49 protein-coding genes and 2 riboswitches (1 of these 51 running past the window's edge) are annotated in these 57,671 nt (G+C 46.4%); of the genes, 31 read left to right on the top strand and 18 right to left on the bottom strand.

Translation table 11 applies throughout. The features are described from left to right. Positions 1 to 632, top strand: partial view of a dipeptidase gene (locus ACO0KZ_RS11785; protein WP_422995355.1) — the end only. The gene continues 706 nt to the left of window position 1, outside the view; the window shows 632 of its 1,338 coding nt (coding positions 707–1,338); its start codon lies off the left edge, out of view; the stop codon is at positions 630 to 632. Between the two features lie 166 nt (positions 633 to 798). Next, positions 799 to 1,010, top strand: a riboswitch (cobalamin riboswitch). A 331-nt stretch (positions 1,011 to 1,341) separates the two neighbouring features. Here the strand turns inward: ACO0KZ_RS11785 and ACO0KZ_RS11780 are convergent. Next, on the bottom strand, positions 1,342 to 2,118 hold the full coding sequence (locus tag ACO0KZ_RS11780) for a C1 family peptidase (protein WP_422995354.1): 777 nt from the start codon (positions 2,116 to 2,118) through the stop codon (positions 1,342 to 1,344). Positions 2,119 to 2,346: 228 nt separating this feature from the next. Here ACO0KZ_RS11780 and hemP point away from each other — a divergent pair, with 228 nt between their 5' ends. From hemP to ACO0KZ_RS11765, 3 genes are all read left to right on the top strand, one after another. Beyond that, entirely contained in the window at positions 2,347 to 2,532 is a 186-nt protein-coding gene (gene hemP / locus ACO0KZ_RS11775; RefSeq protein ID WP_422995353.1) for a hemin uptake protein HemP, read from the top strand. Positions 2,533 to 2,610: 78 nt separating this feature from the next. Next, positions 2,611 to 2,937, top strand: coding sequence for a hypothetical protein (locus ACO0KZ_RS11770; RefSeq protein ID WP_422995352.1), 327 nt, complete (start codon positions 2,611 to 2,613; stop codon positions 2,935 to 2,937). Positions 2,938 to 2,962: 25 nt separating this feature from the next. Then, positions 2,963 to 4,216 carry a DUF2325 domain-containing protein gene (locus tag ACO0KZ_RS11765; protein ID WP_422995351.1) on the top strand — a complete coding sequence of 418 codons (1,254 nt, stop codon included), beginning with the start codon at positions 2,963 to 2,965 and terminating at the stop codon, positions 4,214 to 4,216. A 77-nt stretch (positions 4,217 to 4,293) separates the two neighbouring features. Here ACO0KZ_RS11765 and ACO0KZ_RS11760 read toward each other — a convergent pair whose 3' ends face one another. Both ACO0KZ_RS11760 and ACO0KZ_RS11755 read right to left on the bottom strand, forming a co-directional pair. After that, positions 4,294 to 4,752, bottom strand: a complete 459-nt coding sequence (locus ACO0KZ_RS11760; RefSeq protein ID WP_422995350.1) for a ferritin-like domain-containing protein — start codon at positions 4,750 to 4,752, stop codon at positions 4,294 to 4,296. A 163-nt stretch (positions 4,753 to 4,915) separates the two neighbouring features. Next, on the bottom strand, positions 4,916 to 7,216 hold the full coding sequence (locus tag ACO0KZ_RS11755; protein WP_422995349.1) for a catecholate siderophore receptor Fiu: 2,301 nt from the start codon (positions 7,214 to 7,216) through the stop codon (positions 4,916 to 4,918). A gap of 230 nt (positions 7,217 to 7,446) precedes the next feature. On the opposite strand from ACO0KZ_RS11755, the gene ACO0KZ_RS11750 reads away from it, so the two are divergent. The 18 genes from ACO0KZ_RS11750 to ACO0KZ_RS11665 all read left to right on the top strand — a co-directional run bounded on the left by ACO0KZ_RS11750 (position 7,447) and on the right by ACO0KZ_RS11665 (position 25,332). Continuing rightward, complete coding sequence (locus tag ACO0KZ_RS11750) at positions 7,447 to 8,139, top strand: Fe2+-dependent dioxygenase (protein WP_422996031.1); 693 nt, start codon at positions 7,447 to 7,449, stop codon at positions 8,137 to 8,139. A 194-nt stretch (positions 8,140 to 8,333) separates the two neighbouring features. Next, entirely contained in the window at positions 8,334 to 8,969 is a 636-nt protein-coding gene (locus ACO0KZ_RS11745; RefSeq protein WP_422995348.1) for a PepSY-associated TM helix domain-containing protein, read from the top strand. Positions 8,970 to 9,049: 80 nt separating this feature from the next. Then, positions 9,050 to 9,562, top strand: a complete 513-nt coding sequence (locus ACO0KZ_RS11740; RefSeq protein WP_422995347.1) for a DUF2271 domain-containing protein — start codon at positions 9,050 to 9,052, stop codon at positions 9,560 to 9,562. Between the two features lie 34 nt (positions 9,563 to 9,596). Beyond that, positions 9,597 to 10,418, top strand: a complete 822-nt coding sequence (locus tag ACO0KZ_RS11735) for a DUF4198 domain-containing protein (RefSeq protein ID WP_422995346.1) — start codon at positions 9,597 to 9,599, stop codon at positions 10,416 to 10,418. 180 nt (positions 10,419 to 10,598) lie between these two features. Then, on the top strand, positions 10,599 to 11,582 hold the full coding sequence (locus ACO0KZ_RS11730; RefSeq protein ID WP_422995345.1) for an FAD:protein FMN transferase: 984 nt from the start codon (positions 10,599 to 10,601) through the stop codon (positions 11,580 to 11,582). Then, positions 11,575 to 11,934, top strand: a complete 360-nt coding sequence (locus ACO0KZ_RS11725; RefSeq protein WP_422995344.1) for a hypothetical protein — start codon at positions 11,575 to 11,577, stop codon at positions 11,932 to 11,934. The genes ACO0KZ_RS11730 and ACO0KZ_RS11725 overlap by 8 nt, the downstream gene beginning before the upstream one ends. Before the next feature lie 28 nt (positions 11,935 to 11,962). Continuing rightward, a complete protein-coding gene (locus ACO0KZ_RS11720) occupies positions 11,963 to 13,435 on the top strand; it encodes a sulfite reductase subunit alpha (RefSeq protein ID WP_422995343.1) in 1,473 nt (490 codons plus the stop codon). A 171-nt stretch (positions 13,436 to 13,606) separates the two neighbouring features. After that, positions 13,607 to 14,362, top strand: a complete 756-nt coding sequence (locus tag ACO0KZ_RS11715) for a substrate-binding periplasmic protein (RefSeq protein ID WP_422995342.1) — start codon at positions 13,607 to 13,609, stop codon at positions 14,360 to 14,362. A gap of 125 nt (positions 14,363 to 14,487) precedes the next feature. After that, positions 14,488 to 15,051: a hypothetical protein gene (locus ACO0KZ_RS11710; RefSeq protein ID WP_422995341.1), complete on the top strand. Its 564-nt coding sequence runs from the start codon at positions 14,488 to 14,490 to the stop codon at positions 15,049 to 15,051. A 50-nt stretch (positions 15,052 to 15,101) separates the two neighbouring features. Continuing rightward, positions 15,102 to 15,767: a phytanoyl-CoA dioxygenase family protein gene (locus tag ACO0KZ_RS11705; RefSeq protein WP_422995340.1), complete on the top strand. Its 666-nt coding sequence runs from the start codon at positions 15,102 to 15,104 to the stop codon at positions 15,765 to 15,767. Positions 15,768 to 15,812: 45 nt separating this feature from the next. Then, on the top strand, positions 15,813 to 16,277 hold the full coding sequence (locus ACO0KZ_RS11700; protein ID WP_422995339.1) for a hypothetical protein: 465 nt from the start codon (positions 15,813 to 15,815) through the stop codon (positions 16,275 to 16,277). Between the two features lie 54 nt (positions 16,278 to 16,331). After that, the gene (locus ACO0KZ_RS11695; RefSeq protein WP_422995338.1) at positions 16,332 to 16,703 is read left to right on the top strand and encodes a nuclear transport factor 2 family protein; all 372 of its coding nucleotides are present in this window, start codon (positions 16,332 to 16,334) and stop codon (positions 16,701 to 16,703) included. Positions 16,704 to 16,956: 253 nt separating this feature from the next. Continuing rightward, the gene (locus ACO0KZ_RS11690) at positions 16,957 to 18,144 is read left to right on the top strand and encodes a sterol desaturase family protein (protein WP_422996029.1); all 1,188 of its coding nucleotides are present in this window, start codon (positions 16,957 to 16,959) and stop codon (positions 18,142 to 18,144) included. A 152-nt stretch (positions 18,145 to 18,296) separates the two neighbouring features. After that, positions 18,297 to 18,740 (top strand): protein tyrosine phosphatase family protein, encoded by a 444-nt coding sequence (locus ACO0KZ_RS11685; protein ID WP_422995337.1) that lies wholly within the window; start codon positions 18,297 to 18,299, stop codon positions 18,738 to 18,740. Positions 18,741 to 18,904: 164 nt separating this feature from the next. Then, positions 18,905 to 19,258 (top strand): hypothetical protein, encoded by a 354-nt coding sequence (locus ACO0KZ_RS11680; RefSeq protein WP_422995336.1) that lies wholly within the window; start codon positions 18,905 to 18,907, stop codon positions 19,256 to 19,258. A 222-nt stretch (positions 19,259 to 19,480) separates the two neighbouring features. Beyond that, positions 19,481 to 20,551, top strand: a complete 1,071-nt coding sequence (locus tag ACO0KZ_RS11675; RefSeq protein WP_422995335.1) for an HD domain-containing phosphohydrolase — start codon at positions 19,481 to 19,483, stop codon at positions 20,549 to 20,551. Positions 20,552 to 20,608: 57 nt separating this feature from the next. Continuing rightward, the gene (locus ACO0KZ_RS11670) at positions 20,609 to 21,757 is read left to right on the top strand and encodes an FIST signal transduction protein (RefSeq protein ID WP_422995334.1); all 1,149 of its coding nucleotides are present in this window, start codon (positions 20,609 to 20,611) and stop codon (positions 21,755 to 21,757) included. Next, a complete protein-coding gene (locus ACO0KZ_RS11665; RefSeq protein WP_422995333.1) occupies positions 21,757 to 25,332 on the top strand; it encodes a PAS domain S-box protein in 3,576 nt (1,191 codons plus the stop codon). Before ACO0KZ_RS11670 ends, ACO0KZ_RS11665 begins: the two co-directional genes overlap by 1 nt. Positions 25,333 to 25,384: 52 nt before the next feature. Here ACO0KZ_RS11665 and ACO0KZ_RS11660 read toward each other — a convergent pair whose 3' ends face one another. After that, complete coding sequence (locus tag ACO0KZ_RS11660) at positions 25,385 to 26,200, bottom strand: AraC family transcriptional regulator (protein ID WP_422995332.1); 816 nt, start codon at positions 26,198 to 26,200, stop codon at positions 25,385 to 25,387. Positions 26,201 to 26,485: 285 nt separating this feature from the next. Here ACO0KZ_RS11660 and ACO0KZ_RS11655 point away from each other — a divergent pair, with 285 nt between their 5' ends. The 5 genes from ACO0KZ_RS11655 (at position 26,486) to ACO0KZ_RS11635 (ending at position 33,635) form a co-directional block, all read left to right on the top strand. Continuing rightward, entirely contained in the window at positions 26,486 to 27,748 is a 1,263-nt protein-coding gene (locus ACO0KZ_RS11655) for an MFS transporter (protein ID WP_422995331.1), read from the top strand. 326 nt (positions 27,749 to 28,074) lie between these two features. Continuing rightward, complete coding sequence (locus ACO0KZ_RS11650) at positions 28,075 to 29,697, top strand: methyl-accepting chemotaxis protein (protein WP_422995330.1); 1,623 nt, start codon at positions 28,075 to 28,077, stop codon at positions 29,695 to 29,697. 158 nt (positions 29,698 to 29,855) lie between these two features. Further along, a complete protein-coding gene (locus ACO0KZ_RS11645) occupies positions 29,856 to 30,668 on the top strand; it encodes a peptidylprolyl isomerase (protein WP_422995329.1) in 813 nt (270 codons plus the stop codon). A 212-nt stretch (positions 30,669 to 30,880) separates the two neighbouring features. Beyond that, on the top strand, positions 30,881 to 32,164 hold the full coding sequence (locus ACO0KZ_RS11640; protein ID WP_422995328.1) for a dicarboxylate/amino acid:cation symporter: 1,284 nt from the start codon (positions 30,881 to 30,883) through the stop codon (positions 32,162 to 32,164). 208 nt (positions 32,165 to 32,372) lie between these two features. Further along, the gene (locus ACO0KZ_RS11635; protein ID WP_422995327.1) at positions 32,373 to 33,635 is read left to right on the top strand and encodes a GAF domain-containing protein; all 1,263 of its coding nucleotides are present in this window, start codon (positions 32,373 to 32,375) and stop codon (positions 33,633 to 33,635) included. A gap of 146 nt (positions 33,636 to 33,781) precedes the next feature. Here ACO0KZ_RS11635 and ACO0KZ_RS11630 read toward each other — a convergent pair whose 3' ends face one another. The 12 genes from ACO0KZ_RS11630 to ACO0KZ_RS11575 all read right to left on the bottom strand — a co-directional run bounded on the left by ACO0KZ_RS11630 (position 33,782) and on the right by ACO0KZ_RS11575 (position 50,597). Then, positions 33,782 to 34,648, bottom strand: coding sequence for a hypothetical protein (locus ACO0KZ_RS11630; protein ID WP_422995326.1), 867 nt, complete (start codon positions 34,646 to 34,648; stop codon positions 33,782 to 33,784). A 49-nt stretch (positions 34,649 to 34,697) separates the two neighbouring features. Next, entirely contained in the window at positions 34,698 to 36,569 is a 1,872-nt protein-coding gene (locus ACO0KZ_RS11625) for a CHASE2 domain-containing protein (protein ID WP_422995325.1), read from the bottom strand. 87 nt (positions 36,570 to 36,656) lie between these two features. Then, the gene (locus ACO0KZ_RS11620) at positions 36,657 to 39,455 is read right to left on the bottom strand and encodes a filamentous hemagglutinin N-terminal domain-containing protein (protein ID WP_422995324.1); all 2,799 of its coding nucleotides are present in this window, start codon (positions 39,453 to 39,455) and stop codon (positions 36,657 to 36,659) included. Further along, complete coding sequence (locus ACO0KZ_RS11615) at positions 39,452 to 41,863, bottom strand: CHAT domain-containing protein (protein WP_422995323.1); 2,412 nt, start codon at positions 41,861 to 41,863, stop codon at positions 39,452 to 39,454. The genes ACO0KZ_RS11620 and ACO0KZ_RS11615 overlap by 4 nt, the downstream gene beginning before the upstream one ends. A gap of 13 nt (positions 41,864 to 41,876) precedes the next feature. Next, positions 41,877 to 43,583: a ShlB/FhaC/HecB family hemolysin secretion/activation protein gene (locus ACO0KZ_RS11610; protein ID WP_422995322.1), complete on the bottom strand. Its 1,707-nt coding sequence runs from the start codon at positions 43,581 to 43,583 to the stop codon at positions 41,877 to 41,879. A 427-nt stretch (positions 43,584 to 44,010) separates the two neighbouring features. Further along, positions 44,011 to 45,234, bottom strand: a complete 1,224-nt coding sequence (locus tag ACO0KZ_RS11605) for an ABC transporter permease (protein WP_422995321.1) — start codon at positions 45,232 to 45,234, stop codon at positions 44,011 to 44,013. Between the two features lie 2 nt (positions 45,235 to 45,236). After that, entirely contained in the window at positions 45,237 to 45,923 is a 687-nt protein-coding gene (locus ACO0KZ_RS11600; protein WP_422995320.1) for an ABC transporter ATP-binding protein, read from the bottom strand. Continuing rightward, on the bottom strand, positions 45,920 to 47,227 hold the full coding sequence (locus tag ACO0KZ_RS11595) for an efflux RND transporter periplasmic adaptor subunit (protein ID WP_422995319.1): 1,308 nt from the start codon (positions 47,225 to 47,227) through the stop codon (positions 45,920 to 45,922). Before ACO0KZ_RS11595 ends, ACO0KZ_RS11600 begins: the two co-directional genes overlap by 4 nt. A gap of 12 nt (positions 47,228 to 47,239) precedes the next feature. Continuing rightward, entirely contained in the window at positions 47,240 to 47,938 is a 699-nt protein-coding gene (locus ACO0KZ_RS11590; protein WP_422995318.1) for a YIP1 family protein, read from the bottom strand. 465 nt (positions 47,939 to 48,403) lie between these two features. Beyond that, the gene (gene ttcA, locus ACO0KZ_RS11585) at positions 48,404 to 49,327 is read right to left on the bottom strand and encodes a tRNA 2-thiocytidine(32) synthetase TtcA (RefSeq protein WP_422996027.1); all 924 of its coding nucleotides are present in this window, start codon (positions 49,325 to 49,327) and stop codon (positions 48,404 to 48,406) included. 23 nt (positions 49,328 to 49,350) lie between these two features. After that, positions 49,351 to 49,749, bottom strand: a complete 399-nt coding sequence (locus ACO0KZ_RS11580) for a dihydroneopterin aldolase (RefSeq protein ID WP_314858503.1) — start codon at positions 49,747 to 49,749, stop codon at positions 49,351 to 49,353. 56 nt (positions 49,750 to 49,805) lie between these two features. Further along, positions 49,806 to 50,597, bottom strand: a complete 792-nt coding sequence (locus ACO0KZ_RS11575; protein WP_422996025.1) for an SDR family oxidoreductase — start codon at positions 50,595 to 50,597, stop codon at positions 49,806 to 49,808. A gap of 178 nt (positions 50,598 to 50,775) precedes the next feature. On the opposite strand from ACO0KZ_RS11575, the gene ACO0KZ_RS11570 reads away from it, so the two are divergent. The 4 genes from ACO0KZ_RS11570 (at position 50,776) to ACO0KZ_RS11555 (ending at position 55,717) form a co-directional block, all read left to right on the top strand. Next, positions 50,776 to 51,984 carry a class I SAM-dependent methyltransferase gene (locus tag ACO0KZ_RS11570; protein ID WP_422995317.1) on the top strand — a complete coding sequence of 403 codons (1,209 nt, stop codon included), beginning with the start codon at positions 50,776 to 50,778 and terminating at the stop codon, positions 51,982 to 51,984. Between the two features lie 45 nt (positions 51,985 to 52,029). Continuing rightward, entirely contained in the window at positions 52,030 to 52,227 is a 198-nt protein-coding gene (locus tag ACO0KZ_RS11565; RefSeq protein WP_422995316.1) for a DUF2905 domain-containing protein, read from the top strand. Between the two features lie 192 nt (positions 52,228 to 52,419). After that, on the top strand, positions 52,420 to 54,051 hold the full coding sequence (locus ACO0KZ_RS11560) for a tetratricopeptide repeat protein (RefSeq protein WP_422995315.1): 1,632 nt from the start codon (positions 52,420 to 52,422) through the stop codon (positions 54,049 to 54,051). Between the two features lie 100 nt (positions 54,052 to 54,151). Continuing rightward, positions 54,152 to 55,717, top strand: a complete 1,566-nt coding sequence (locus ACO0KZ_RS11555; protein WP_422995314.1) for an HDOD domain-containing protein — start codon at positions 54,152 to 54,154, stop codon at positions 55,715 to 55,717. Between the two features lie 4 nt (positions 55,718 to 55,721). On the opposite strand, the gene ACO0KZ_RS11550 is transcribed toward ACO0KZ_RS11555, so the two are convergent. Further along, on the bottom strand, positions 55,722 to 56,417 hold the full coding sequence (locus ACO0KZ_RS11550) for a hypothetical protein (protein WP_422995313.1): 696 nt from the start codon (positions 56,415 to 56,417) through the stop codon (positions 55,722 to 55,724). A gap of 162 nt (positions 56,418 to 56,579) precedes the next feature. Further along, entirely contained in the window at positions 56,580 to 57,146 is a 567-nt protein-coding gene (locus tag ACO0KZ_RS11545) for a TMEM165/GDT1 family protein (RefSeq protein WP_422995312.1), read from the bottom strand. Between the two features lie 48 nt (positions 57,147 to 57,194). Further along, positions 57,195 to 57,364: riboswitch (yybP-ykoY riboswitch) on the bottom strand. Between the last annotated feature and the right edge of the window lie 307 nt (positions 57,365 to 57,671).

Here is a 57,671-nt window from a genome sequence, read left to right as displayed (position 1 = left end):
TGGACGTCTCTCATCCATCCAAAGAATCGATGATGCAAACACTCGCAATTACCAAAGCGCCTATCATCGCGTCACATTCATCGGTACGCGCTCTATGCGATGTCAGTCGCAACATGGACGATGAACAATTGCTGGCACTGAAAGCTAACAATGGTGTGATCCAAATCGTTGGTTTTAACAGCTATTTGAAAACAGATTCACCGGAACGCCGTGCCGCCATTAAAGTAGTGCGTGATGAATTTAACTTACCTGGCAACGTCTCTGTTGTTGGCATTCGTCGTGGCCCGGTTGGCGGCTTTAGCGAAGAACAACGCCAAACGATATTAAAACGCTTTGATGAGGTTGATGCTAAGTTCCCGCCTCCAACACGTGCAACAGTCAAAGATCTGATCAACCATATCGACTACGCAGTGAAAAAAATCGGCATCGATCACGTCGGCATTTCTTCTGACTTTGACGGCGGTGGCGGTATCGATGGTTGGAATCATGCAGGTGAAACTTTCAACGTTACTTTAGAATTAGTACGTCGTGGTTATACCGAAGAGCAAATCGCCAAACTCTGGAGTGGCAACTTATTGCGTGTCATGGGCGATGTTGAAAAAGTCGCGAAAGATTTGCAAGCACAGAAGTAAAAATCGTTTTGTTTCAAACATAAAATTGTAGGGCGGGCTATAACCGCCCTACTATCAACAACAATGCCGATGTGCTCCCCGGGCATCATCTACACAATTGACGCGCAACAAGTCAAAGCCAAGTCGAAACATCAAAAAATTTCACCACGATCACTAAAGTGCTGTGTTACACTTTTCTGTAACAGGTGCGCGCTTCATTATCTTGAATCGTGTTAAACGGGAAAGTGGTTAAGATAGGAAATACTATCTCCAAGCCCCTGCTGCCTCCGCAACGGTAAGTAAGTGTGGTTACATCAACGATGCCACTGGTCTATGGACTGGGAAGGCGATGTAACAAAACTTACGAGCCCGGATACCGGCCTGTCGATCTCTATATAAAACACTGCGGATGGTTGTGTTTGGAATTAATCAGGCTGATTGACTCAATCAAACTTTTTTATTTTCTTTATTTTTTCCGCAGTCTTAGGGTCTAGTCACGTACGGAAGGTGCGTGGCGGATGTGTTCGCACATCCATGGCCGGGATGCGATTAATCCATCCATCTTATTGACAGACAGAAATTTAATAACAGGAACGCGCGACATTACCCTTTTCTTCACAGCACCTTACTTGCAGATCAATTTCATCTGAGTGTTCGAGCACGTCAAGCCGCGAGGCGCGTGAATTTGAAGTGTGGGTGAGGTGCTTTTTTTTGTATTCGCGTTGAGGATTTACGATCCGAGTTCAACCGCGCGTAAAGTCCAAAAATCGCGCGCCATTTTTTCCTGCATCAAATAGTCATAAGGTAGCGTGAAATAACCTTGCTGCCCCCAGCTCTTTCCCCATGAATTCATAATCACAAATCGCTCGCTTTCGTCGTTGTAGCCAACTGCTAACAAGGCATGAGCCCCGACTTTGCTTTCTTCTTTCTTCGGCAAATTTAAAACACCACGACTAGTCATCTGCGCACTCTCAAACGCGCTATACACCGTCAAACCAAATACAAAAGGAAAGCCTTCTGCCAGGCATGCTTTCAACTCATCCAATTCATGCCGCAATCGTTGATACGCGATGCTTTGATAATCCAAAGCTTGTTGATATGCATGGCGTGGAGGTTTGGTCGCATATTGATAAGCTCGATACGGCCAAACGCTTTCGCGGCAAATACCATGTTTTGCTACGCTTTTCATCGCATCACGAATTTGCGCGCCTTTGTTTTGACGCTGCTTACCCGCCAATGCGCGCGCGTTGTAATGCAAAAACAAACGCGAAGGATGATAGGCCGGCAATGCAAGCTCTTGCTCTCGCGCTTGGCGCATCAGATTGAAACGGTATGCATTACAAACTGCGTTCGCGGTACAACTACCAATCCGTGAGCCCTGATCAAACACAGGTGGGCAATGTCGGCGCAAGTCGACCCGCGCAGGCAGGATCAATGAGGGAGCCTGAAACGAGTGATCTCTGGGATCCGGTGCGTCTGGCTGCAAAAGAAAATGTTTCGTTTTCAAAGTATTCATTCCTTCAAAGAACTAGCAGCGCTCAGTTCAGTTTTTATGAAAATCAAGCACTTAGCAGCATACAACGGTCGTCGTGAGTATCGACTATCAGTTCGCTATTTAACTACATAAAAGTTCCATAAACCCTTATATTTAACTTGTAAATGAGAATGATTCGCATTTATAATTGACTATCAGGGCTTCCTGATATCCATCACTACCACTCATAAAACCTGATCTATGAATCTCGCAGACAAACATAAAACAACACAAGAATCTTCAATAGCATCTGCAAAATTGGCTCCCGTTTTGAGGGTTTCCAGCAAAGACATATTGCGGGGTCACAAGGAAGTTGAAATTGAACACAACGGTGTGCTGTATCGCTTCCGATGCACCTCACTGGGCAAGCTAATTCTCACTAAATAGTAAGTCTAAAAATTTTCATTAAGCCACTATCAAGCACTCAATAAATTCAATCAATTTACTTTTACCGAGGTTCTACCCATGAAGCCATCAGCCACGCAAGCGCAATCTAACAATACCTGCCAACACCTGAGTATTGCCAACAGTAAAATTGGCGAAATTATGATCTGCCCCGAATGTGGCGTGGTTCACCTTTCTCTACAATCCATCTCTATGCGCTTCGATCTTGAGGCATTCGGTGAATTAGCGAAGATGGTGAGGCAAGCAAAAGCCACCATAGAGCAAGCACAAAGATTCTCATCCGATAAATCAAACCAAGTGGATGATCTACGCGCCCCTAGCAACGCCTTACACGAGGCGCTTATGCAAGACAACATCTATTCCCGCACGTCAGACAAAGTTCACTAATCTTTTTCAGCAAAGGAGGCTTACCATGTGCGACAAACATGAATCTGGTCATCAACAGCAGAGCGAAAACAGGCACACAGAAAAACCACTTGGTTCGCGCCGCCGTCGCTTGTGGGATCTATCGCGAGAGACACACTGCCCTGTGATCGGTGTATGTATCCCGCTCGCGGTCTTGCGCCGTCTAGTAGGCAAAGCTGCCGGCGGCTTGGCTCAAGCGGATGACTACGAAATTCATGTAGGTGCCATCGCTGAAAGCAGCCATCGCAATCGGCTTTCTGAGTTGCTACAAGACGATTTGGAACAGCGTTATGCACTGACGATCAAACGATTTCGGGCAGCAAAAACGGTCAGCGCCGTAACTCAATTATGGTTGGAGGCGATCTATCAAGGTGATGTGGCGGGTGCGTTCTGGGCTGGACTCACACATCCTCTATGCGACATTGGTTTGCAGGAAGGCATGTGTCGCGATATGCACATGTTGCAACATCAGGCCGGCGCAACCGTACGTGCCGATATCGTTCGATTCAATGCGATACTAGAAGAAAACGCCATCCTTGCCAGAGAGATCGCGCGCCACCAGGAACGACACACCCGGCATATGCAAGAGAAAGCGTTGGAAATTGAAAAACTACAACGTCACACGGTTCAATTGCGCGCCGAGTGCATAAGTAAAGACAGCATCATCGCTTATCTGAATACAGATTTACAGGCATTAAAAAATGCTAGTCCAAAACAGCAAACAACTGAAAAAGTCAGTCACCAACAATTACAGCACAAATTAGACCGCATGACTGTACGACAAGCCGAATTAGAACAAAAGATTCGAGAACTTAAATACAAGCTAGCTCACAATAACAGACCAGAATCGCCCGAAGTCGCCAACGACAATACACAATCAAGCGTGAACACAACGAGACAAACACAGCGACACCGCACTATTCCCATCACCCTTCAATTGCAGCAAAAAAATGTACTGTGTGTCGGTGGTCGCAGCGGCAATGTCGCTAGCTATCGCGATTTGATTGAACGCGTGGGCGGTCGCTTCTCCCATCACGACGGCGGCATGGAAGACAATCAAAGCTTACTCGATAGCAACCTCGCCGCAGCCGATTTAGTAATCTGTCAGACCGGTTGCATCAGCCACAATGCTTATTGGCGCGTCAAAGAATTTTGTAAGCGCACTGGCAAACGCTGCGTGTTTGTAGAGAACCCTAGCGTGTCGTCGCTCGCCCGAGGATTGGAACAGATCACTGAAGAAGTGAGCTCGACTGAAAAATAAAGTTGAACGTAGTATCTTGAAAGCGAATGTTAGGTGTCAATTGATGTTGAACCACATTCGCTTTCTGCCAAAGCTTATCAGCTCGCTTCAAACACTTCAATTGCGCCAGGGCGACGCAGCATCTTATTCACTTCATCTAAATGCAACTCTTCTGCCACGATCATTTCTCGCGCATATTCTTCTAGCAAAACCGAGCCGCCTTCGACGATTTTAAGCAGGGCGTAATATGCCGACAAAGCGGTGGTTTCGAGATCCAAACTTTCGCGCAAGATGTCGCCAATATCATGCTGCTCTGTTTCTAACAGTGCGCCTATCTTTAATGAAGGATGGCCACCCAACAAGGTAACTAATTCACCCGCTTTGTGGGCGTGCGCCAAACTTTCATCGGCATTCCCTTTCAACCATGAGACGATGGGAATACGGTTATAGCCATACACCATCAACGAGTAGTGCGTATATCTGACCACGCCGGCAAGCTCTAATTCCATAATGTGATTGAGTGCATCAATCGCCTGCTGTTTCTTTACATTATCCATGTTATTTCTCCTGATTTTTCGAAGTTTTCACGACACAATAGAACACCAAAATACTACGCTAAACGCTGGAGCATTGTGTACCTAATTACCTGCCTATGTAAACGTAAAACGACAAGCCTGTCATATTCAATGACGTGGGCTTGTCGTCGCCTTTTTAATAATTTTAGAACAATACGTTCGCGCTCAATGCGATCGTACGTGGACTACCGACGGTGTAACGGGCACCGCTGTTATTCAAAGTGCTCACGTATTCCTTATCGGTTAAATTATTCACATTCAATTGCAAAGATAAGTTGCGTGTTGCTTGATAACCAATCACCGCACTCGCTACCCAGCTCGATGCAATCGAAGGTAGGTTTTGCAAGGCAGCATTGACACTAGGATCAACAATACGTTTTTGTTCAGAGGTATAGCGAAGGCCGCCACCGACTGTCCAGCTTGGTGCCACTTTATAACTGCTCCACAAAGTGGCTGTTAAATCAGGCGACCAACGTGCTGCTGCACCTGCCGAATTATTACCCGTTGAACCTTGCAATACTTTGGTCTTCATCGTTGCAACACCTGCAGTGACTTGCCAATCGGGATTGACCTGCCCCACCAAACCAAGTTCGACACCTTCAACCCGACGTTTCCCATATTGAGAGAAGACGTTTGTCACCGCATCGACTTGAACGATCTCGTTGGTGTTATCCGTGCGATAGAAAGCCGCCGTGAACGCTAAAGATTTGTTTAGCAAATCCCACTTAGTACCGAGTTCTAAGTTAGTCGTTTTTTGTGGATCTGCGAGTGGGCCATTAACATTATTCGCTGCGCTACTCAAAGAGAAGTTAGCGCTGCCTGGTGGCGTCAATGAAGTCGCATAAACACCATACAAGCGACCATTTTTTGCGACCTTGTACACTGTACCTAATTTCCAGCTCAGCAAATCATCGTTTTTGTTTACTTTTGCTGGGATCAAGGTACCAACAGGTAAAGTGGGATTAGCTGTAGCAGTAGACAAACTCACAGATTTTGTTTCGGTACTGTAACGCTCATAACGCAAACCGGTATTCAATTGCCAATCATCATTCACGTCAATTGCGTCAAATATATACAAGGCGGCAGTCTTAGTTTGACCGTCGCTGCTCGCGCCATTCTTTACTAGTGCAGGTAACACTGTATTGGCATCAGGCTGATATAAATTGGCGGCAGGAACTACAGTACCTGTTGCGACAGCCATCGTATTTGTGGTTTGGCGCTCTTGTAATAATTCAACGCCCGCAGATAAACTATGCTTAAAGCCAGCTGCATCAAAACTGCTATTGAGGCTCGTTTGATTGGCAAAGATATCATTGCTTTGATCAAGTCCTTGACGAATGCGACTGACCGTCCACGTATTTTGTGCACCTGTTGCCGCTAAGCTGTAAATACCTGTCAAGGCACGCTTCATGGATGACTGACCATAACGCGTTACATTGCGCAAAACCGTGTTGCCACTTAGATCAAATTCGAACTTCGCCGTCGCCATATCGGCTTCTACTTTTTCAAAATCATTAACGCTGCCGTAGTAATTTTTGGAACGCACTTTAGGTGCTGCCATCAGCGCTGCATTGGCATTGTAAAAACCCTTCAACCCAACCGTTGGGATGCCGCCATCAGGCACATTGTCTTGGCGTATGTGTTGCGAATAGAAATAGGCACGCGTCTTTTCGCCCAAACCTACAGCGATTGATGGCGCAATACCATAGCCATTATTTTCTAGTTGATCGCGCCCAGCTACGCCGCCCGCTTGTTTGAATACGTTCAGGCGTACCGCGCTTGTGTCACCAATTTTCTGATTTATGTCAGCCGTGATACGTTTATTGTTGCCGTTATTGATGCTAACGCTGCCGCTAATCGCATCTTCTAAAGTTGGTACTTTCGATGCCAGGTTAATGTAACCAGATGCCGCGCCACGACCTACGTCCGCGCCAGCAGGGCCTTTCACCACTTCAACTTGTTCTACGTTAAAAGTATCACGTGTCACAGCACCAAGATCACGCACACCATCGACAAACACAGAAGACTGCGTTGCGAAACCTCGCATCTGGAAGGTATCACCAGCGCTAGTATTGCCGTTTTCGCCTAATTGCATCGTGATACCCGGCGTATTGCGCAAAGCATCCATCATATTGAAAGCGCCCTGCTCTTGCAGCAGCTCTTTCTTGATCACCGACACCATTTGCGGTGTCTCTAACAATGGTTTTACCAATTTATTGGAGCTAGATACATCGGCCTTAAATGGCACATCTTGTGAGCCTTGTACTTTTATTTCAGGTAGCGCTGATTCTTTTTTAGATTTTTCTTGGGCGGTTTCTTGCGTTTTTGCTGGCGTGCCTTGTTGTGCATGAACAGATAAAGGTGCAACTAGTGCAGCCAAAGTGAACAGTGTTTGACTTATTTGAACTGCGTTTTTTGAATGTTTTCGACTACGAATAATTACCACAGAATTTCTCCGGAGAAAATAAATTAGAACAGAATAATGAGAGAGGGCTGGCTGGGGAAAACTACTTGGGGGGCAGTATCTGTGGCTGGCTAAACGAATATCTATCCAAATAATAATAGTTCTCATTTAGATTTGCAAGAACTAAATGATAATGATTCTTATTTACTTATCGGGAGAGTTTGATTACAATGCGACACACTTACTCACTCAATTGGCAAAAAATATCGATCATGATGCTGCACATTCCTGCTGTACTAAGTATTGAAGAAGTCAACTATCTGCGTAGCCGCCTGGAAGCGGCAGACTGGGTGGATGGCAAGCAAACAGTGGGAGCACAAGGGGCACAAGTCAAACAAAACCGGCAATTGCCAGAGCACGCGGAAGTCAGTATAGAACTAGGGGAAATCGTTTTAGCGGCTGTAAAAAAACACCCTCTCTTCTTCTCAGCCTCCCTACCTTTACGTATCGTTCCACCACTATTCAATGCCTATGCGGGCGGTGAATATTATGGTTTGCATGTAGATGGTTCAGTACGGCAATTACCGAATGCTGGAGATAGCGCAGGCCATCAATTAAGGACCGACGTATCTTCCACATTATTTTTGTGCGACCCGCACGAGTATGATGGCGGCGAGCTAGAGGTCGTCGATACCTATGGCACGCATGAGGTGAAACTACCTGCGGGCGATTTGATCTTATATCCATCAACCAGCCTGCACCAAGTCAGGCCGGTGACACGCGGTGTGCGAGTGTGCTCCTTTTTTTGGACGCAGAGCATGATACGTGACGATGCGCGCCGCAGGATGCTGTTTGAGATGGATCAAAATATACAAATTTTACGGGGTCTATTAGGCGATAGCGCCGAAGTGCTTAGCTTGACGGGCCAGTACCACAACTTAGTTCGTATGTGGGCGGAAACCTAAAGTCGATTTACGCTTTTCACTTTAGGGTAACAAAGTGATACAAAACAATTGCCAAGATTCGTTCGAATACGAATGCTTCTCAAATAAAATGCCACATATTGTTTATAACTTCGCAGCAACGCTAAGCAAACTTATTTGCCAGTAAAAATATTTAGTCACAAAAAATCTTAACTACACTTCAGAACAAAAACAACGTGCCCACACCTCAACAACAACGCGCCTTTTGGCTACGACACTTACATAACTGGCATTGGATCAGCTCTGCTATTTGCCTGATCGCCATGATCTTGTTTTCCGTCACGGGATTCACTTTAAACCATGCTGGCGATATCGAAGCTCATCCCTCTATCAGTAAAAAACAAGCCACGCTGCCTAACTCGCTCGTAAACCAACTGGTAAAAGAGGTCCCGCAACGTACAAAAAAAGGCGCGAATCAAGAATTACCGGCCAGCGTCAAACAATGGCTAGAACAAAATCAAAAAATTGATGTCGAAGGCAGAGTCGCAGAATGGTCACCTGAAGAAATTTATATTGCGCTGCCCAGACCAGGCGGCGATGCCTGGCTAAGAGTCAATCTGGAAGACGGTGCCATGGAATACGAAAAAACCGAGCGCGGCATGATTGCCTATCTCAATGATTTGCACAAAGGCCGCAATACGGGCAAAGCGTGGTCGTGGTTTATTGATGTCTTCGCTGTAGCTTGTTTAATTTTCTGCATTACTGGCCTATTTCTACTAAAAATGCATGCCAATAATCGAGCCTTAACTTGGCCACTAGTCGTACTGGGATTGCTGACACCCATGCTATTGGCCGTCATGTTTATCCATTGATTTCTGTTTTCCTTAATTAATCGTTTCTTACTTACTCATTTTTAAATCAACTAACTAGATCGCTCCTTGACGAGGTACTTATGCAAAAGATTCTCCCCTTCGCTATCACCACTTTACTCGGCTCTTCCGCTATGGCTGCAGAGCTTGTGGTCAAAGTCGAGATACCCAAACTCGATGTCGCGGAATATCACAAACCTTATGTCGCACTTTGGATCGAGCGTCCAGATCAAACGATGGCAGCAAATCTGCAAGTCTGGTATGACGTCAAAAAGAATAACAACCAAGGTGTCAAATGGCTTAAGGACTTGCGTCAATGGTGGCGTCGTACAGGCCGCGAATTGACATTACCGGTTGATGGCGTCAGCGCAGCAACCCGCATAGTTGGCGAACATACGGTGAACTTCTCGGGCAATAGTGCTGCCTTAGAAAAGTTGCCTGCTGGCGAATACAATTTAATCGTCGAAGCCGCTCGTGAAGGTGGAGGCCGTGAAGTTTTGAAAGTTCCGTTTCAATGGGGTGGCAAAGAGAGTCCAGCAGTGACAGCACAAGGCAGCAACGAACTTGGCAAAGTCAGTGTTCAGGTTAAGAAATAATCTCCCTACTCTATACAAGTCTAAGGATTTCATCATGAAACGTATCGCCCTTCCTATCGCCATATCACTTGCTCTGTGCACTACTTTACTAGTGAGCTATAACGCTCAAGCCGACCGTCCATTTATCTTGCCTGGCATGACCCTAAACTCAGGTAACGCGCCACTGATTACTTTTGATGCTGCAGTCGGTGAAAATTTATTTTACTTCGACCACAATACGCTTAGCATTGACAACCTGATTATTACTGCGGCCGACGGCAGCATCGTCAAACCAGAAAGCACTGCTTTAGGTAAGCTAAGGAATAGTTTCGACCTGCGCGCCAATCTACAAGGCACCTACAAAGTGAGTATCGTCAACGATATGCTGATCGCTAATTACAAAGAAAACGGTGCGCCGAAACGCTGGCGCGGCAGTGCAGAGAATTTTGCAAAAGAAGTGCCTGCAAATGCAGAAGAATTACAAGTCTTCCAAAACCAAAGCCGTATCGAAACCTTTGTCACCAACGGCAATCCCAACAACACCGCACTCAAACCGAACGGAAAAGGTTTGGAGTTACAAGCAATATCGCATCCGAATGACATCGTTGATGGTGAACCAGCTAGCTTCCAATTCCTGTTAGATGGTAAACCTGTCGCAGGTGTAAAAGTCACCGTCATTGCAGGCGGCGCACGATATCGCCAGAAATTAGGCGAACAGTCCTATACCAGCGACGCTGACGGAAAAATCAAAATTAACTGGCAAGGCGCAGGCATGTATTGGCTGCAAGCTCGTACTAGCGACAATAAAGCAGCGATCCCCGCTGCTAAAGAACGTCGCGCCAGCTACATCGCGACTTTAGAAGTCATGCCACAGTAGTTTCCGCGAGTCACAGCGCGCCGCCGCACTCTTTTTACCGGCGCGCAGGATTCCTTGGCATCATCATTTGCATCATCCTTAATGCCTACTTCCTTTCATCTACAGCCATTCCTCTAACACCTTGTGACTACGCTTACTTCCACTATCCCTGATCAAAGACAAGTACTCATCCCGCTCAACATGAGTCAACCAAGCATGCCTGATGCTGGCATGCGATATCTGGATCTGCGTGGTTTTACGATGGGAACTCATTGGCAGGTACAGTGCTATGCTGATACAAAATTCAGTAGCGAGGAACTACAAACCGGAATACAAGCGCAATTAGATCAAGTCGTCGCACAGATGAGCCCGTGGGAGTTTGATTCTGACATTAGTAAGTTCAATCGAGCGTCGGGCAATACTTGGCAAGTGCTGCCAGAAGACTTTTTCAAAGTATTACAACATAGCTTATTCGTCGCTGAACAGACCCAAGGCGCCTACGACCCGAGCATAGGACATCTCGCCAACTTATGGGGCTTCGGCCCACTGGGAAAAGTAAGTACGACACCTGACGCGCCAGCAATCAAACATGCGCTAGACCTCACTCAATGGCGGCAAATAAGACTCAACGCGGACAATCATAGCGCCCTGCAGCCCGGCAATATCCACCTCGATTTATGCTCGACGGCTAAAGGCTTCGGCGTAGATCAAGTAGCGCGCTATTTGCAAGATTCAGGCATAAAAAGTTATCTAGTTGAAGTAGGTGGCGAACTACGTGGCTTAGGCTGCAAACCAGATGCACAGCCATGGTGGGTAGAGTTAGAAAACCTGCCAGAATCGAGCAGTCCGGTCTGTGTAGCGGCCCTGCACGGCATCGCCATCGCCACTTCAGGCGATTACAGAAGGTATTTTGAAGTAGCGGGCCATCGCTATTCACACAGCATAGACCCACGCACTGGCTACCCAGTACAACACGGTGTCGCCTCAGTCACCGTACTGCACCCGGAATGCATGATCGCCGACGCACTTGCCACAGCAATGACCATTATGGGATTGGAAGCAGGCATGCGCTACGCCAAACAACTACACGCCGCAGCACGCTTTATCGTGCGCGAAAAAAATGGCTACAGCCAACACATGAGTCCTGCGTTTCTTGCGATGATGGAAGAGGATTTAGATGAATGAAACAGTGACGCAAAAGCATAGCTACGGGTTAGCCGTCGAGCCACCGTTTTCATCGCATGTAGCGCTGCCAATTGTGTGTAACAGAAAATGGAAAAAGAAAGCCTTGCTGTCTGAAGTTGAGCAGGGGTTTCAATGTGCAAGCACATTGCCTGCGTTACGATCTAAGCGTGCAAGCGTAGATGCGCCCTGCAAGGGGCAGGCGAGTTTCATGGCTTTCCCATTTTTTGTTATGCACAATTGGGCACACGAAGTGCAGCGATACCTGCGTCGCCTTCTTTTGCTTACTTTTCTTGGCGAAGCAAGAAAAGTGAGTGGCCGTCGGGCCACCCCCGACCAGCGCCAGCATTATTAAGCTAAAAAAACTATACTCACCAAAAAAAATGCAGTCACAAGAAAAACAACTAAGACTAAACGCTCTACTACTGATAGCCCTAAGCATCAGCGTGGTATGCCTATTCGCACCATTAGATCAACACTTGAGCATTAGCGCCGCACGTCTAAGCACGGCATTCAGCTTGCTGATCAGCTATGCCCTCTTCTATTACTGGATACAAGTCAGGCACAAACGCGCCCATCAATCCAGTCATCAGAACGATGTGAACTTAAGCAGCATCAACCAAGAACAAGTTCTCATCGTCTACGCCAGTCAAACTGGCTATGCCGAACAACTCGCCACGCAAACCCAAAACAGTCTGCATCAAGGCGGCATGCAAACGCGACTTTGCAACATCAGTCAACTTAATGCCGAAGTATTACAACAAGCACATAAAATTCTGTTCTTGGTCAGCACCACTGGCGAAGGCGATGCCCCCGACAGCGCCGCCGCATTTACCCGCAATGTGATGGGGCAAAATTTCAAACTCACACAACTACACTACGCCGTGCTCGCACTAGGCGACCGCAACTACCAAGCGTACTGCGCCTTCGGGCATCAACTCGATCACTGGCTACATCAACAAGGTGCGCAAACCCTGTTCGATACAGTAGAAGTGGATAACGGCGACGACGGCGCACTGCGCCATTGGCAACACCATCTGGGCGTGCTCAGTGGCCACACCGACCTCGCTGATTGGCATCAAGCGGAATACGAAAATTGGATATTGAGCGAACGACGCCTACTCAATCCTGATAGTCAGGGGAATCCTGTCTATCAACTACGCATCAAACCAAGCGCCGACACTCCAGCTAGTAGTTGGCAAGCAGGCGACATCGCGGAAATCCTACCACGTCGCCCAGGTAGTGATCAGGCCTTACCACACCGAGAATATTCAATCGCATCCATCCCACAAGACGGTGCGGTCGAACTCATCGTACGTCAAATGCAGCAAGCCGATGGCAGCTTAGGGCTAGGTTCAGGCTGGCTCACCCATTACGCCGATATCGGCAACACGATAGCCTTGCGCCTGCGCAGCAACCGTAGCTTCCATTCACCGGTCAATAATTGCCCACTCATCCTGGTTGGTAACGGCACCGGCATCGCTGGATTACGCGCACACCTCAAACATCGCGCACAACATGGCGCGGATCAAAATTGGCTATTCTTCGGTGAACGTAATCGGAGTAAGGATTTTTTCTGCCAAACAGAAATCGAAGAATGGCAAGCCGATGGCACCTTAAGCAAACTGGACCTTGCCTTCTCGCGTGATCAAACGCAACGCCTTTACGTGCAAGATAAACTACGCGAACAAGCTATCGAATTAAGAACATGGGTAGCACAAGGTGCAGCTATTTACGTCTGTGGTAGCCTAGAAGGCATGGCTGGCGGTGTCGATGCAGCACTTCGAGATATCTTGGGAGAAGCCGGTTTAGAACGCATGCGTGAAGAAGGCCTCTATCGACGCGATGTATATTAAAACCTGAAAGTTTGCTTATCAGAAAAAATTTAGCTATAGTTAATCCCCCAAGCACACCGCACAGTAATGGAAATTGCTTCAAAACGACTTCTTCCTTTGCTTCTGCTTCACTAATTCTGTATCTCTATGGATCTTGGTATGTTACCGATCAAGAGTCCAGATAAATGCTAAATGATGGGCCTACTAAAAAATCTCCTGATATCGGCCAGCCTACTAAGTTTGAATGCGCAAGTGAGTGCGCAGAGTCCCGCCACACCCGTATTGTCCCTATACTGCGAAGACGACAAGCCACTGCAGTTTTATGACGAAAATAAAAAGCTAACCGGATTGACTGTTGAAGTTGTACAAGAAATCCAAAGACGTATTGGAAATAGAGATCGCATCCAGGTCGTTCCATGGTCACGCGGGATAGACAAACTGAACAAAGAGCCCAATAGTTTCCTGTTCACAATGGCGCGGACACCAGAACGAGAACAGCTCTATCAATGGATAGGCCCCATCCTCACTATAGAATATGGTCTGTATATCAAAGCGGATTCATCCATTCAAATTAATAAGCTTGAGGACGCAAAAAAAATTGGCCTAATTGGCGTGTATCGAGACGACATCCGCGACCAAACTCTGCGCAAATTAGGCTTCACCAATCTCGATCAAGCCAGCTCAGTCGCTTCTAGCTTTAAAAAATTAATGATAGGCCGCATCGCCGCCTACGCCGACGCAAAAAAAGGGGTCTCCATTACAGCAAAGTTAGCAGGCTACCAGGCATCAGATGTCAAACTAGCCTACGATTTGTTTAAAAATTCCTTGTATATTGCTGTTTCAAAAAACACCGATGCTGCCATCGTTGCTCAATGGAATAGCGCCTTAGAGGATATGAAGAAGGACAAAAGTTTTCTTAGACTTTTGAAGAAATATAACGAGCAGTAAATTTTTTTAATGCTAAAGATTACCCATCTCTCAAAGACAGGAAAAAATCTGTTCGTACACATGTTGAATGACGAACAAGTTATTCACAGAGTTCAAACACTACGACGTTCCCAGGGCAATTGAATATGCAAATCATAGTCGCCAGTGATATACATGGCATCAACGATGATCTGAAAGCCTTGTTTCACGATTATGGCGATGAGATTAAATTTCTGTCGCCGTGGAACAAAGATGTTTGTCCCTACAACACAGAGCAAGAAGCAGTGACAGTCTTCCATGCTAAAAATGGTCTCGTAACTTACCAACAAAAAATTGCAGAAGCGGTAGGGCAATCACCTGCCTTGCTAATTGGATTTAGTGTTGGAGCAAGTAGTCTATGGCTACACATCGCCAGTCAAAATTGTCATCCCGCTAGTTACGCTCAGTTGTTTTATGGTTCTCGAATTAGAGACCACGTATCTTTTATCCCGCGTTGCAAGACTTCTCTTATTTTTGCCGAGCATGAATCCTCCTTCGAGCCAAAAAAACTGGCAACCGAGTTGGTCAGCTCGCAGGTTGACTGCAGCATCATCCAAGAGTCGCATCACGGCTTCATGAATCCTCGCTCGTCTCATTTTAATGAAACACTCACACGACAATTATTGGCACAGCTAAAATCATCTCTAAGTCGTTACAACAAAGATGATTAAACGAATTCTTTCACCAGATTCTTCCGCCGAAAAACAGAGGGCAGCCTACGATGCATTTTTTTGAAAATGGATTTGAGCTCGTCGACAATTTTATTTCTCAGCATTGGCTGAAAATGATCGTTAGCGAAATCGAAAAATCCACGAACCTGAGTATCAATAGCGGCGTCAGACACATCAATAAAAAATTGACTACCATCGCGGACTATCTAAATAGCACCGAATTTCAAAATAAGTCTCAGATTTTTTTACCTGCTGGTGCCTCTTTAGTGCGAGCCATCCTATTTAATAAATCAGCCGCAGCAAACTGGTACGTAAGCTGGCATCAGGACAAAACCGTTTCAGTTTCCAAACAATTTGATGCAGCCGGCTGGCGTACCTGGAGTGTCAAGGACGGCAGCTTACACGTGCAGCCACCGTTAGCAGTCTTGGAGGGAATGGTAACGATACGGATCCATCTGGATGCGACACCGAAAGAAAACGCTTGTCTGAAAGTGATTCCTGATAGCCATAAGTTAGGGCTATTATCGCCCGAACAGATCAACGGCATCGTGGCGGCAAATGAAGCGCTTTATTGTGAAGCAAATCAAGGAGCAGCGCTCGTCATGCGTCCGCATTTGCTGCATGCATCAAATAAAAGTATCATTCCCGGCAATCGACGTGTTTTGCATTTTGAGTTTAGCAACTGGCCATTACCCGAGGGTATTTTTTGGGAATAGTTTGATTGTGGATAGCTCACCAAAAAAATCAATAAGGAGCACATTTTGAATACACTTAAATTTCTAAAGCGTCTGGCTGCACTTGGCTTATTGATCGCCTTCTTTTTGCCTCTGTCACAATGTTCAACACCAGAACAAAATATCAGTAAAGACCCGCCAACCCAAAGTAATCAGAACGCCAAGGTGAGACAAAGTGACGGCATTGTTTTTGCGGCGCGCATGGACAAAGACGATGCGCTATTGACGCTGACTAATGGCGTTGCTTTTTTTTGGCCGGTTCTCTTTACGCTTCTCGCTTTTTTCCGCCCTGAAGTAGAACAGAGCTTATCAATACGTCTAAGCGAAATTCTATTATGCCTGGGCTCCGCTTTCATTTTGCTACGCCTCACGAGCTTTGGTACGTTGTTACCAGGGGGTTACCTAGGATGGAGCGCTTTGGGTATCTATTTTGCGATCACACTATTCAATTTCATTGAACGCATACGTCGAACCTGGCAAGTACCCGCGTAAAACTTTGTTCCAACTGTCTAAAAGCAGACGAACACAATTTTAGAAGAACCCACCATGAGAACAAATTCACCCCTTGCCGTCGTACAAAGACAACTCGACGCTTACAACAGTAAAGATATCGACGCCTTAATGGCTAGCTATGCGCCTAACGCTGAGCAATTTACCTTACACGGTGAAATGCTGGCATCCGGTCACGCACAAATGCGTGACCGTTATCTGTCGCGCTTTGTTGAGCCTGATCTGCATGCCAAGCTGATATCCCGTATGGTCGTGGGGAATATGGTCACCGATGTCGAGCTGATCACACGTAACTTCCCCGAGGGCAAAGGTACGATAGAAATGCTTTGTATTTATGAAGTAATTGATGGACGGATTCAACGTGCGTCGTTTGCAATCGGAGACAAAACATTACATGCAGCTGACTAATGATCTCGCTTACTCTTTCGATTCGATTATCGGTTTGATTATCACTTATTTGAATAGGGATTAAATTCGAAGCTGATTATTTCTTTGTAGTTTTGTTGTTTTGCCTTTTAAACACTTATACTGTGCGACAAAAACAAAAACGACTTAGTTAACATAGGATCACGAGAAAACTATGCAGAAGAAACACAGTACAGAGAAAATAGTCAGCCCGGTCAAAGTAATCACCAGCGCAGCTAAAGATACTGCCAAGCTAATGACGGCGGACGGCGAACTCAAGAAAGGTTATGGCATCGTCAGCGGCGTCTGGGCATTGGGCCTTGCAATTTTATGTTTCTTAGGCGTGCTAGCTTTTCACTTCCCACAGTACTTAACGACACCAGAATTACGCCAAAAGTATTCACCTGACTTAATCCGGCATTTAATGTTTGCCGCCTTGGTCCTTTCAGGCTCAATCAGTCTAGTGAATTTACTGCTTAAACGCGCACGCAGTATTAATGGTGTGGCAGGGCTGTTAGTGTTAGCTTGTCTGGCGCTTGGCGGCTCCCATGTCCCCGTTGCGGACTTTCCTGATCACACGCCTTACATCGGTCTGGATTGGTTTATTTTAGATTTGTTAGGCTCGACTTTAATCTTCGTCGGCCTAGAAAAAATATTGCCGCTGTATCGCGGACAGCCTATTTTTAGAAAAGAATGGCAGACTGATCTGGTGCATTTTGCGGTCAATCATTTCATTATTGGTTTGGCTCTATTGACCGTCAATTTTTTGATTCACAAAATTTTTGGCTGGATTGCTATTCCTGCGGCGCAAGAGCTGGTGCAAGCAATTCCTTTCATACCGCAACTTTTACTCTGTATTCTTGTCGCAGATCTGGCGCAATACTGGACGCATCGTGCTTATCACGAGGTCCCGTTTTTTTGGCGTTTCCATGCCGTGCATCACAGCACCAAGACCATGGATTGGCTGGCTGGCTCGCGTATGCATATGCTGGAATTAATCGCGACCCGTGTTTTGGTATTAGGTAGTTTGTATGTACTGGGATTTGAAAAATCGGTGATGGATATTTACATTATCGTGGTTGGATTTCAGGCCGTGTTTAATCATGCGAACGTGCACGTCAATTGGGGGCCATTGAAGTATTTAATCGTGACCCCTGACTTTCATCATTGGCATCATTCGTCTGACGATATCGCCATCGATAAAAATTACGCTGCCCATTTTTCTTTCCTCGATCATCTGTTTGGTACCGCGATCAAAGGACAGAAAGGTTTTCCAGAACACTACGGCGTATACGGTGATTACATGCCTGAAGGCTTTATGGCGCAGCAACGCTTTCCCTTTCACGTCGATCCGTATCGGGCGGGTACGGCAGCGATACTGCGTTCAAAACGCCGTAAACGCCAACGAGAAAAAGATGCCGCAATGCGTGAATCCGAGAAGTAAATTGGTACCTGCTTTGCAAACAAACTTAGGCTCAACTCATGCACACCTTTTTCAATCGGCGCCGTAGAATTTTTCTCGTTCTCACGTCAGGCACTTGTCTTCCGGTGTGTCGGTCTGCTCAGGCCGCAGAGACACGAATTCAAGCGCCGAACGTGGTACCAATCTCAACTCGATTATTCACTTCGGGGCAACCTGATTTAGAAACGCTAAGCAGCTTGTCACAACAAGGATTTGAGGCCCTGATCTATTTGGCACCGCCCACTTCATCCGATGCGGTTCCCGGCGAAGCAGAAATTATCCGGCGTCAGGGCATGGAATTCGTCAATATACCGATACAGTTTGGCAACCCAACACAAGCGGACTTCGATGCGTTCGTCGATGCGATGAACCGATTTCGCAATCGCAAATTATTAGTCCATTGCCAGGTCAATATGCGCGCTTCGAGTATGACGTTTCTGTATCGCGTCATCTTTGGACACGAAAAACCAGAGCTAGCTTACGAGTCTGTAGCTCGAGTATGGTCACCAAGCGGCGCTTGGAAGAGACTCATCACCGAACAGTTGCAAAAAGCGAACATCGCGTTTGAGCCGTATTGAGTTTTATTTTTAGCTTTGATTTCTTAATTTTTTGCTCTAGTTGTTTCAAGCCACAAGAAGAAATCTCCTAGATCCAACGTTTTTTTGCTAGGATGCTGCGCTTACCTGCTTTTGAGGCTTATTGCTTTTTAATTCACCCTATTATGCTGCGCGAAAAACTATTCTTGAGTATCGTTTCCTTGATTTTGTCCATGATGACCGGCTTAGCCTGTTCACCGTTATTGTTAGCGCTCATGGCAGATCCGCTGAAAGCTAGTCAGCTTGCCACCAACGTCTTACTGATTTTGCCAGTAATTAGTCTTGGTCTAATTTGGTATGCGCAACCCGCCTCCGTATTCGTTTTGCGCCGTTTTAGCTTTTTGACTTGGGCTATCGTGTTAATGAGTGTAGGCGTAGCAAATCTCATCTTAATCAAAGATCATACCAATTCACACAGCACGATTATTATGCTCGGTGCAGTTTGCGTAGCTATCAGTATGCATGCGCACATCAAAGGCAAAAAACAGCAAAAAAATTAACCATAATTCAAGTAACAAGTTGATTAGTAAGCTGTATTCTATGCTTAGACTTTCTTGCTAATCAGAAAAAGACACTATTTGAAAAACATTCTTAATTTTTTCGCTCACCATCGATAAACGTGGCCTATTTAGGCTATCATTTTCAGTAGTTAGCAAGGTTTGAGTTCTTCGTAGTTAAAGCGATACTGTTTCAATTTATAGTATGGTTACCGGAGCAGTTCAATGGAAATGAAAATCTTGGTCATCGATGACGCACAGATTAATGTGCTACTGATTTGTCGTTTACTGGAAAAACTTGAGAACTGTTCTTCCCTCAGCTTTCTCGACCCCCACTTAGCACTTGACTGGTGCCAAGATCAAACGCCTGATCTGGTCTTGGTCGATTACATGATGCCAGTGATGAATGGCATAGAATTTATTCGTCAGTTTCGTCTGTTCCCGCATTGCCAAGATATTCCGGTGCTCATGATAACCGCTAATGACGAGGTGGCCTTGCGCTACGAAGCCTTAGAAGTCGGCGCCAATGACTTCCTGATCAAGCCCGTTGATAAAATTGAATTCCTAGCGCGCACCAAAAATATGCTGGCATTACGACGCAACCAGCGCTATTTGGAGAACCGTGCCAGCTGGCTCGATGCGGAAGTTCGGAAAGCCACGTTAGAAATTCGCGAGCGAGAACAAGAAACCATTTTGCGTCTGTGCAAAGCCGCCGATTCACGTGACCCGGAAACCGGTGCCCACATCGTAAGAATGGCGAATTACTCTCGCCTGATAGCAGAACATCTCGGTTTAGCCAAAGAGATGCAGCAGATGATTCTGGAAGCCGCGCCTATGCATGACATCGGCAAAGTGGGTATCCCAGATCATATTTTACTAAAGCCAGGTAAATTGAGCGTTGACGAATTTTCCATCATGAAAACTCATGCCAGCCTTGGCTATCAAATTCTCGATGGCAGTGCATCAGAGACCTTGCAAATGGGGGCGTTGATCGCACTGTCCCATCATGAGAAATTCGATGGTAGCGGTTATCCTCAAGGTTTGTCTGGCAATGACATTCCCTTAGTTGCGCGCATAGTCGCGGTAGCGGATGTATTTGATGCACTGACTTCGGAGCGTCCCTATAAACCAGCGTGGGACATCGACCGTGCCGTCAATTTTTTGAAAGAAGGTAGCGGGCAACACTTTGATCCGCAGTGCATCAATGCCTTTTTCTTCGACTTCTCTAAAGTCATGGAAATTAAAGAACGCTATCAAGAGGCAAGCGAAGACACAAAATCATTTGGCTCTTATTGAATCTAGCTTACAAATTTTACTGGTCATCCATCCAATTCAAACCGAAAGAGGGACAAAATGGAAATACTTCAGTTGGTACTCAAAGATCTCAAGACAGATATCGACAAGCTAGCAGATTTAGCCAGCTTTGATCCCCAATTGGTACTGGTGTTTGGTTATACCGAGCATTTTGCCAACCCTATCTTGGCGGCATCACTCGAAAAGTATTTTCCCCATGCGCAGCGAGTTGGCTGCAGTACGGCCGGCGAGATCGTCGGTTCAGGCGTACTGAGCCACACGACAGTAGTTAGCGCGATTCGTTTCAACTCGACCACGTTTAAAGTAGCGACCGCCGCCATTGAGGGGATGGATAATTCCTTTAATGCCGGGCAATTACTCGCAGAACAATTACAAAATGGCGATCCACAAGCCGTCATTGTTTTCGGTCAGGGCGTCGATATTAACGGCAGCGCGATGATCGAAGGTATGGTTGATCGCTTGGGTAAGACTTTACCGATTACAGGTGGACTAGCTGGCGACGACGGTGCATTCACTAAAACCTACACACTCTCAAATGCGGGCGTCTCGACTTCAAGTATTGTAGGCATCAGCTTTTTTGGCGAAAAATTAATATTTTCTCACGGCAGCTTTGGCGGCTGGAAGCCGTTTGGACCGACCCGCAAAGTGACTCGTTGTATCGATAATATTTTATATGAACTGGATGGTGAACCCGCATTAGCAGTGTACAAACGATACTTGGGTGAATATGCCAAAGACTTGCCAGGATCAGGTCTGTTGTTCCCCTTTGAAATGCTGAGCGATGCGCAAGAATCTTTAGGACAAATTCGTACCATATTGGGTGTCAATGAAGATGACGGCAGTCTGATATTGGCGGGTGTTATCAATCCTGAAGGCTATTTAAGGTTGATGCACGCCCATACCAATGATCTGGTGGATGGTGCTGAAATCGCGGCGAATGCGACGATCGACAGCGTAACGCAAAAAGATGGTCAAGCCTTGGGTTTACTGGTGAGTTGCGTGGGACGTAAATTAGTCATGGGCGGCCGCGTCGATGAGGAAGTTGAAGCGGTACAAGAAATTTTGGGCGAGCACACCGTGGTATGTGGCTTTTACTCGAATGGCGAAATTTGTCCCGGCTATCAACTTAAGGCTTGCAGTCTCCATAACCAAACTATGACGATCACGTATCTAGCAGAGAGTGTTTAATGCCACACAAACTATCGTTAAGGCAATACAAACGCTTACTCGGCATTCAAAGTGAAGAGCAGCTGTCAGAAGTGCTCGCAGAATTTGAAAACCTTACCGAAGCAAGTGGCTTAAGCGATACGGCACGAACTGCATTAAAAGGGATACGACATTTTTTCGCCCAGGCAGATGAAGCCTATCAGCAAGCTGACCGGGACTTAGCTTTAGGCAAACGTAGCCTGGAGCTAAGTTCCGACGAATTAATGGCAGCTAATCAAACTTTGCGACATGAAGCGGAATTACGCCAGCATGTCATGCAAACCCTGCGCAGAACGACGAATGAAGTGCTCGCGCAATTAGGGAAACGTCTGGCTGACGAAGACAGTCTGGAAAATATCAGTACACTTTTAGCAGGCTTGGTAAGTGAAATACTCAATACCCGCGATGAATTACAAGCGGCGTTGGCGGCCATTGAGAATCAGCAGTTCGCGCTCGATCAACATGCCATTGTCAGCATCACGGATGCCGCCGGCAATCTGATTTATACGAACGATAAATTCTGCGAGATAAGCCAATACACGCGTGAAGAACTACTGGGAAGCAATCACCGTATTGTCAATTCCAGACTACATACTCAAGAATTTTTTGCCGCGATGTGGGGTACGATCACGCAAGGTAAAGTCTGGCATGGCGACATACGCAATCGCGCCAAAGATGGCAGCATGTATTGGACAAACGCAACGATAGTCCCTTTCCTCGACTTAGATAAAAAACCCTATCAATACATCTCTATCAGAACTGATATTACCCAAGAACGCTTGTTAAAAGAAGCTATCGAGGCCAGCAAGCAACTATTGCAAAATGTCATGAATACCTTGGGCGAAGGTGTGTATACCTTAGATGCGGCAGGAAACTGTTCGTTTTTAAATCCAGAAGCCGAAAAAATTCTAGGATGGCCATTGAGTGAAGTACATGGTAAGAATCTGCATGAAGTTATTCACTCAAAAACACCGGATGGTCAATATCTAGAACACGCAGCTTGTCCGATTAACAGTGCGGTAAGTACAGGTCAGGTATTCCGTTCGGATCAGGAATATTTCCGGCATCGTTCTGGAGATTTGATTCCTATCTCCATCGTCGCCTCCCCCATATTTGAAAATGGCGAAATTGTAGGATCCGTCGCTGCGTTCCAAGATATTAGCACTCGACTTGCCGCCGACCAAGCGCTGCGCGACAGCGAGCATAAACAACGCATGATCTTGGATAATGCGGCTGACGCGGTGTTTGTCGCTGACAAAAACGAACGTTGGATCTACGTCAACGACCTGGCACTAAATCTACTGAAGTTTACTCGTGAAGAATTGATTGGAACCAGCATTTACGAACTACTGCCAGAACAATACCGGGCCGTTTCCAAACAGACATTCACCGTTAGGTTGCAGTCTGAAAAATTTATCCGTCAAGAGATACACTTACTCAAAAAAGAGGGTGGATCGGTGCCCGTGGAAATGAACGCTGCGCTATTACCGGATGGCAGCATCTATGGCTCCTGCCGTGACATCACAAGCAGGAAAGAATTCGAAGCAGCATTAATCCGTGCCAAAGTAGGCGCAGAAGACGCAAGTAAAGCGAAGAGCGAATTCTTAGCCACGATGAGTCATGAGATTCGGACCCCAATGAATGGCATCATAGGCATGACAGAGTTAGCTTTGGATACTGAACTCGCACCTCAGCAACGTGAATACTTGGAATTAGTCAAAGTGTCCTCGGATTCACTGCTGGCTATCATCAATGACATTTTGGATTTTTCAAAAATCGAGTCCGGCAAACTCACGTTGGAAAAAATCGAGTTTCCTATCCGCGAACTCATCGCCACGATGCTCAAAGCGTCTGCAATCCGGGCGGACAAAAAGAACATAGAACTGGTGTATCAGATTGATCCTGAGCTACCTGAAATTTTGATTGGCGATCCGGGAAAACTTCGCCAGATTCTAAGCAATCTACTGGTCAATGCGATTAAGTTTAGCGAGCAGGGTACGATCACGATCGACATCAATTTGGTTGAATTGCTTGATGATACCGCGCGCATCCATTTCTCAGTAACTGATCAAGGTATAGGTATAGAGCAGTTTAAGCTAGCTCAAATCTTTCAACCATTTAGTCAGGCCGATGCGTCAACTACCCGCAAATACGGCGGTACCGGATTAGGCTTATCCATCTCATCTAGATTGGTACAAGCGATGAATGGAAAATTGCAAGTACAGAGTGAAGTTGATCAAGGCAGTTGCTTCTATTTCTCAGCCGATTTTGGCGTGAGTTCCGCAAGCAGGAGTCCTTTACAAGCCATGCATTTACAAGGATTGAGTGCCTTGGTGGTCGATGATAATGCCATCAATCAACGCTACATTCGCGACACTTTACTGAATTGGCAAATGAATGTCGAAGTGGCTAGTGGCGCCAAAGAGGCACTGGATATGCTACAGCAATACACCAAGACTCAGCGGCAGTTTAACTTAATTCTACTCGATGCCTGCATGCCTGAAATAGACGGTTTTACGCTTGCAGCACAAATCATCGAGCGGCAACTGTCTGGTAGCGCAAAAATGCTGATGCTATCGTCCGCAGCATCGCAAGATGATGCCCAACGCTGTGAATCTATAGGCATTGCCGGTTACATTCGCAAACCCATCAGTCAACAAGAATTACAGATTGCCATCGATGCCGTGTTCCAAGGGGTCGCTACAGGTGCTATTCATTATATTAATTTAGCTGCCAATGATACGCACGCTGGGCAGCCGCGCTTGCGCGTTTTGGTCGCAGAGGATAATGCAATCAATCAGAAACTTGCTATCAATCTTCTCAAAAAATGGGGGCATATCCCTGATATCGCAGAAAATGGACGAATTGCCATTGAAAAATTTTCCGCAAGTGCGACTACTACCCCCTACGACCTCATACTCATGGATATGCAAATGCCGGAGATGGGCGGGATAGAGGCAACGCAAATAATCCGGACCCTGGAACCACTAGAACAGCGCATTCCGATTATCGCGATGACCGCAAACGCGATGCAAGGCGACCGAGAACGTTGTCTTGAAGCGGGCATGGACCACTACTTATCAAAGCCGATCAAATCAGAAAGTTTAAAAGAACTTATTACGCTAATTGCATCACACAAAACAATCAAGACTCAAGCAGACGAGCAAACATTGTCAACTGCAGAGAATGCCTTGGATGAGGGACTAAGCTTAAGTACAGATGCTTTCGACTTTACCAAAGCAATGCTAGGCGGTGATGAAGAAATCATACAAATTATCACTCCTATGTTTTTGGAAGGCTGCGATAGCCAAGTTGAGGAAATACAATCGGCTATTCAAGATAAGAATGCCGAGTTACTGTACCGAAGTGCTCATACTTTCAAAGGCCTGGTCGGCAACTTTAATGCCAAGCCTATCGAAGCATTGGCGAAGGCGCTGGAACTTAAAGGAAAACAAAACGACTTTGACGACACCACAATTTTGTTTGCAGAGATGCGCGAATTTATCGAGCCTCTTAAAATCGCTCTCAGGAAGTATCTGGAGGAGCATCCCTCTTAATCACAAGCTAAACATACTCAAACCCGCTTCAATTTAGCTAATCAAAACTATGTTAAGAAGTTTTAAAGAATTGTGATGGCGATTGCCCGAAGGTTTTTTTAAACATCGCAGAGAAAGCCGATTGACTCGCATAACCCAGTTCTGCTGCCACCACAGACAAGGGTTTCCCGCTTGCAATCAGAGGTGCCGCGCGTGCCAGCCGCATTTGCTGACGCCACAGCCCAAAACTCATTTGCATTTCGCTCTGGAATAATCGCGCTAAGGTGCGTTCCGATGCGCCGACTTGTTTTGAGAGGTCATAGAGACTGAGCTGGGAGGCTGGCTCTGCAATTAAGATTTCGCACAAGCTACGCAAGCGGTTGTCCCGTGGCATAGGCACGTTCAAGGGTAAAGGCGCGGCGTGAGCTAATTCATCCAATAAGCAGGCAGCCAAATGTGCTTCACGTTGGGCATGAAGGACATCACCTTTTTGATAATCTTGTGAGAGTTCCAAGTCTGTCAAACAGCGCACTAGTTCGCGCATCAAGCCTGACACCTCCAACACCACGCACTCGTCACCACTGATAGGTAGCACCGATTTCTCGATGTGAATGGCTCTTAACTTGGCACGCTCTAGCGTTCGCACCTCATGCACAACGTGAGCGGGAATCCAGATAGCTCGCTGTGGCGGGACAAACCAGGTTTGATGATTAGCGTTTACTTGGACCGCACCATCAATCGCATAAGTCACCTGCCCCCAGTCGTGTTGGTGAGCACTGAGTAATTCATCAGCACCGAGGTCGCGTGCCACTACACGTACCGGACGTGCAGGCGTTGGGGATAAGCTAACAGGCGGTGAACCGGTATGGGTAATGGGTACTTGCAACATTTTTGATAATGATTTTTAAAAAGCTACTTACTGGATTAGCTACCAATTATGTTAGCAAGGGGTGACAAAGCGGAGAATTGGCGCATTTAGAATAAATTATGACTGTTTATCTTAAAACAGACGAGCCATTTTTACTTACACTACTTTAAATAAATGTAATCGCAATTAACAAGCACTGGACTTCGACGATTTAGTCCAAGCACGCTCAAGGTATCTAACACCCGATTCGCCTCAAACACGTCAAATTCCCGTCACGCGATAAGCGCCAACAGAAAGCAATTAATTATGACTAGCATCACCGCCAACCAAACACACACACAATTACCAAACAGCATGAAGCAAGATGCAATGGTGATCAGCTTAGTTGGTTTGGCGCATGGTATTTCACATTTCTTCCATATGATTTTGGCTCCGCTGTTTCCATGGCTCAAGGAAGCATTTGGTTTGTCTTATGCAGAACTTGGTCTGCTGATGAGCGCATTTTTTGTAGTATCTGGTATCGGCCAGGCCTTATCAGGATTCGTCGTTGATAAGATTGGCGCCCGAGCTGTTCTATTTTTTGGCATTAGCTGCCTCGCGTTATCGGCAGTCGTGCTGGCGGTTGCACCGAACTATACGATGTTAATGCTAGGTTCTATGTTGGCCGGCCTAGGCAATAGTGTGTTTCACCCAGCCGATTACACCATCCTCAATAAGTGCGTTACTACGCAGCGTTTGAGTCACGCATTTTCTGTGCACGGCATCAGTGGCAATCTGGGCTGGGCGGCAGCGCCCGTGTTTTTGGTAACACTGGCCAACCTCTACAACTGGCGTATCGCTTTAATGGCCGCCGCTGCATTACCGCTGATCGTGTTGGCAATACTATTTAGCTATCGCCACCTCTTACACACCGATCCGAAACCACAAGCAACTACCGCAGAAAAGAACAACACTGAAGTGAATAGCGCTGAAAACAGTCTGTTTCATTTTCTCCGCCTACCCGCAGTGTGGATGTGTTTTTTATTCTTCTTCATGATTTCTATGGGAATCGGCGGCATACAAAGTTTCTCAGCGACCGCCTTGCGCGATGTGTATGGCATGTCATTAGCTTGGGCGACTGCGGCCTACACTGCCTACATGCTGACCTCCGCTGCCGGCATGATTTGGGGTGGCTTTATCGCAGCCAAAACCACCGATCATGACCGCACGATTACGGTGGCATTTTCTTTTTCTGCGATTGTTGCTCTGTTACTTTCGACCGGTTGGGTGTCAGGCAGTATGGCCGTCATCATGATGGGCGCGGTTGGTTTGGGCGCAGGTATTGCTGGCCCATCTCGTGATCTTCTGATCCGTGCTGCCTCACCTAAGAATGCAACTGGCCGTGTGTATGGCGTTGTATATTCGGGGCTCGATATCGGTCTGGCTGTATCACCAGCACTATTCGGCGCCATAATGGACGCACATCATCCGAGTTGGGTCTTTGCCTGTATAGGTCTATTTCAAATGCTCGCTATCTTTACCGCGGTAGGCGTCGGTAGCAATACTCGGAACAAACGAAAAAAGGCATAGGAACCGACCATAAGCCGTATTTGAAAATCATACATTTCTTGCCAGACCCACGCCAGATCTGGCAAGTTTTCAATATTTCACCAAATTTGTTGCTATAAAACAATGGTTTATCTCGAAATGCTTTTAGTAAAGCGCCGCCTGCGTGATAGCATTTTGTCCGCAGGATCTTCGAACTAAACGCGTAAAGACTTACAAGGCCTAAAAGCTCCCAGTTCTAATCCAATAAGACCACAGATACCTTCAAACGAGGCACAACCAAACGAAGTTGGTCGCCTGATTCAGGTGTGTTTGAGAGTCTTCTTTATGACCAATTTCAGGAGAGCAATATGATCGGCCTAGGCCTCATTCATCGAATCAATGTCAGCAAACGTTTGGGTGCGCTGGTACTCAGCTCGTTGCTGGGTATCATCGCTATCAGCGTGTTTTTTGTTGTCACAGAAAAAAATCTAATCCTAAAAGAACATCAGCTAGGCATCCAACACACGGTTGAGTTAGCAAACTCACTAGTAGAGCATTACCAAAAGCAAGTCACCGAATCCAAAATGAGTGAAGCTGATGCCAAGCAAGCAGCATTGGCTGCGGTGAAGACTTTACGTTTTGGTGAGAATGGCTATATGTGGATTAACGACACCCAGCCAAAGATGTTAATGCACCCCATTTTGCCTGTGATGGAAGGACAGGATCTTTCGGATAAAAAAGATAGTAAAGGTAAAGCTCTTTACATTGAGATGCGCGATATAGCAAAAAGCAAAGGCGCGGGCTTTGTCTCATTCATGTGGCCAAAACCGAATAGCACGGTTCCCGTCGAAAAGCTCGCTTACGTGAAACTCAATGCGCAATGGTCTTGGATCATTTCATCTGGCGTCTATATAGACTCTATCGACGCCATCGTTTACCAACGTACGATACAAATTCTAGTTATCGTCGCTATTGTCTCTCTATTGTTGTTCGCACTAGGCTTAATTATCGCACGAGGTTTAACCAAGCAATTGGGCTGCGAACCACAATATGCGATGGATATTACCAGCGCGATTGCAGCGGGCGATTTGACCGTGCATATTGAACTCGACGCCAAAAATCAAACCAGCTTGCTGTATTCCATCTTCAGCATGCGTAATAGTTTGCGCGACATTATTCGCGAAGTACGTAAAGGTACGGAATCGATTGTGACTTCATCGACTGAAATCGCCAGCGGCAATATGGATTTATCTTCACGCACCGAAAGTCAGGCAAGTGCCTTAGAAGAAACTGCAGCCTCTATGCTGACCTTAACCGATGCAGTGAATTTAAATTCGTCACATGCCCGCAACGCCAACCAAATGGCCGCGTCTGCCTCTAGCGTCGCGGTCAAAGGCGGAGCCGTCGTGAATCAAGTGATCGATACCATGAGTGTGATTAATGCCTCCTCACAGAAGATCGTCGACATCATTTCCGTGATCGATGGCATTGCATTCCAAACCAATATTTTGGCTCTGAATGCAGCGGTCGAAGCTGCACGTGCGGGTGAACAAGGTCGTGGCTTTGCCGTAGTGGCATCCGAAGTGCGTAGCCTGGCACAACGCTCAGCGAGTGCCGCTAAAGAAATCAAACAGCTGATAGGTGACTCAGTGGAAAGCGTCAAGCTTGGTACGCAATTGGTGGATCAGGCTGGCGACACCATGAAAGAAATCTTGGAGAGCGTAGAAAACGTCACCCAAATCATGGAAGAAATCACCAAAGCTTCAGACGAGCAAGCAACCGGTATCGCGCAAGTCAATACGGCAATCCACGAAATGGATGATGTCACTCAACAAAATGCAGCTCTGGTTGAACAAGCTGCTGCAGCAGCGGGCGCCATGCAAGAACAAGCTCATGCATTAACTCAGGTCGTCCACATGTTTAAGATGCGTGGTGATCCGGTGGTCAGTGCTAACGGTGCGACCATCAAACGAGCGCCACAATTGCATTAAACGTTTTATCTGAAAAGAATGGCTAGCGTGGCTTCAACGAGTATGAAACCACACTAGCCATTTTTTCACCCTTTGCACGCCACCACCTACAGAAATCACTGGCTGTCTACGCAAGGCTTCCTTACAATAACTCACGCCTATCAGCCTAAGGAATTCACATGAAACTAACTCGCTACATCTCCGTCGCTTTATTCAGCACTTGCATTGCCGCTAGTAGCTACGCCGCCGATGATTGGCGCCATCTCGATCCAGAAAACACCTTGGTCATCGACTCCAGCAAAGGTCGTATGATTATAGAAATGCGCCCCGAAATGGCGCCCAAAGCAGTTGAGCGCATCAAATTACTGACACGTGAAAAAACCTACGATGGTCTGCAATTTCACCGTGTGATCGCTAAGTTCGTAGCGCAAACGGGCAACCCCAATAATAAAGATGGCGGCGGCACAGCCTATCCGAATCTGCCACCAGAGATGATGTTCAAACTACCTTATCAAGCGGTCGATGTATTTGCCAGTAAGAGCAGCGATGCAGCAACAGGCTTTCTCGGCAGCGTGCCCATACAATCTTTGCCTATCACCGATACCATCAGCAAATCAAATGGGATGTTGCGCAGCTGGGGCGCGCACTGCCCTGGCGTTGCTGGCATGGGGCGCAACGAACCACGCGACTCGGCCAATAGCGAACTGTATTTCATGCTCGACGCCAGCCGTCGCCTGGATCGCGATTACACCGTATTTGGGCGTGTCGTCATAGGCATGGATGTTCTGCTGAACATCACCCATGGCGAACCTCCGGCGAATCCCGATATCATGAAAACCGTCAGAATCTTAGCCGACCTGCCTACCAGCGAACGTCCTCAAGTTAAAGTCATGAGCGGTAAAGTCTTAGAAAAGTTAATCGAAAAAAAACGTCATGAAAAAGGCGGCGATTTTAGTATTTGTGATGTAGACGTGCCTGCAAAATTGAATTAGAAATTAATTGCAACTAGTTATTTTCAAACCTGTATTTTCGAATAAACGAAATAGGAATCAGCCAGATTTTGTTATGCAGAGTCTGGCTTTTTTGTGACCTCCAGATAATTATCTGTTTCGATCAATTTGCATACAACAACTGCGCTCACTATTTCGGTTAAGATAAGATCGTTCAAGCGTTAACGCTTCATCTAACCATATGGCTGCAGAACATGACTACCCCTATTATCGTCACTGAAAAACCCGCAAGTCTGCTAAAAAATTACGCCAGCATTTTGCTACTTTTAGGCGGAATATGCATCGGTAGCTTGGTTGGTTTTATCTATGGCAATCAAGTCGAGCATATCAAATTCATCGGCGATATGTTTCTGAATTTATTATTCACCGCCATCATTCCTTTAGTATTTTTTACGATTGCTTCTTCCATCGCGAATCTGCAAAAAACGGATAGCCTCGGCAAACTCTTTGGCATCGTCAGTGGCGTTTTCCTAGCTACTGTTTTAATCTCTGCCGCGGTTATGGCGGCAGTGATGTTAGTCTTCCCGATTGCCCATGACGCAACTCTAAGTACGATGGCACAACAAGCCTTATTAGACAATCCAGCCAACAGCAATCACAGTTCTGGCACCAGTATCACACAGGTGTTAACAGTCAATGATTTTTTTGAACTGATGGCACGTAAAAATATGCTGGCATTGATCTTGATTTCTCTTTTGGTAGGATTCGCAACACTGCGAGCAGGAGAGAAAGGCAAAGCGTTTGCGAGTTTCTTAGATTCGGCGAATGAAGTGATGAAGCAACTACTCGAATTGATTATGAAAATCGCGCCACTGGGTTTAGGTGCATATTTCGCTTATCAGGTTGGTGTGTTTGGCCCTCAGTTATTAGGTGTTTATGTTCAGCCTTTAGCGCTGTATTACGTGACTTGCGCTGCTTACTTTGTGATTTTCTTTAGCCTGTATGCCTACTTGGCTGCAGGCAAATTAGGATTGAAAATTTTCTGGAAAAATAATCTGACGCCCGCACTAACTGCAGTCGGTACCTGCAGCAGCATAGCGACGATTCCGGCAAATTTATTAGCAGCAGAAAAAATGCATATTCCTGATTATGTACGCAACATCGTGATCCCACTGGGCGCGCCTATCCATAAAGATGGCTCCAGTATGTCCTCTATCATTAAACTCGCTTTGCTATTCGCAATGTTTGGAAAAGATTTTTCTGCGCCTACCATGCTGGTAGCGATTTTGGGGATCACTGTCCTTGTTTCGATTGTAGAAGGTGGCATCCCTAATGGTGGTTACATAGGCGAGGTATTTGCAATTACCGCCTTTGGTTTTCCTATGGAACAAGCATTACCCGTTGCGATGGTAATTGGCACACTGGTCGACCCTATCGCCACTTTGCTCAATGCCAACGGCGATCTGGTGTCTTCTATGTTAGTCACACGGATTGCCGAAGGTAAGCATTGGCTAAGCTCAAGATTAGGGCAAACATAGATCTGTGATGCAAAAGAAAATTCCCGATGGAAACAGACAAGTAAGTGATGGCAATTAAGATGTTGCCAGAGAGATTTATTTTAACTGAAATCACCTAAATCGGTATGAAAAATGCCTTACTTTTAAGAGCCGCCACAGGCTTATGCAGCACATTTAGGCTATACTCGTTAGCTATAAAAAGTTGGTTACTCATTTAAGAAAGTTAGCAATGCAACGAGCGAATACGGAAGAATATGAACTGTTTCATCGATTAACATTCCTGAAGTCTCTGCAGGACATCACCAATAAAATCCATGCGACTGACAATGTTCAGCAAATTATGCTGGATCTGTCTGATGCGATTCGTGATCAATTCAAAGCAGAACACTTAACCTTATACGCAGTCACAGAATCTAAGCTCGAAATTCAAACCACTGTCAAAACAGGTTTGAAATTGTTTAAAGATTTCACCCTGCCAATCGCTGGCAGCAGCATTGCCGGATACGTGGCCCTCACCAAAAAACTGATCAATATTCGCAATGTCTACGACGCGAACGAGTTGGCGCAGTACACCCCGAAATTAGAGTTTCGTAGCAAAGTGGATTCGCGTACTGGTTATCGCACCAAACAAATGTTGACGGGTCCCATCGTCAATGCCTCCAGCGGCGAAATACTCGGTGTATTGCAATTGATCAATACCTGTGAAGGTGATCATTTTTCTGCGATCATGGAAGACGGCATGCGCCTAGTCTGTGAGACACTGGCGGTCGCGTTTGAAAAGCGTTTAAAGCCTGCGCCTATGGTTCGTAGCAAGTACGATCATTTGGTCATTGATGGTGTACTCTCTGCGCCTGAATTAGCGCTGGCAACTAGTGCATCGCGTCGTAAAGGCCTTGATCTGGAGAATATCCTCGTTGATGAGTTCCAAGTATCTTTAAGAAGTATAGGCGAGGCACTAGCAAAATTTTATGGCTTCGACTACGAAGCCTATCGTGCTGATCGCAGTATTCCCTTGCTCACCAAAACTTTTCAGCGCAGTTTCGTAGAACGCCATGAATGGATCGTGATCGAATCAAGCGACAAACGGATACAAGTGCTTTGCACAGATCCAGAGGAATTGATCGAACACAATATCGTTAGTAATTTCTTTCCCGACACCAGCACGCGCTACTTCGTCACTACCCGCCGAGACTTCCATCAAACGGTATCAGATTTTTATCAAGAATATGACAATGGCTTAAGTAACGAGTCTAACTATGGGGAAGATTTTAGCCTTGGTGTGGCGACTGTCGCAGAACGTCAATTGCTCAAACGTGTAAACAAAACAGTCAACGACGCATTTCATAGCAAAGCTGTGGATATACATCTTAAGCAATACTATGTGCCCGAAAAAACGGCGACCATTTTACGTCGTAACGGCACTGTCAAAAAAATCAGCGGTCAGGTGATTATCGATTTTCATATTAACCATCCGGACCAACACGAGAGCTAGGAATAAATGCGGGGTGATCGCGCGCTGAGTGACGCGATCAGTTTACGTTGGCATAACTTTGGTTCAAGTCGTCATGACTCATTGAAACCTCAGCGACACTCAAACAGTGCACCTATCGTCTATCCAAGTCCGATTCTGAACCATGGTCATGGATTCCTGTCTCTTTTGCGCTCCAAATCAGGGCGACTTTGTGCGATTTTCTTCCAAGCTTCTCGTGCCTCCTGGAACATGGATTTGGCTTCCAAATGGGCGGCATACAACACCCACTCTTCAATCATTGCGTCTTCGCTCGGCTTTAGTTTTCCCAACTCCATCTGGGACAAGGTATCGATCAGGCGAAACTCACCACTAGCCATATAACGGCCACCATCACGTTCAGAAACAAAGCTCGCACTCCACTTATATGCTTTGCCTGGTACCCACTTCAAATGCAATGGTAAAACCCAGCTATTGCTCTGCGATTGTGCCTCAATGATCAAGCTCTCATCTTCATCAACTATACGGATATCGTAGGTGGCTTTTTCAACTGCTGCCCAATTTAGGTCTTTGGGTGGGTGCAACAATAATGCGCCATTCTCAGGAGTCAACACAGCGATTTTCGGTGGCAACTGACGCATACGAATCGCACCCGTTAATAATTGGCTAGACTCTGCCCCCACAACTAACTTTTCTTTCACCTGCTTCACTTCAGGTGCCGCGCCCTTAAGCAATTTAATCTGATCCTTTTCTGCCATGATGAGAGCGGGTCCAACAAATCGATAGACAGAACGATTGGCATATAAAGATACAGATAACTTGCTTCCCTGTTCCAACTGAATCTGTTCATTTTGCTTGAGATAACTTAAAAGTTGAAGTTTGCGCCCTTGCGCCTGATTCAGCACACTTACCTGCCCTTGCAAATCAAGGACGATGCCGACGCTCGGCTCTTTGTTACTGTTTGCCTGCTGTGCAGACACATTCATGGCAGAGATGTATATCAAAGCACTCAAGAAACATTGCGCTAATTTTTTCATAAGACACTTTACTTTTAAAGAAGATCAAAATATTTGATGTTGACTATTGCTAAGCACTTGAACCAAACACGGCAATAGGGGAGCGACCTTTCAAAGCTTGTTCGCTCAGTGGCACTAGCTTAGGATCGTCGCCAACCGCAGCGGCAACCACATCGGAAACAATGATAGGGTATTGCAAATTTTTAGAAATACTTTCCAGTCGAGCAGCGGTGTTCACGACGTCGCCAATCGCCGTGTATTCATGGCGTTCCTCTGATCCCAATATTCCTATGACGGCCTCCCCCGTATGTAGGCCTATGCCAATTTTCCATTCTGAAAAACCCTGAGCAGCAATTTCACGGTTGAAATCCTGCAGCGCTAGCAACATCTCTCTTGCCGCCAACAGGGCTTGCCGCTCAGGATGAGCAAGGGTGTTGGGCGCTCCGAAGAATGCCATCAAGCCATCGCCAATAAACTTATCCACGGTTCCGCCATGCTGATGTATCACTGCAACCATTAATGCAAAATAACGATTAAGAAGATTAACGACTTGCTCTGCAGGCATATGTTCACACATGCTGGTGAAATTGCGAACATCAGAAAATAAGACGCATACTTTTTCTCTTCGGCTATGCTGCATCGCGCCGACCTCGCCGTGCATAATAGCATTCATCACTTGCGGGCTGACGCGACCGGTAAATGCCCTGGCTAGTTTCTGCTTATCGATAAAATGTTTCCATGCCTGTACACTGACACTCCAGGCAATTGCTAAAGTTAAAGTGATCAATATCGGCGACAGCGGCAACCAGATATTGTTTAGAAATAAACCAGCATTCAAGGTGTATAGGCTGAGTAAAACGATCGTAGCCATACACAACTTCAACGCGATACGATGTCCCAATAAGAACAGACCCACAAGCGCACACAATACTGATACTTGCCACGAATCGACCGTTGCTATCAGTCCTTGGTTGAGCATGCTACGCAGCGCCTGCGCATGCACTATTACGCCAGGCACCATGCGCGATTCTGGCAGCCAATCCGCCATCGCCACGGGCAGATGCAAGATATCAACATAATCCTGAGTTGAGCCGATCAATACTACCTTCGCTTCAAACAAATCGCGCAAACCGGCCTCATCGTGTCTCGCATCCATTTGCAGTATCGTTCTCATTGAATGGTAAGCAAATGTTGAACCAAGGCGATAATTAATCTTGCCCCGCCAGTCTTGACGTTTGCCATAGGCCGCCGCGAGCTCACTAGCAAGACTGATATTTAAGCGATCAGGTTGACATCTTTGATCGGGGAAACGACGTATTTTGCCATCAAGATCCGCACAAACATGGGCCGAGGCCAATGACTGAAAATCACTTGCTTGTGTTTGCAGTACCACAGAATAATCTAATTGCGATTCTCTAAAATGATGCGCATCTTTATCCCACACCTTCGCTGCCACCAGTTTTGACTGCGCTATAGTACCAAGCATGCCTTGCAACAGGCGACGATGCAAATCCATTTCTGGATCAGTCTTCAAACCCAAAGTTTCAAAACGTTTTTCAGGCAATGCGATGTCGAGTCCAATCACCTTGGCACCGGATGCAGAGATAATCTCCAATACGCGCGCCAAATGTTGATGACTCAAACTCAGCGGTTCGTCGATACTGTCGATAAAGGCCTCATCCAAACCCACAATCACTGGGTCGACTTGAACGGTCTGGGGAAAATACTGACGACTAAGTTCTACTTGTTTATCGTAGAGCGCGTAGTCTATGCTCTGTCCCAAACGGGTATGCGTGAGAACAGCAGCTATTCCTAACAGGATTGCAATTTGTAGCATCCACCACATCAAGCGGCCAACACGATGCAAACGCAAGCGCGCCAGTGCAGAGCCTAGATTTGAAGTCACTCGCAAACGCTGCGCTACTTTCATTCGCTGTATCATTTTCGCTTTAAGTTTCGCGGTTAGTTTCGTTATTTGTTTCAACGATATTGCCGTGACAAGCTTCAGCACGTTCACGGTGGGCTTAATTTAGAACGGCCGCGCCAAATTTTTTATACTGTATGGTAATCCACCCCGCCCGAGTAGTGTCATAGAACTCTTATTACCAATGCGGCAAAAATCTGCGTTCAATTCACTATTATCCATGACTTGCGGGAATAGATTACTCAAGCTCGCGTTCAAATCCAAAGGGGGCGAAGCGAGAGAAATGACACCACTTACGCCATCTGCGGCAGCCGCCTGAATCACGCTATATTGCAAGCGGGAAGGATCGAACAAACGTGGAGAACCGCCCACACTCAATCGGTTACCACTGCTCAGTATTGCGCTCACCTTGATCTGTACGTCGCCACCAGAGGCCTTTAACGCGGCTGTGTTCGCTTGTATTGCGCCACTATTCATAACCATGATAGGCGCACTCACTTCAATATTTCCACCATTGCCATTTTCCACTCCGGTGACCGAAGTACTGATTTGCGATTGCTGCAAAATCAAAGCGCCCTGACCACTGACACGAATACGCCCACCATTACCACTAACAGCGCTGGTGGTAATGACAGAGGGTGACATGCGCATCTGCTTCCCAAAATCAATCTGAATCTGACTGGCGGCAATATTACCACTCGCTGCCGCAGTGACTTCGGCATGGTCAAGTGTGAATGTCTCCGCTTTTACTTGCAAAGTGCTGATGTTAATTTTATCGGGCCTTGCTACGGTCGCTTGGTTTTTAATCGATAGCCGTGCATGATCAATCAACAGGGTATCGCTTGCCTGGATGCTAACGTTGCCAGTTTGTCCTGACGAAAATTCACCCGCATCAGAGCTGATACTGGCGTTCCCTAGCAGTGACAACCTAGCCGCATCAACTTGCACCGTACCGGCACTTCCTTTGTAGTAGGTGCTCGACGAAATGCCTGCTCCATCCTGTAGCGTCAAACTTTCCACAGCTTTCACCGTAACCGAACCAGCGTTCCCAGTGGAATAGCGATCATAGTCGTTAGCATGAGCTGCACTCGCAATCTCTGTGCGCGGCAGCGCAGGATCTAACGATCCTTTCACGACAATATTGCGCGCCTCTATTTGCACTGAACCCGCAGAGCCCTTCCAATAACTATCGGTAGAACTTGAAATTCTCGCCGAATTTTGCAGACTTAAGTTTTCATTGATTTGGATATTGATATTACCGGCATCGCCGACGCCTTGTGTTCCAACATTGCTGTATATGCCAGTATTGCCATCACCGAAACCATCAATTGTCAGATTTTTAGCGCTCAAACCAATATTGCCGCCAGCGCCGGTGAAGTTAGTTTCTGTCGTAATGTTGGCTCCATTAACGATATGCACGTCGCCACTGGCCTGAATATTGATATTGCCGGCATTGCCAACACTCGCGGTAAAGCTACGTATCCCTGTTCCACTATCACCGAGTCCATCTAAATACAGATCTTTAGTTTGCACAAAAATCTGCCCTGCCGACGCCGCCTTGTAGCGATTGCCTGCGGTGTAAGACGAAGCTGAGATCGTCGCACCTTCCTTTATGACTATTTTCTCACTAGCCTGCACGTTCACTTCACCACCAGCGCCAGCATTGGACAGATAGCTATTGGTTTCGCTGACGATACCGGTAGCTATACCTTTACCATCAAGCTCTACATTTTTTGCTTTGACTGTAACAATACCTGCGCGCCCTTCGGAAAAAGTCGATGTCGCAATTGCGCCCCCATTCTGTATGCGTAAGTTTTCATCGACGCTGACATTAACGCGCCCCGCATTGCCGGTACCACCTTCTGCATTGCTATGAATGCCCGTTGCAGTCAAGTTTTGGCCATCAATGAAAAGCTGCTGTGCTCGAATAGTCACTTCACCACCATCGGCCTTGCCATAGGTCGATGAGCTGATGCTATTACCATTTAAGATTTGTAAAGTGCCGCTGGCTCGCAGTGTAATGTTGCCGGCCTTTCCGCTAGTCTCTGTGGCGTTGCTGGCGATACCGCGAAACGAAGTAAATTCTGGCGAGCCAATTTGGATATCCCCACCGCTTACCAACACATTGCCACCACTCAAACCGGCACTGCCAGACGAATCTAGATGTCCGCCATCGCTTATTTCGATGCGCCCTTTCAAATCAGGCAGATCACGTTGAGTAATGACTTGTTTTGCATCCGCTACCGCCAACACACGAATATCACCGCCATAAGTACGTATCAAACTAGCTTCAATACTGACATCACCTGCGATCAGACTCACTGGCCGTGCATCCACTGGCAATAGTTTTACCCCGCCAGTAAGGCCCAGGGTAGAGCGCTCTCCACCTAAAAAACCAAACGCTTCCGGTGCTGCGCTTGACAAACTACTGCTGGCTTTCAAATCTGCTTGAAACTGCCCGTCCGCAAACTGTAGATAATTAGCCGTCGTCAAATGCAAACCAGCAGGGACATCAATCACGGCACCTTCACTAAACAAGATCCCCTTAGGATTCATCAGATAGAAATTTGGCTTAGAGCCCGCCGCTCCCTGCACTTGCAAAAGCCCCTGTATGGTTGACGCAGTGCCACCGGTAACACGCGCTACGATATTTTGAAATGCATCTGAGGTAGTAAAACTCAATGATTCACCCGGTTTCACATCCAAGACCGAAAAACTGTGAAACAAGTTTTGTCCTTTTATCTGCCCCAAGGTTTGTGGCACCACCATTTTTCCGCTTAGTACCTGCACGGCACCGAGGCTACCGTCAGTGCGGACATCTGCAAATGCGATGCGGTTTTCTTGTAGTAGGCAAACGATTGCTGCCGCCGCAATAAATTTAAGTTGTAAATGGCGTCGTTTCATTGCCAATCCCCCACCAAGATAAAGGCGGCCCAGTAATTTGGATGCAGATAAGCTGGCTGCTGCATCAATTCTAACTGTGCTTGCCGTAAGGACTGCGCTTTGCTCATCCCTTGATTCACAAAGTTTTGATAAACACTCTGCATCAATTGACTGGCGGCCAGATCAGATACAGGCCACAAAGACCCCATCGCACTACGTGCTTTGGCTTTTAGCGCTGCACCTGAGATGCCTAACGGTGCACGGTCATCCCCTTCTGCCGTTTCACATGCCGACAAGATAAGTAAATCTAAAGGACGTTTGTTCAATTGATCCACCGACAACAAAGACTGTAATTGATCGATCGTAATCACGTCATCGTGTGCCAGAATAAAAGTCTTCTCTGCACTACTGCCGAAGATACCATGCGAGGCGATGTGCACAATATCAAACTGCCCGCTTTGCACTTGCTGCGCAAAACGATGGGATGAAAATGCTTGATTTAATAGGGATGTCGCGGGCACGATTTTCTGCAAGGCCTTGATCTCAGCATCAACGCCATCAAGTCGCAAAATCTGTTTGAGTTTGTTTGAAACTGCCTGCGCATCCTCTGCAGAGTTTGTTTCCACCGCATCACTTTGCTTACTGTTGGATATAGAAGAACCACTTTGTAATGCTCTTTTCCTCGCGGCCTTACCGCGCATTTCGCTTGGGCTTAAATCATCAGCCTGCAGCAATTGATCAACCAATTCTTCAGGTAAGCGATCAACTACAGTCCCCGGCTCGCTGACACCGGCCAACAGCACACGGTATTTGTTTCCTGGTTTGCTTGTATCGAATTGTTTTATGTCTTGTTGAGCGATGATACGCAAACCTGGTGAAGTCACGACGGCATATTTCTGTATGCTGTATTGCTGCCCGTCGTGCAACGCAGCAAAAGCTAACAAGCGCAATACACCATCAGGAACAATCACCAGGGTTTCAATTTTTCTCGAACTTAATTCTTTGTCCAAGGGAGCAAGCAGTAACTGGTATAGCCGACGTGACAAAGTTTTATAACTTTGATTCGCCCGCAGAGCACTAGAAAAAGCTGTAACCTCCTGAGTCAATTTGTCTGCTCGAATATCAACACGATGGCGTTCGATGTGACCAGCAGACTCTAGCAACAACTCCAAACGATCAGAAAAAATAATCGGATACAACACAGCCGTCCCCGCTGACAGCTTCAGTGTATTTGATGTGACTGGCTTATTGTTTGAGGTATTTGAGGTGGTGCAGCGATTTCCAAGGTAGTCATCTAACTGATTTTGTTTGATTTGTTCTACCACATCACGTACTTGATATAAGAGTCGGGCAGTTTCATTTGCGTCGGCTTGTTCTGTGCTTTTGAGTAAAGCATCAGCCAAACCTAAATAGACGGGATCAATAATTTCACGCAGACTTGATCGACCTTGCGCATACGACACGGGAATATCCTGACGAATTTCTTGACAATACCGCACTGCCGACTTATAGCTCTTAATCGCATTTTGTGTTTGCTGGTGCCGGGCAAACACACGCGCGCGGCGTGCTTCAAGCGCTATCATCAATTCTGGCGCGTTGAGCTGCTGTAACAACAAAATTGCGCTATCAGAAACTGCCAACAATTCGCTATCGCGACCCAATTCTTCCAGAAGCTGTGCTTGCTGATCTAAAATCTCGACCTGTAAATACTTTGCATCGACTACCATCGCCATCTGCAATGCTAGCTGCAATTTTTGCTGCAAGTTCGACTCCCAATTGAATTGTTTTATCTCACTACTACGTTTGGCTTGCAAGACATATTGCACCAAGTAGCGCGCTTTGTTTTCCCCGTCGGGCAAGCTCTGTATACCGGTCTCAAGTGCTTGCAAAACGGGGACGGTAGGCTGCCTGGTTTGCATCAAGAACAATTGGTTCAAGGCGACACTCACGCTAATTTCGGCTGCGGCAGGAGATGCCGCTATAGCCTCACGATAAGCGATCTGAGCCAGATCGCGCCGCCCCAGTTCAACTTCCACATTCGCGAGCGCTATCAGCGCCTTAGAACGTTGCAATGGGATAAGCGCGGAGTTTACTGCGTCCTGCAAAACGGGATGCGCCTCTTGATAACGTCCCATTTGTTGCAGGTGATTTCCTAATTCCAAGGCGGCCAGGCTGCGTTCACTTTTGAGATTACGACCTATACTGGTCTGATAGCGCGCTCTTAAATCCTGGAGGCGCAACAAGAAACTTGATTGACATTGACTTACTGAGGATGCAGGCAATGCATGTGTCGTCTCTAAATTGCGAGCCTCCGCAACTTGTCCCAACACGATACCCACCACGACCGCAACAAAGGTACGCGACACCGTAGATCGGAAAATCAACCTTGATGAGATCTTGGCTGGCTCTATTGGCGGCATTATTTGCATGACTTGTACTCGCTCAATTAAATTTATAACCAATTTGCAATTGCACACCTTTATCTTGCCAGGTGGACCTCTTTTGACCGGACATAGTAGCTGGCTCTTGACTACGATTGGCTACCACCAAATCGGCAAACCATGATGTGCTTTGTGCTTTCACGCCTATTCCCACTGAAGATAAGGTTTGCGCAGTTTCATGATAGTTTTTTCCGCGTCCTAGATCGACAAACACTAAGCCTGAAATTTGTAGCGCTTTTGCAGCGTCGCTAAACAGATCTTTATGGAATTCAAGACCCAGCATTTGCCCTTGATCTCGTAACAAACTACTTTCTCGAAAACCGCGCACGGTGGCATTGCCCCCCAACGCCATTTTCTCCATGGGAATCAAGCGTGATGGACTCCATTGCCATTGGCTACGAAATACCACCTGAGCATTCCAATCTGGTAGCTGTCTAAGCCATTGTAATTGCCCACTCCAATACCAATACTGACGTGGCGGCACTAACTGAGCATCCGAGTCAGATACGTCAAATCCATGATCGATTTGATTGTTATTGCGTCCAAAATGAAAGACAGAGCGCGCCAGTAAACCTGTTTTTTCGCTGCGCTCACTCCAGTCTTGCGAGAATTTCAGCACTTGCGCTGTAGAACGGCCATTGATCTCGCCTGGGCTAAAAGAAAAGTCTTCGCCTAACAAGCTGCTCCTGGTCTGCTTGCTAGCGAACGCCAGACTAAGGTCAACACGACGGGCTAAAGTATTGACCAGCATCTGACTCAACTTAAATTCGATTGCCTTGGTCTGACTATGGATGTCAACTAAATCTAAGGGAGCCTCGACTACCGAACTACGACCATGATCCCAACTGATTTGTATACTACGATTTGGATCACTGAAAGGCACCGTCCATCCTATGTGATAAGGCACCGCACCATGGCTTTTACCGATTTGTACATCGAACGCGTCGCCACCACCACTCAAATTCCGTATGACTGCGGTTGTCCCGATGACCGCCTCACCAATCGCAGGCGAGCGGTAGTTGTTTGCATAAACAGAAAAACTATAAACAGGCTTGCGCAGCACATCGAGTTCTAAAATAGCTTGACCCAATTCCCCGGTCGGCAACAAACGACTTTGTATACGTTCAAATAAAGGGTCTTGTAACAGCAATTGAAATTGTTCACGCAAACTATTCATGTTGAGTACTTGCGAACGGTCTGGCAAACGTCTTTTTATATAACTAGCATCTAGCCCTTGCAATCCTTGAGCGCGCACTTCCAGCAAACGCCCCTCAATTATCTTAAATTGCAAGCTATCAGTTTGCGGCGTGGAGGGCATCACAAACAAAGCGCCGGAATTCAAGTAGCCTTGATCAATATACAGCCGACTCAAACGGGTACGCATTTCCTCAACATCGCTGGCTGACACATTTTTACCTAGGAAGTCTTGTAGTTTTTCCTGTAGTTGCACTGTCGGTATTTGCGTATTCCCCGAGATATCAATTTCACGTAAAGGTTTTTCAATGACAAATTGTGCGATATATTGCAAAGGTCTCAGGTCAGTTAGTTGGCTTGCATCGACACGCACTTGCGCCGACGCTCCCATGCCGTAAGCACAAAATATTGCCGCAAGAAAAATATGTGCATGGGTAAAGCGAAAATTACAATGTCGATACGGAATGGCCACAGAAAAAAAAGCTTGAGCGTGATGAGAAAAATAGCGAAGCAAGACAAATTTCCTATACAAAACTTAATAAAGGATCTAAAACAAACCCAACTTAAACCCAGAATTTCCATTAGGATTTGAGACGATGGTGAATGCACTTTTCGAGGCTGTTTTTACGTGAATGAGGCGAAAATAGCTCGCTATTTGCAACGAAGAACGAAAAAAATGACCGAAAATGCGCCGCCAGCACTCAAATAGCGTCGAAGACACGCCTAATGGAAAATCTGGGTTAAACAAGATGGCAATAGTAATACGGAATCCAATACAAACTAAGCGCCAAACGACAGATGGCAAAACAAGGGTATTCAAAGGTATCACCATTCAAAAAACAAAAGGCTGCAGGATCATCAATCGCTGCAAGCCTCTTGTTTTCACTGCCCAGCCTACTACTTTGCCACTATTCGATACTAATTCCGAATTTTCTCAAGTTTTATTCATACCTTAGCGCATCAATAGGATCAAGCTTTGCCGCTTTGCTGGCGGGCATCACGCCAAACACAATGCCAACACCTGCGGAGAACACAAACGACAATACGACCGCCCACCACGGCACCACGGCATCAGGAAAATCTGGAATCATTTTCGAGATACCAAATCCCAAACCATAGCCGAGGATCAAACCGATTAAACCGCCTAAAACTGAAAGCGTAACGGCTTCGATCAAGAATTGCATCATGATGTCACGACTACGCGCACCAATCGCCTTACAGATGCCAATTTCGCGTGTCCTCTCAGTCACCGATACCAACATAATATTCATAATGCCAATACCACCCACCAACAAGGCAATCCCCACGATACCGCCCATCACCAACGTCACGGTCGCCGTAATATTATCCAGACTCTTCGACAATTGATCGGACGATTCCATATCAAAATCATCGGGTACATCGGGATCTAATTTATGCGATTTGCGCATGACGGCTTTGATGCGTGGTTTCACTTCTTCCAGTTTAGAAATGTCTTTCAATGACACCGTAAATTGCATGTTGCGCAGGCGCTGATTATTCCCCATCAAACTACGCCCAGTGCGGAAAGGAATAATCACATAATCGTCTTGTGACATACCAAACAATTCACCACGCTTTTCCATCACACCAATAATTTTGAACCACTCATTGCTGAAACTGATGTATTGACCGATAGGATTTTCAGGCAAATGCAAAGACTCTATTAGCTTCGGCCCTATTACTGCTACCCTTCGCGCACTCAACTCATCCGAATCACTCAAGAAGCGTCCCATACTGGCAAAACGTTGCTGTACTTCCTGATAAGTCGGGGTGGTTGCCATGATGCGCGCTGTGGTATCTGTACTACCAAAACGCACGGTCGGTGACGACAACAAGAACAATGGACTGACATCGGCGATTTCATCAACATGCGTGCGTAAATGTTCAATGTCTTCAAATCGCAATTCATTAAATTTCCCGCGCATCGCGTCTTTCATGGTGTTATGCGCAGTGATGGTTAAAGAATTACCACCCAAACCTTCAAACTGTTTGGTCACACTTTTCGACAAACCTTGAATCAGCGAGATCACCGTAATCACCGAAGCGACGCCAATGATAATTCCAAGCGAAGTCAAGAAGCTGCGCATACGATGGGCACGAATTGAATTAAGTGCTGACCGGATACTCTCTATTAAAAGAAACATATTTAACCTCCCGGTACGTTACGAACATCACTTAAAACACGACCGTCATGTAAACGCACGACGCGATGGCATTGCGCCGCGATTTCTGGCTCATGAGTCACCATCACGACCGTTTGACCATTCCGGTGTACTTCTTTGATCAAGTCCAAGATTTCTAAACTAGTACTCGAATCAAGATTACCGGTCGGTTCATCCGCCAACAAAATCGCAGGTTTCCCCACCAACGCGCGCGCGATGGCCACCCTTTGTCTTTGACCACCCGATAGTTCATTTGGACGATGGTGCATACGTGAGCCCAAGCCCACGTGATCCAGTGCCTCGGCAGCCAAACGGCTCCGTTCCTTATGGCCTATGCCGCGATAAATCAACGGCTGCGCCACGTTGTCGAGTGCAGTAGCGCGCGGCAGCAAATGGAAACTCTGAAAAATGAAACCAATCTCAGCGTTGCGAACCAAGGCCAATTCATCGCTTTCCATCGTTGCCACATCGCGGCCATTGAGTTGATAGGTACCTGCACTCGGCCTATCGAGGCAACCCACGATGTTCATCATGGTTGACTTGCCCGAACCGGAAGCACCAATAAACGCCACGAACTCATTACGTGCAATGTGCAGATCCACACCGCGCAAGGCATGCACGGTTTGATCACCCATTTGATAGTTTTTTTCGATAGCGGTCAGCGTAATCACGGTTTTTTCCCATCTGCACTGGCAGCTGATGCGCCTGCAGTTGATGCACTGGCAGCGGGCGCACTGGTGGGTTTAGTGTCGGCAGCTTTGGTCGCCTTCTCAGCAGGCTTTAATTCCTTGACCTGATCACCATCATGCAAGCCACGTAATACACGTGCTGGACCGATGACGACATTATCGCCTTCTGCTACGCCTGACAAAATTTCCTGATTATTGTCATCTGCGATACCGACTTTCACTTCTTTCTTGCGGGCGACACCATCTTTAACAATGAAGACGACACCAGAACCCTTAACAGCTTCTTTCGCTTCTTTCGTGTCTTTGTCCAACTTCATGCTATCGCCCGTCAAGATCGCCTGGATTGGCAACACTGGCTTTGGACTACCGCCGCCGGTAATAATTTCAACCCGACAAGTCATACCGGTACGAATACCCAACATGGTTTCCGCCAGACGTAGTTTCACCACATAGCTCTTGCCTTGTGAGGCACCAGCTAAAACGGCCTTGGGCGCCATCGATACTTCTTCTACGATACCGGCAACTGGCTGATCGTCGAAAGCGGCTGGATACACTTTAACCTTTTGTCCGACTGCTACTTTTGCGACATCAGCTTCATCGACATTGACTTCGGCCATGATGCTGCCCACATCAGCAATCGTCATCAAGGAAGACCCTGCCATGCCAGTCGCACTAGCAACCGCAGTTTCACCAATTTTGATTTGTACTGAGGTTACTGTGCCGCTAATCGGCGCTTTCACTTCGGTTTTATCCAAACGTTTCAAAGCCTGATCTAGAGACGCACTGGCTTGTTGCATACTCTCACGTGCCGCATGTAAATCAACTTTAGCGACATTGAACTGATGCGCTGCATCTTCGTATTTGCTGGTATCAATAAACTTCGCCTCGGCGAGGCGACGACTACGATCCACGTTGACTTGTTGACGATCGACATTCAACTGTGCGCGTTCAATATTTACTTGCGCACTTCGCACAATGGCGCGTTGTTGTGTGACCTCCGCTTTGATCAAAGTTGGATCAAGGCGCAATAGCACTTGTCCTTCTTTTATTTTGTCGCCTTCTTTGACCAGTACCTCAGATACTTTACCAATCACTTCACTCGACAACTGCACTTGTTGACGAAAGACAAAATTGCCCGATGCCAAAATTGAAGGTTGAATTTCTTTCTTGCTGACTGCTGCTAATTCGACTTCCAGTTTTGGTTTTCCGCCACTAAATTTGATGGCAAGTGGCACTGCAATCACGGCGACTAGCGCTGTAATACCGATCAGTTTACTTTTGTTCATAGTCGCTACCGTTTAGTTAGAAAATGCAATTTTTAAAGCCCAACCGCCGTAGAAGAAAGCGTACGGTAACACTGCCGCAAATGCGCAAGCACCTGTGCTGCGTCCGGTCCAAACACGCAAACCAACGAAAGACAAAAATACGGTCCACAGCGTAGGCAAACTCAAATTATTCAAGAAACTCGCCCATGGTGTACCTAGTTGCGCATGTGCTATCAGATAGTTAAACGACAGCATATTCAAGTCTTCCATTGCCACTTGTCCATGGCCTGTTGCAACTTGGAGCGCCATCATTGGCAGACCCAACAAAGCGGGAACACTAATCCAAATAGTAAAGTGAAACCACTTGCCGTAGCCGATTTCGCTCCCCAAAACTTTAGACGCGACCCAATAGTACAAAGCGAATACAGCATAAATGATCGGGGTTGCAATCAGCACACCGCCCAGCGTCGAATACATCATGGCATTTCGTGTCATGAAATTCGCCATTGCAGCTTTCGCTTCAGGCTTGAGGTCTGGCTGAGCACTTAGGGTATGGTCGAGCAACCAAGCAAAATCGACCGTCGAGTAGTACCAATAAAACACGATCATAGTGCCAAGAATAATCAATGCTAATGGCAGCCATGCTGCTGGCTTTTCTTTGAGCGACTCAAAAGCAGATTTTGGTTCGTAGAATACTTTTGCCAAAACAGATATAGCGTTTGAAGACATCATATTTCCTTTTCTTTTTTATTGATTAAGGGAGTATTGCCGTTTTTTACTGCGATTCATTGCATTTCCAGAGGTAGCCAATGTTTAAGGCATCGAATTAAAAACAGCATCATAATCCCAGCTTGTCGAAATTGCATAATTTTTAAATTTGATAGAAGTGGCTTTCTTTGCACTGAATTTTCTGCGCCGGTACATTTCCCTACTGTAGGCATCTGAAAGTACAGCGCTCCATGACGCTAAAGTAGCTTTATTACACTATCATCACATGTGATACGAATGCATTAAGTGTAATCGACGCAACACTCTTCCGGCAAAGGATGCGACAAACGACGACTTATCAGTGATGAATGCCAGCCAAACAGGATGAATTTTTTTCCTGGCAGCTGAGCGAATAAGCCTAGCGCCAGCGCACTGAAACCGCAGGTAAAAAAAATGCGCCCTAAGGCGCACTTTCTGCAATTTCAAGCATTAATCTTGATCTACATGCAAATTAATCACACCTGAAGTAGATGTCGCACATGGCTCGTCATCGAACGCGATATCGCCATTAGGTACGGCATCGCCAGTCAGAGCAAGATCACGGAAATTGAATAAATCTTTATCCATTAAATGGGAGGGAACTATTGTTGATAAAGCCGAGAAAATATTATCAACACGACCAGGATGTTGCTTTTCCCAATCACGCATTAATTGCTTCACATGTTTACGTTGCAAGTTCTCTTGCGAGCCACACAGATTACACGGAATAATTGGGAACTGTTTTACTTCTGCATAGCGCTCAGTATCCAACTCTTTTACATAAGCCAGAGGACGGATCACAATGTGTTTACCGTCATCCGATTGTAATTTGGCAGGCATGCCTTTTAGTTTGCCACCGAAAAACATATTCAGAAAGAAGGTTTCCATAATGTCGTCGCGATGGTGACCAAGTGCAATCTTAGTCGCACCCAACTCATCGGCGACCCGATACAAAATTCCGCGACGCAAACGCGAACACAATGAGCAAGTCGTTTTACCTTCAGGGACCAAACGCTTGACGATGCTATAGGTATCTTGATTTTCGATGTGGTACGGAATGCCAAGCTTATCCAGATAGGCAGGCAAAATATCTTCTGGAAAACCGGGTTGTTTCTGATCGAGATTCACGGCAACGATTTCAAAATTGATCGGTGCCCGCTCGCGCAAAGTCATCAGAATGTCGAGCAAAGCGTAGCTGTCTTTACCGCCCGACAAACAGACCATCACTTTGTCACCGTCTTCGATCATATTGAAATCACCGATTGCCTGACCGACTAGGCGACACAGGCGTTTGTGCAATTTATTATTTTCGTAAGCGATCTTTTCAGGCGATTGGGTTGACGCAGTTTGTGCCAATTTTCCTGGCGTTGGCATAGAGATGACTTGCATGGCCTGACTTACCCTTCTGTTTTGATTTGAAACACTTCCACTCCAACGCCTTCGCAGTCTGGATAGACGTCAGGCTTCATGGTAGAAACACGAACCGCGCGCACACGTGGGTGTGACAGCATGATTTTTGCGACATCGTCACAGAGTGTTTCTTGTAAATGCACGTGTCCTTGCGCAACACGAGCAGCAATTGTGCCACGCATGAAATCGTAATCGACGACTTCATCGAGTTGGTCATCTTTAGGGGTCGATAATGCTAATGGGATGTACAAATCGACATTGATCATCACACGCTGCTCACCTTTTTTTTCAAATTCATGAACGCCGATATTGATAGAGACTTCATAATTGCGCAAAAACAAACGACGGCAATCGGCTAATTGCGGGTGGTGGAGTATGGATAACATAAATGATCGCTTAAATGGTTACTTGGAAAACGTCTAAATTAAATACAATAAAACTGCTAAGGACGCATTGCGTTTGCAGTCGCCAGAAACATCACATCACGTTGTGTTGGAACCAAATGCTGGCCACCATCAACTAATAATGTAGTGCCAGTAATTGCTCTCGCTGCAGCCACATAACACACTGCTTCAGCAATATCTTGCGGGGTGCTGGATCGGCCTAAGGGCGTCACTTTATGCGCGGCCTCAAAATCGCTCGCACTTTGATCTCCAGACACCATAGACAGGCCAGGCGCAATACCAACTACCCTCACTTTTGGAGCCAAGGCTTGTGCTAGCATCGTTGTTGCCGTATGTAATGCCGCTTTCGATAAGGTATAAGACAAATAGTCGGGATTCAAATTAAATAATTTTTGATCGAGAATATTGATCACCACCGCCATTCCGTCTGCCGCATCGACTGCTAAACTGGCCGCCAAATCCTGCGCCAACATCAAAGGCGCCATCAAATTTGCGTGCATATGTTTATCCAGACAGGCTTGTGAAAAATCTTCAACGCTATCGGCTTCAAACAAAGAAGCATTGTTCACGACGCAGTCGAGTCGTCCGAAATACGCCAAGGCTTGCGGAACAACATTCTTAACTTGTTCTACACTATCCAAGTCTGCCTGCACGGCCACCGCACGTCTACCGTAAGCCTCAATCTCTGCCACCACTTGCGCTGCTTCTTGCGCCGACTTGCCATAATGCACCACGATGTCCCAGCCGCGCTGCGCCAGCGTGAGCGCAATCTGACGACCAATGCGTTTGGCGGCGCCCGTTACCAGCGCCACCGGTATCGGTGAAGTCATGGGTAAAGCTGGATTCATACTTATCTTCTTCCTACTTTATCGAATTCAATCTGTCACAGTACGCAAAACCACAACGCGCAGACCATAACAGTTTCTGTCAAATTATTTGATAGTGCAATTAGCGAAAATGTTTTCACTAAATGATGGGAATCGTCCCGCTTTTTAATACAATGCTGAAATGCAGAAACTTAATCCTACTCCCAATCAAAAACTCGTGCTGCCAGTGCCATCGGCCGATGCCCAGCAGGCCTCACGACAACTACAAGAGCTGATACTCGCTGAAATCGCTGAATATGGCGGCGTGATACCGTTCTCACGCTACATGGAGATGGCACTGTATACCCCGCGTTTAGGTTATTACAGTGGAGGTTCCGCGAAGCTGGGTGCAGCCGGCGATTTCACCACCGCACCAGAAATGAGTAGCTTGTTCGGAGCTACGCTCGCCCAAGTTGCGCATCACCTATTTGCACAGACTACACCCGACATCTTAGAATTCGGTGCTGGCTCTGGCAAACTGGCCTTTGACATCTTGTCAGAGTGTCAGTATTCAAATATTCCAATAAAGCGCTATTTTATCGTGGAATTGTCCGGCGAACTCAGAGCTCGGCAAGAAGAACGATTAAAAGATTTCCCGCAAGTGGTTTGGTTGTCCAATATGCCAGATGCTTTTTCCGGCATCGTGATTGGCAATGAAGTCTTGGATGCGATGCCCATCGAACTAGTTATCAAGTCAGACAATTCGTGGAATCGTCTAGGAGTAAGAAAAAATACCGAGGAAAATGCAAACTTTTCGTTAGTGAGCATACAAGACAATCCAGAGACTATCAGGAGTTTGATTAATCAGATTCCTGATGCCGAATCACTTCCACAAGGGTATATCACTGAAGTTCACCCAGTCGCGAACGGATTTATGCGCAGCGTCGCTGCCATGCTTTTAGCTGGGCAGGCTAAAACCGGCAAAGCCGGCGTTAGCATTTGGTTCGACTACGGTTTTCCCGCGCATGAGTATTATTTGCCTCAACGCGACAAAGGCACTTTGATGTGCCATTATCGGCACCATGCACATCCAGATCCATTTTATTTGCCTGGCTTGCAGGACATTACCGCTCATGTTGATTTCACCGCTATGGCACATGCAGGCGTGGAGGCTGGCTTAGATTTATTAGCGTACACTAGTCAGGCTGGCTTTTTGCTGGAAACCGGCCTAACGACTATTCTTAGCAGAATTCCAGTCGAAGATACGGCACGCTATTTACCTGCGACCAATGCCATGCAAAAGCTGATTTCTCCTGCTGAGATGGGAGAATTGTTTAAAGTACTAATACTTGGTTGCGGTATAGATTTACCCGACAATTTGTTACGCCATGATCGTAGCCACAGGTTATAGCCCTTAAACCTGTAATCTATTAAGAATCACACCTAAGGAACATGCATGATACGTTGGGTTATCGTTATTTTTGTAGCACTGGTGGTTTTCGCCAATCTACTACCGTGGCTACAAAAACTCGGCTTAGGTAGATTGCCGGGAGACTTACGTTTTAGATTATTTGGTAAGATATTTACGATTCCGTTTGCCTCTACCATTTTGCTTTCACTTGCTATTCTCTTAATTGCAAAAGTGCTCAAGTAAGACATACCGTGGCGTCCCAGCGACGTTGTATAAATTGTCTTGAAATAAATTGCTACGCAGCTACATTGGTAAGACGGAATCGGTTAAAGTTTGGCTCTAGAACAACCGTCAACATCAATAAGAAAAGCAGCACGCCTTGTTTTGCTAAGAACAATCAAAAAACGCAATTAGCCTCCAGGTAAAAAGGATTCCATGAGCAAGTTAGAAGGAATACGCGCCTTATTAGTCGAACCCCATTCAGGAATGCGGGTGAGCTTACACAATATGCTCAACTTATGTGGCATCACAAAAATTGATCATGCCATCAGCGCGGGCACTGCACTCCGGGCAATTCAGAATAAAGTATTTGATTTAATTTTGTGTGAATACGATCTTGGGGTTGGTCAGGATGGCCAGCAACTTCTAGAAGACATACGCCACCATAAGCTCACGCCGCTCTCGACTATATTCATAATGGTGACTGCCGAACGAGCCTATGCCAAAGTAGTCAGTGCTGCCGAACTAGCTCCCTCAGATTATCTCCTCAAACCGTTTACCGCGGATACCCTACTAGAACGCGTTCTCAAAGCAATTGAAAAGCGTAAAGCCTTTGTCGATGTCTACAACTTCATGGAACAGAGTTTCTTAAGGGAAGCTATCGGCGCCTGTATTGAGGGTGAATCTAATTTCCCACGCTACAGCGTAGATTTTATGCGCCTACGCGCTGAGCTCCATGTTATTTTAGGCGAGGCGGATGAGGCAGAACAGTTGTATGCCACACTCTACGAAATGAAGGCGGTCGCTTGGGCGAAACTTGGCCTGGCCAAAACCTTGTTTATGCAAGGTCGCTACCAAGAAGCTGAAGACATTCTGAACGTACTCGTCCAAGAAAATGATAAGTATATGGACGCCTACGATTGGCTGTCCAAGACTCACGAGGCAATTGGACAACTACCCGAAGCAAAATCAGTGCTCGACACAGCAGTGATAATTTCACCTCATGCGGTGCGACGCTTACGAAAATTAGGCTCATTGGCATTAGAAACTGGCGATATAGAAACCGCCGAAAATGTATTCAAAAAGGTCGTCAGTAAAGCCAAATTTTCAGAGTTCCGGGATCCTGAGGATCACGTTAAATTAGTTAATGCCTTAGTAAAAAAAGGTGACCATGAACAAGCAAAATCGGTGATTCGCGATTTAGAAAAAAGCATGGTTGGCGTCAAAAAAACGGAGGCTTGCCGTGCGATTTCAGCCGCCATGTTACATGCCGCAACCGGTGATGCCAGGCTAGCGCAAGAACTTACTGCTGCGGTCGAAGCCAACCGGGAAGATATCGGTTTATCGAATGATCTTAAGCTTGGCCTGGCTAAGAGCTGTCTTGAGCATAATCAAGAAGAAGCTGCATCAGAAGTCATTATGGAAGTCATGCGAAATGCACCAAACCAAGATATGGTGACAAAAGCTATGGGGGTTTTTGAAAGTGCTGGTAAAGGTCACTTAGGACAAGAGCTGGCGCAACGCAGCCAAAAAGAGGTACGTGACCTGGTTGCGCTGGGCGTACAAAAAGCCAAGGAAGGCGACTTCCGCGGCTCAGTTGATCTTATGTCGAGTGCTGCACGTAAGTCCCCCGACAACCCACAAGTGGTATTGAATGCAGCACTGGCGGCACTCAAATGTATAGAAAACCTGGGTTGGGATCCTGCAACTGGCGCATTGGCAAAACAATTAATCGATTCCGCTGCGCGCTTAGATCCTATGAATAATCGTCTCAAGGCAATCCGTGGTCTCTATGAGGAACTACAAAAACGCTTTGGTATCGATGCGCTTCGCATTAAGTCAGGTTAAATTTCTCGAAAACATCTCAACTGCTTGAAACGCCTTCCTTGCAGCGATTCACTGGAAAACAAGTCTAGCGCCACTTTGAGTTCTACTAATTTGATTTTTTATGAATCCTATGCAAAATGTCACACCCGCACGCGAGCAGCTGCTAGAACAAATCCGTGCGGACAAGAGCTTACCAACGCTAGGGGTTGCGATCGCCAAAGTAGTGCAAATGACCTCTTCCGGTGAAGACTCAGTAACTGATCTGGCGCACTTTATATTGTCGGACGTCGCTTTAACACAAAAAATTTTGCGACTGTCTAATACGATTACTTATCGTACTCCGGGCGGCACGATTGTCACCACGATTTCGAGAGCGATATTTTTGCTGGGTTTTGACACGATCAAAGCAAATGCTTTAGCCAGCTTGCTGGTGGAAGGTTTCAACGATGCCCGTCAAGCTCATGTGGTACGACAGGAGCTAGTCAAAGCATTATGCGCCAGTGTCTGCGCTCGAGAAATTGCACGAAGATGCCGACATCCTAATCATGAAGAAGCCGCAGTGGCGTCCCTTTTTAAGAATATCGGACGCGTCTTGGTCGCTTCGTTCGATCATCACCTGTACGATAAAATTCAAGAACTTAGCGCTTCACACCCTGAGCGGGCTATAGAAATTTGCGGACAATTATTGGGGTGTAGCTTTGAGCGCTTTGGCGAGACTGTACTACACGATTGGAAAATACCTAACAGCATTATTAGTGCTTTACAGCCGACTCACGGCAACCAGAAAAAAACCAATATTGGCAATGAATGGATTAGGCAAGTTGCCAGCTTTAGCGAAAATTTGGCATCCATCTTGGTCAACACTGATACAGCACCAACGCAATCAGTGATGGAAGAGCGCTGCCAACTGATGGTTTCACGTTATGGCATTGCGCTGGATTTCGATGCTGACCAACTACAGGTCATCTTGAAAACCGTGGACAAAGAAGCGCGCCTTTTGGCAAATACACTGAATGTAGCGCTGGCACCAATTACCACATCAGCTATTACGATGCCAACTAAAGCATCCGATGTCTTCAATGAATTTATGTTAACCAGTTTCGACACTCAGCAATTAGAAGCGGGAGTTCGGCACGCCAGCGGCAAGCCAGTAAATGCACGCGACTTGTTATTAGCTGGCGTGCAGGATGCAACTCAAATGTTAGCTTCGAACCAAGTCAAATTGAGTGATCTCATTTTGCTAGTATTGGAAACACTGTATGGTGCGATGGGTTTTCGTTTTGCGATGGGTTTTCGTTTTGCGACGGCCTGTCTGCTCGACGTACATACAGGAAGATTTAACGCCAGAGTCGCTGTTGGTGAAAAGTATGCCGAGCGTCAACGTGCTTTTCACTTTTCCGCATTGACTGACAATTCAATATTTCACCTAGCGTTAAGCAACAATGTCGACTTAATGATTTCAAATGCCAGCGGTCCGAAAGTTCAAAATATATTGCCGGATTGGCATAAACAATTATTGCCAGATGCACGGAGCTTCATCATTTTGCCCTTAGTGATTGACCGCAAGCCTTTAGGATTGTTCTATGCAGATCGTGCATTCGCTGCAGAGGAAGGCGTGCCTGCGGATGAAACCGCGCTCATCAAAACCTTAAAAGGACAATTAATGGGCGCGATGATCAAGCGCTAAAAGCTTACTGCAACGGTATGCCTTGTTTTTTTGCAAGGGCGTCAATATCCTGCCATATCGTCATTTGATTCAGTAGTCTAGTCGCGGCATCAAGCATCCCATTCAAGTTAAAGAAACGCTCTACGGAAGCTTCGTCAAAATTCATAGATTGAGAGAAGTTAGTCTTGCCGTATTGTTTCTTGAACGCCAGCAGCAGATCTCCCGGTGTATCTTTATGCCATGACTGCATCATTCCACCGACCATCAACGAGCTATCAATAGTTTGCTCTAACAAGCGTGGATTTTTTACAGTCGCTAAATCACGATAATCCAGCAGTCTCGGGAAATAGAATTTCTTAATCCAATGCGCGGGAATTCCTTGCTCACGATTAAGCAATACGCTACGCCATAACTTCCAACTTTTGGCGGCGTTATCTACTACTTCAAAATGAGTGTCTGCAGAAACTTCACAGTCCTCATCTAGAACGATTTCGAGAACAATGGGAATTCCCACCTGACTCGCAATAATTTCAAGGTTTTCCACCGTAGGCTTAACACCGGGGTTCGACTGTAACTGCCCAACAAAGGCTGTCAACGCTGACTCGTGTTCAATATAAAGCTGACTCGTTAGCTGGCAAAACGCTGCGGATGCCGAGAAATAGGCCATAAGTTCACCAACATACACCCCGCTTCCATGCGTTTCTAATGCTTGGGGAGCCATTAAACCCTCGCGCGGAAGATTCGCAGGGATGCCTTCTCGCAGAAAGCTGTATAGTGAGGTTGAAATACTACCTAGCTTGACGGTAGTACCCTTAGGGAGTATGAAGCTTGTCATCATTATCTTTCTAAATTTAGTACTGTTTTCTTCGATAACTAGGTAATTCTAGAAACTGCCTAAATTAAGCAATACCATCATTCCCAAGACAGCAAAAACTAAAGCTGCAAACCAGCGTACATAATGGAAAGGGAAATTTGGAGAGGCAACTTTACCTAATAGGACAGCTGGCACATCGGCAATCAACATACCCAATGTTGTACCTGCTATCACTAAGCCTAAATCACTGTATTTTGCAGCAAGCGCAACGGTAGCTAATTGAGTTTTATCGCCAATTTCCGCAAAGAAAAAGGTGACGCAGGTCAGTAAAAACACCCCCATCTGCCCCTCTTTAATACCTTCATTATCCATTTCGTCTGGCTTCAAGGTCCATACCGCAATTGCGATAAAAGAGGCACCCAATAACCAACGCAAGATCTCAGTTGGGAAATAACTGACCACCCACTGGCCGAACAAACCGGCCAAACTGTGATTGGCCAAAGTTGCAACCAAGATTCCTAGAACAATAGGAATAGGCTTACGATATCGGGCGGCTAGTAGCAATGCTAAAAGTTGAGTTTTGTCGCCGATTTCACCGACAGCAACAGCGAGAGTCGAAACTAAAAATGCTTCCATGATTGAATGCGGATGGGCACTGGGTTTAATTTACGCAATGAACAAATCATTCCTTTGCCCATCCTGGGTAAAAGAAATAAAGTGCTCAAAGGTCTTGCCAAATTCGAACAACGAGGTCTGTTGTAAGAATCAAATGTACCATGACCGGATGGCCAAGTATGTTGATACATCTATTTTCCCATATATGAAAAAACAGGCTACTCCCCAATGAATACAGTCGAAATTATACCCTGAAGCCCTGCTAGAGGAGTATTTAACTTGCAGTAACAAAAAAATTTGGATCGCAGTCGAACAAGAAAAGAAGAAGTTTTTGTAGTTCGAGAAGATTCGAGACGATGGCTTAGCTGATTTAAACGGGAAATAAAGCGATAAGTGGAGTTGATGAGAATTGGTGAGCTATGAAGAGGTTCTGATTTAAAGCGCAAAAAGCAAAAGCCCCTGATTCGAAGTGAATCAGGGGCGATGCGGAATAAGAGCCTGACGATGACCTACTTTCACACTGGTTGCAGCACTATCATCGGCGCA

Origin of the sequence: Undibacterium sp. Di24W (genome assembly GCF_049340325.1) — a bacterium.
Taxonomy (GTDB): domain Bacteria; phylum Pseudomonadota; class Gammaproteobacteria; order Burkholderiales; family Burkholderiaceae_D; genus Undibacterium.
This window is presented reverse-complemented; position numbering and strand designations above follow the sequence as displayed.

What these genes read in the sequence shown, in the direction of transcription:
- ACO0KZ_RS11725 (WP_422995344.1), top strand. Translation starts at nt 11,575, where the DNA reads ATGAATGAAACAGTGACGCAAAAGCATAGCTACGGGTTAGCCGTCGAG.
- ACO0KZ_RS11735 (WP_422995346.1), top strand. Translation starts at nt 9,597, where the DNA reads ATGAAACGTATCGCCCTTCCTATCGCCATATCACTTGCTCTGTGCACT.
- ACO0KZ_RS11645 (WP_422995329.1), top strand. Translation starts at nt 29,856, where the DNA reads ATGAAACTAACTCGCTACATCTCCGTCGCTTTATTCAGCACTTGCATT.
- ACO0KZ_RS11655 (WP_422995331.1), top strand. Translation starts at nt 26,486, where the DNA reads ATGACTAGCATCACCGCCAACCAAACACACACACAATTACCAAACAGC.
- ACO0KZ_RS11625 (WP_422995325.1), bottom strand. Translation starts at nt 36,569, where the DNA reads ATGATACAGCGAATGAAAGTAGCGCAGCGTTTGCGAGTGACTTCAAAT.
- ACO0KZ_RS11590 (WP_422995318.1), bottom strand. Translation starts at nt 47,938, where the DNA reads ATGATGTCTTCAAACGCTATATCTGTTTTGGCAAAAGTATTCTACGAA.
- ACO0KZ_RS11620 (WP_422995324.1), bottom strand. Translation starts at nt 39,455, where the DNA reads ATGAAACGACGCCATTTACAACTTAAATTTATTGCGGCGGCAGCAATC.
- ACO0KZ_RS11565 (WP_422995316.1), top strand. Translation starts at nt 52,030, where the DNA reads ATGATACGTTGGGTTATCGTTATTTTTGTAGCACTGGTGGTTTTCGCC.
- ACO0KZ_RS11715 (WP_422995342.1), top strand. Translation starts at nt 13,607, where the DNA reads ATGATGGGCCTACTAAAAAATCTCCTGATATCGGCCAGCCTACTAAGT.
- ACO0KZ_RS11690 (WP_422996029.1), top strand. Translation starts at nt 16,957, where the DNA reads ATGACGGCGGACGGCGAACTCAAGAAAGGTTATGGCATCGTCAGCGGC.
- ACO0KZ_RS11730 (WP_422995345.1), top strand. Translation starts at nt 10,599, where the DNA reads ATGAGTCAACCAAGCATGCCTGATGCTGGCATGCGATATCTGGATCTG.
- ACO0KZ_RS11660 (WP_422995332.1), bottom strand. Translation starts at nt 26,200, where the DNA reads ATGTTGCAAGTACCCATTACCCATACCGGTTCACCGCCTGTTAGCTTA.
- ttcA (WP_422996027.1), bottom strand. Translation starts at nt 49,327, where the DNA reads ATGCCAACGCCAGGAAAATTGGCACAAACTGCGTCAACCCAATCGCCT.
- ACO0KZ_RS11580 (WP_314858503.1), bottom strand. Translation starts at nt 49,749, where the DNA reads ATGTTATCCATACTCCACCACCCGCAATTAGCCGATTGCCGTCGTTTG.
- ACO0KZ_RS11545 (WP_422995312.1), bottom strand. Translation starts at nt 57,146, where the DNA reads ATGGAAGCATTTTTAGTTTCGACTCTCGCTGTTGCTGTCGGTGAAATC.
- ACO0KZ_RS11615 (WP_422995323.1), bottom strand. Translation starts at nt 41,863, where the DNA reads ATGCAAATAATGCCGCCAATAGAGCCAGCCAAGATCTCATCAAGGTTG.
- ACO0KZ_RS11670 (WP_422995334.1), top strand. Translation starts at nt 20,609, where the DNA reads ATGGAAATACTTCAGTTGGTACTCAAAGATCTCAAGACAGATATCGAC.
- ACO0KZ_RS11740 (WP_422995347.1), top strand. Translation starts at nt 9,050, where the DNA reads ATGCAAAAGATTCTCCCCTTCGCTATCACCACTTTACTCGGCTCTTCC.
- ACO0KZ_RS11550 (WP_422995313.1), bottom strand. Translation starts at nt 56,417, where the DNA reads ATGGCTCCCCAAGCATTAGAAACGCATGGAAGCGGGGTGTATGTTGGT.
- ACO0KZ_RS11630 (WP_422995326.1), bottom strand. Translation starts at nt 34,648, where the DNA reads ATGAAAAAATTAGCGCAATGTTTCTTGAGTGCTTTGATATACATCTCT.
- ACO0KZ_RS11710 (WP_422995341.1), top strand. Translation starts at nt 14,488, where the DNA reads ATGCAAATCATAGTCGCCAGTGATATACATGGCATCAACGATGATCTG.
- ACO0KZ_RS11555 (WP_422995314.1), top strand. Translation starts at nt 54,152, where the DNA reads ATGAATCCTATGCAAAATGTCACACCCGCACGCGAGCAGCTGCTAGAA.
- ACO0KZ_RS11760 (WP_422995350.1), bottom strand. Translation starts at nt 4,752, where the DNA reads ATGGATAATGTAAAGAAACAGCAGGCGATTGATGCACTCAATCACATT.
- ACO0KZ_RS11635 (WP_422995327.1), top strand. Translation starts at nt 32,373, where the DNA reads ATGCAACGAGCGAATACGGAAGAATATGAACTGTTTCATCGATTAACA.
- ACO0KZ_RS11665 (WP_422995333.1), top strand. Translation starts at nt 21,757, where the DNA reads ATGCCACACAAACTATCGTTAAGGCAATACAAACGCTTACTCGGCATT.
- ACO0KZ_RS11675 (WP_422995335.1), top strand. Translation starts at nt 19,481, where the DNA reads ATGGAAATGAAAATCTTGGTCATCGATGACGCACAGATTAATGTGCTA.
- ACO0KZ_RS11575 (WP_422996025.1), bottom strand. Translation starts at nt 50,597, where the DNA reads ATGACTTCACCGATACCGGTGGCGCTGGTAACGGGCGCCGCCAAACGC.
- ACO0KZ_RS11595 (WP_422995319.1), bottom strand. Translation starts at nt 47,227, where the DNA reads ATGAACAAAAGTAAACTGATCGGTATTACAGCGCTAGTCGCCGTGATT.
- ACO0KZ_RS11605 (WP_422995321.1), bottom strand. Translation starts at nt 45,234, where the DNA reads ATGTTTCTTTTAATAGAGAGTATCCGGTCAGCACTTAATTCAATTCGT.
- ACO0KZ_RS11570 (WP_422995317.1), top strand. Translation starts at nt 50,776, where the DNA reads ATGCAGAAACTTAATCCTACTCCCAATCAAAAACTCGTGCTGCCAGTG.
- ACO0KZ_RS11640 (WP_422995328.1), top strand. Translation starts at nt 30,881, where the DNA reads ATGACTACCCCTATTATCGTCACTGAAAAACCCGCAAGTCTGCTAAAA.
- ACO0KZ_RS11750 (WP_422996031.1), top strand. Translation starts at nt 7,447, where the DNA reads ATGATGCTGCACATTCCTGCTGTACTAAGTATTGAAGAAGTCAACTAT.
- ACO0KZ_RS11560 (WP_422995315.1), top strand. Translation starts at nt 52,420, where the DNA reads ATGAGCAAGTTAGAAGGAATACGCGCCTTATTAGTCGAACCCCATTCA.
- ACO0KZ_RS11770 (WP_422995352.1), top strand. Translation starts at nt 2,611, where the DNA reads ATGAAGCCATCAGCCACGCAAGCGCAATCTAACAATACCTGCCAACAC.
- ACO0KZ_RS11695 (WP_422995338.1), top strand. Translation starts at nt 16,332, where the DNA reads ATGAGAACAAATTCACCCCTTGCCGTCGTACAAAGACAACTCGACGCT.
- ACO0KZ_RS11705 (WP_422995340.1), top strand. Translation starts at nt 15,102, where the DNA reads ATGCATTTTTTTGAAAATGGATTTGAGCTCGTCGACAATTTTATTTCT.
- ACO0KZ_RS11720 (WP_422995343.1), top strand. Translation starts at nt 11,963, where the DNA reads ATGCAGTCACAAGAAAAACAACTAAGACTAAACGCTCTACTACTGATA.
- ACO0KZ_RS11765 (WP_422995351.1), top strand. Translation starts at nt 2,963, where the DNA reads ATGTGCGACAAACATGAATCTGGTCATCAACAGCAGAGCGAAAACAGG.
- ACO0KZ_RS11650 (WP_422995330.1), top strand. Translation starts at nt 28,075, where the DNA reads ATGATCGGCCTAGGCCTCATTCATCGAATCAATGTCAGCAAACGTTTG.
- hemP (WP_422995353.1), top strand. Translation starts at nt 2,347, where the DNA reads ATGAATCTCGCAGACAAACATAAAACAACACAAGAATCTTCAATAGCA.